Here is a 56,209-nt window from a genome sequence, read left to right as displayed (position 1 = left end):
ACGCCAATGGCCGTTTCGATCTGCAGACCGGGATTGCTTACGCCGAAGCCATCAAGAAATACAACCTGTTCTGGTACGAGGAAGTCGGCGACCCGCTGGACTACGCACTCCAGGCAGAGCTGGCCAATCACTACGCGTTGCCCATGGCGACCGGCGAAAACCTGTTCTCTCATCAGGACGCGCGCAATCTGCTGCGCCATGGCGGCATGCGTCCCGACCGCGACTACCTGCAATTCGACTGCGCCCTCTCCTACGGACTGGTGGAGTACATGCGCACCCTGAAGGTCATGGAGGAGATGGGCTGGTCCTCTCGTCGAGTGGTCCCGCACGGTGGCCATCAGATGTCTCTGAACATCGCAGCAGGCCTGCACCTTGGCGGCAACGAATCTTATCCGGACGTGTTCCAGCCCTTCGGCGGGTTTGCCGACGGCATTAAGGTGGAAAACGGCTACGTCGGTCTGCCGGACATCCCGGGGGTCGGCTTCGAAGCCAAGTCCGCGCTGTACGCCGTCATGCGTGAGCTGGGCGAAGGCTGATCAACCTCGGTCTGCGGCCTTGAGATACGAGGCCGCAGACGCTCGCGTCCTTCGCGGATGCCAAGCCACACGCCCATCACAACAATAAAATGAGGTGCTCTCGTGGAAATCTCGAAATCTCGCTGGTACGGCCAGCTGTATGTGCAAGTGCTGATCGGCATCATCATCGGCGCGGCCATCGGTTACTTCCTGCCTGACATAGGCGCCAAACTTCAACCGTTCGCCGACGGCTTTATAAAGCTGATCAAGATGCTGCTGGCGCCCATCATTTTTGGTACGGTCGTCGTCGGTATTGCCAAGATGGGCAGTATCAAAGAGGTGGGGCGCATCGGCGTGAAAGCCCTGCTGTATTTTGAAATCCTGTCCACAATAGCGTTGGTCATCGGGCTTATTGTTGTCAATGTCGTCAAACCTGGCGTGGGCATGAACATCAATGTCAACGCGCTCGACGCAAGTGCCATCAACAAGTACAGCCAGGCTGCCAGCGAACAGGGCGGCACCATTGAATTCTTCCTCAACATCATTCCCCACACCTTCATGGGTGCCTTCTCCAACGGCGTTATGCTTCAGGTCATTCTGCTTTCGGTTTTGATGGGCATTGCCCTGGTTCAAATGGGCGAGACCAGCAAACCGTTGATCAACACCATCGACCTGTTCCTGCAAGGGCTGTTCAGGATCGTCGCCATGGTGATGCGCCTGGCACCGATCGGTGCGGGTGCCGGCATGGCCTTTACAATCGGCAAATATGGCATCGGCACACTGCTGTCTCTGGGTCAGTTGCTGGTCGCGCTCTACCTCACCACCCTGATTTTCATCGTGGTGGTGCTGGGCACGGTGGCGCGATGGTCGGGGATGCCGCTCGTGCAGTTCCTTCGGTATTTCAAGGACGAAATTCTCATCACCCTGGGCACCTGCTCCACCGAGGCCGTGCTGCCAAGAATGATGGTCAAACTCGAGAAACTCGGCTGCAGGAAGTCGGTAGTAGGCATGGTGCTGCCGACGGGCTACACCTTCAATGCAGACGGCACCTGCATCTACCTCACCATGGCTGCGATCTTCATCGCCCAGGCGACCAATACGCCCCTGACGTTTGCGGACCAGATGGTGCTGCTGGCTGTCTTTCTGCTGACGTCCAAGGGCTCGGCGGGCGTGGCAGGCGCGGGCTTTGTAACCCTCGCCGCCACCCTCACGACCATCCACTCCATCCCGCTGGTAGGGCTGGTACTGCTTCTGGGCATCGATCGGTTTCTGAACGAGGCGCGGGCGGTGACCAACTTGATCGGCAACGGGATCGGCACCATCGCAATCGCAAAATGGGACAACTCGTTCGATGTCGCGGCGTGCGAGCGGGAACTGGCGCTGATGAAGCAGGACAAATTGGCGAGGAAGGGCTTGCTGGATCAGAAATAGTCGGCGACAAGGGCCGGTACGATTGATGGCCGGCCCAGTACTTGAAACCGTTTAGCGCGATGCGCTCAGTCACCCATGCCCCGCCTCACTGATTCAGACCGCCGAGCGCGAGCACGCAGGGGTGCTTCGCAGGTCCCGCTCTCCAAAGCTCACCCGATAACCCCCCCCAGCTGTTCGTTCGTTGACAGGCCAAGGCAAGCCATCTACTTTATGTAGCACACTACATGATAGTAGACGATATGAAGCAGACATCACCCAGCGTCGCCACTGAACTCTCCTTCGCACTCAACGCCGCTGCGAACCGGATGATTCGTTTGCATAAGCCATTCCTCGAGCCGCTAGGCCTCACCTTTTCTCAATATCTGGTCACCCTTGAGCTGCTCAACGGATCGCCTCGGACCGTGAGCGAGCTATGTGAGCGGCTGGACATGGAGACCGGCACGCTTACGCCGCTCCTCAAGCGTCTGGAAGCCGCCGGCGTGATTACCCGTACACGGGATGCCTCGGATGAGCGCCGTGTACTGATTGATCTGACGAACCTTAGTCGTGCAATGGAAAGTGAGTTGCGCAGCGTCACCGATAAGATCCGAACGGCATGCGAACTCTCAACTCAAGAGCTGGACGCGCTCCGTCATACGCTCGACGCCCTGGCCCGCCCTTCCGTTGAATAAGTGCTGCAGCGACCTGTGGGTTTGAACCCTGAATGGGGCGAATGTGATTTTCGGCGCAGACGTTCACCGCTTCACGGCACAACGTTTGCGCCGACGATGGCAACAGTGGTCAGCGCGCAACAATTACTGTTTTCTAAACATTGAGGATTGAGCCCATGAAAATTGGAATTATTGGAGCCGGTAATATCGGCGCCACACTTGCCCGCAAACTGGTGGCCTCTGGTCATAAGGTAAAGCTGGCCAACTCGAGAGGTCCGCAAAGCATCCAGAACCTTGCTGATCAGATAGGCGCCTCTGCCGTCACCAAAGAAGAAGCGGTTCGCGAGGTAGAGGTCGTTATCCTTTCCATCCCTTTCGCCCGCTACCCTAATCTGCATGAAACGTTGAGCCATGTGCCGCACGAGACCGTCGTCATAGACACCTCCAACTACTATCCGGCGCGGGACGGGTCGATAAAGGAAGTCGATGACGGCTTGCCCGAAAGTCTGTGGGTCAGTGCGCAGCTTGGACGCCCCGTCATCAAGGCATGGAATGCTGTGCTGGCGGCGACCCTCGCTGAAAAAGGCCAGCCGGACGGATCTCCGAAACGCCTGGCTCTACCTGTGGCTGGCGCCGACGTACACGCTGAATCGGTGGCGCAGAGCCTTGTTGAAGACACAGGTTTCGCTGCACTCGCCGCGGGCACTCTGGAAGACTCGTGGCGTCAGCAGCCGGGCACACCTGCGTACTGCACTGAACTGACGCTGACTGAGCTGAAGCTTGCACTCAATGCCGCTGACAAGGCCCGGGCACCTGAAAATCGTGACGCGCTCTTCGCCAGGTTCATGGCCTCCGAGAGCCAATTCACCCATGAGCAAATCGTCGCGTTGAACCGGACCATGACGGCCTGAACCGCTGTCAGGGGCCGAGTGCCTCGACTCTGGCAACCGTCATATTCACAGCCCCTCCTCGCCGAACGTCAGAGCCGGAACCGGTCCACCGACTGCGACAGCTGGTCGGCCATGGCAGATAGCTGATCGGTGGTGGTCGCCGTTGTACCGATGATCTGGCTGTTGCTCTCGGACATGCGCGCAATCGTTTCCACCTGATGGGCGATCTCGTTGCTGGCCAGGCTCTGCTCGCCGATGGTCCGGGTGATGTCGTTGACCAGATGAGTCGTGTTGAGCGTTGCGTCAAGAATGTCCCGAATGCTTTGCTCGACTTCGGCCGTCACCGCCATACCCTTATCGACCTGTGCAACACCTGCCTCCATGCTGGTCACCGCCTCGCGGGTGCTGTGCTGGATGCGGGCAACCATGGCGGTGATTTCCTGGGTCGAGGCGCTGGTACGTCCTGCCAGGCTGCGCACTTCATCGGCTACTACCGCAAAACCCCGGCCCTGCTCACCGGCGCGCGCTGCCTCAATGGCAGCGTTCAGCGCCAGCAGGTTGGTCTGGTCGGCAATGCTCTTGATCACCTGGATGATGTTGAAGATGGCCTCAGAGTCCTTGTCCAGGGTGCGTATGACCTGGGCGGACTGTTGCGCCGATCGGGCGATGCCGTCCATGTCGCTGACCACTTGATGGATGACCCGCCCGCCATTCTTGGCGAGTGCCTCGGCCTGACTGGCCATTTCGCGCGCCTGCTCGGCGTGCCGGGTGATTTCCTCGATACTGGCGGTCATCTCGGTCGCGGCCGCAGACATGGTTGCCGCCGCGGCACTTTGTTGCTGACTGCTGCCAGCCACCTGATGGCAACCGGTGCTGAGTTGCGTACTCATGCGCGTGACGCCGTTGGCATTGCCACGCACCGCTTCAATCATGCCGCGCAGGTCCCGCTGCATGACGGCAAGGCTGCGAATCAACAGGCTCGCTTCGTCGCGGCTGGCGGGCTCGGTAATGGGTTCGCTGAGGTTGCCATGGGCAATGCTGTCAGCGATCCGACTGGCCGATTGCAGGGGAAGCATGATGCTGCGGGTGACCCAGCGTCCCTGGGTGAGCAGCAGCAACAGGCTGGCGACGAGCACGGTCGCCAGGGTGAGGTTGGCGACACGAATGGCATTGCGGGTGGTCTCGGCGCTGGTTTTCGAGTTGTCTTCGATCAAGTCGCTGAGGGCTGACATCCGGCCTTCGAGGTCAGTGAAGGCCGCCGAAAAGGTGCCCAGTTCCTGCTGGGCTTTTTCGGGACTGGCCAGCGCCAGGCCAACAATGCGTTCACCGGCGTCAATGTAGCCATCCAGGCTGGGTTTCAGTTTTCCGAGTTCGGCCTTGAGGGTTGCATTGATGGGCAGCGTGAGATTATCGCCAACGGCTTTGCGAAACTGGGCAGCATGTTCCTTGAGGCCATCAAGCACTTCGCCACGGGTTGTCTCGCTCTTGCCCAACCCGACCAGCATGGCCGAGAGCACGTCCGCCCGCAGGGCGTCATGCATCATGTCTGCCTGCAGATGATTGCCCAGCGCCGTCAGGCTGACTTCGTTGTCGATCATGGCCGAAGCCATGCGTGCGTTACCCAGGTAACTCACCACGCTGACAATCAGGACGGCCAGGGCACCCGTCCCCACCAACAAAAACAAACGAAGTTTGATCGACATCCTGAAGCTCCCCTGCGGTCAATGAATAACGCGAGCTACGGACTGCTCTTATACAAAGCATATCGACGCACCGTCGCGGATATTTAAGACTCTTTTCGGGAAACTTCTCGGGTGATTGGCGCAAAGTCCTCGGTACGAGGCAGTGGCTCAAGGCACAGCAATCAGGCGGGCAGCGCAGGCTCTATGAACAGGCCGAGTTCTACGCCCAGGGCCATGACCTGCTGCACGTCGGCTCCATAGACCAAAACCGCCTGCAACGCGTGGTCCAGCGGCTCGCTGAAGTTCATCAGCACGTACCCGCCCATGTCCTTGTTCATGCTGGACAGCTGGATCTGGATTCGGTTGAGGGCCGCCAGCGGTTCGGCTTTGGCCAGTTGTTTGGGCTTGATGTTAAACGCCACGTTCGGCCCGAACGACGCCATGATCTCTCCAAGCAACTCGGCGTAAGTGTCTGCCTGGAACAGGACGGTATCGGGAAGGCTGCCGACGACGACCCACTCGCCCAGCGGGATGGGGAAGGTTTCGTCAAAGTTGATGTCGGGATTGGCTACCAGGAAGGCTTCAGGGTCAGCGTAAGCCTGCGCCGCCTCTTCGGCGACCATTTCGATTCCTTCATCGCTCATGCAGCCGGAGCTGATCTTGCTGATGAATTCGATGAGTGAAGCTTTCATGGCGGATCGTCCGGGGGCTAAAAAACAGGCGCGCAGGATAGCCGGAAATGCCGCGCGCCTCTATCGCTCAGGCGCCTAAACGCGTGAGCTGTTCGGCCGTCTCGGTCGCACCCATCGTCTGCGCCGCCATCAGCGGGGTAACGCCCTTGGCGTCCTTGATGTGCGGGTTGGCACCTTTTGATATCAGGTAATCAACGATAGCGGTGCGGTTGAACATCGCCGCCATCATCAAGGCCGTACGCCCGTCCGCCGAAGCGCCTTCGACGTCCGCGCCGCCCTCTACGAGAATTTTGACGGTCTCAAGATCGCCCTTGAACGCCGCGCCCGCGATGGGGCTTTGACCATTGTCATTGCGCAGTTCGGGATCAGCCTTGTGCTTGAGCAGAACCTTCACCGCGTCCTGGTGACCGTGGTAACTGGCCAGCATCAGCAGCGTGTCGCCCTTGTGATTACGGAGATTGGGCGTCAAGCCGTTTTCCAGCAGGCGGTCCAGCATGGGGGCGTCGCCTGCACGGGCGCGGTCGAACACCTGCTCGGCGAATTCCAGCGCCTCTTCGTCCGTCATGCGGGTAGCGGAACCGGGGGTCGGGGTGGTGTCAGACATTTTTAACTCCAGTAACGCGACACTGATCGCGCCAATAATCGAAGGGGGGCAAGCAACCTATGAGCAACGCGCAGTACCGCTAGTTCCACTTGGGCCTGGCAGCTGAATGGAGGCAACAATGCCAGCCAGGCATGGCGGCGCCAAATCAGCTGTTTAAATCATCGCGATAGCAAAAAGCCGGTTTTTACGAAAAATTTCAGTGTTTCGCGAAATAAATCCCGGATAACACTGTCTCACCATTAGCTGCCACTTGCTGGACGCCCCTCTCGTACCTCCCTCATCCCCCTCATCTCCGGTAAATTGCAGGATGCCCGACGGCCTTTCATGCAAATTGCACGGCGAACTATTTCACGAATAAATTTAAGCCCTTGATTTTATTGGTTTTTTTACCCTCGTTGAAACTGGCACAGTCGCTGCACTAGTAATTCCAAGCTTGTTATCCCATGAGCAATGGAGCCTCTAGACATGACTTTCATCCAAGAAAAATTCGCATCCGTATTTTCCGATTTCGAAGTCACTACCCAACCTCGTCCGGACGGCGGCGTTCTGTTGACCCTGCGTAACGATGAAGGCACAAATATCCGTCGCTGCGTCTCCTACGCCCAGCTGCACACCCCTGTCCAACTGGAATGGGTGATCAGCGCGATTCGCCGCGACCTGGCTGCGCAAGCCAGTGAACTGCCGGCCATCTCGATGCTACAGAGCCAACACCGTTTCGATCTGCCGACGTACCACACTCGCTAATTGTTAAAACCGGGCGCTATGCAGGCCCGGTCGTTATTCGTTCCACTCTCTCTCGAAGCATCCCTTGTAGATTTCCGCGATAGTCATTGCTATCGCGGTTTTTTTTGCCCGTTATTTGCTCGACCCGTGAAGCGCCAGCGTCAGTGCATCCTTTACTACTGAATGATGCCTCGACACAACGCCTCCCCCACCGCCTGCGCCCGGTTGGTGACACCTAGCTTGGCGTAAATGCTCTTGAAGTGATGTTTGACGGTGGCTTCCGACACTTCCTTGATCAGGCCGATTTCCCAGGCAGTCTTGCCTTCGCGCGCCCATTTCAGAATTTCGAGCTCCTTGGGCGACAGCGCCCGGGTCTGCAACTGGCGGCCCTTCCCTGCCACGTGAAGCATCGGCACCAGGCTCGTCAGCAAATAACGGTCATTGTGGGTCAGCGGACGTTCCATGCCGTTGAGCGTGCAGATGGTGATGACATCCTGATTGGCGCGGCTCTGGCTGCTGTACCCATAGGAGCACGCCGGCAGCAACTCGCAGTCTTGCACCGCCGCCATGAAGGCGGATGAGGGCGGATACGTCTTGAAAGCCTCCTCCCAGTGGAGAAAACCGAGGGTGTGGCGGTAGCAGCGAATGACCGGGTCTTCGATCATTAACCTTCCCTGGCAATACAGGTCCTTCCAATAGCTGTCGACATTGGATGTGATGCAGCTGAGCAGTACGCCGTTGCGATACTGGTAAAGCATCGCCCGCTCGCTGCGGCACTCGGCCCGAAGCCAGTCGAGCGCGTTGGCGATCGCCGCATCGCCATCCTGTTCAGTGATGCTGCTGACCATCTGTTGTATCAATGGACTCAGCGTCCCTGGCTGTGCGTTTTTCATCTTCCCTCCCGTTAAAACCATCAAAAACGCGGCCCTGATAACCCTTGGATTTTTTTATGCATGGCAGCTGCAACAGCGCGCCGGGTTTCGTCATGAAGACAAAGACGCCGGCTGCAGTGACTCGCTGTCAGGGTCCGACAGGCGAAGGGTTACACAGTCCAGAAGGGTTAAACACAGGGGGGAAAACAAACAGGCATGCCTGACCGTGAAACCAGCAACTTCCCACAAACGAACAAAAACCTGCTTACATTTTTTCGCATTTGGATACAAAAACGGCCAATGTCATGGACATTGGCCGCCTGTTTTCGACACACCTTGAAGGTCAGAAAGCGCCAGGGTCGATCGATGCGAAGCTGCTGACATTCAGATGCCCGACCAAAGTGCCACCGTCGCGCACCAATGCGCAGGTGCACATGCCGGATCGCTGTGCAGCGTCGAGTTCTTCGACGATGTCGGACAGGAACAGGATGGACTCGGGCGGCTGTCCGATGCTTGACGCGATGGATCGATAGGACGCGTCCTCGCGTTTGGGGCCTGAGGTGGTGTCAAAATAGCCGCTGAACAGCGCGGACAGATCGCCCGCCTCCGAACAACCAAAAATCAGCCTTTGCGCCTGGATCGAACCCGACGAGTAAACGTAAAGCGCGTAGCCGGCCTGATGCCACTGTTTCAACGCTATAACGGCATCTTCGTAAACATGCCCCTTTAGCTGGCCGGCCTTATACCCCTGCTCCCAAACCATGCCCTGCAGAGCTTTAAGCGGCGTGGCCTTGCGGTCTTCGGCGATCCATTGCAGCAGGATGGCAATGACGCGATCGATGTCCGCACCCTGCTCACCGCTGTCGTTGCGGACCGCCTGCAGTTGCGCAGCGACAGCCGGGTCAGCGGCGTGCTGTCGGACAAAGGCAGGCAGATGCTCCCGCGCGTACGGGAAAAGCACGTCAAAGACGAAGCTCACAGCGCTGGTGGTGCCTTCGATGTCGGTCAGAATCGCTTTGATGGCCATGAGAGGTCAGTCCTCCAGACGCGGAAATTGGCTGGCGATGCTCTCGCCGGTGAATTTCGCCACCCAACCCTCGGGGTTGTTGAACAGGCGAATCGCGATGAAGTGGGGATGTTCGCCCATGTCGAACCAGTGGCGCGTGCCGGCCGGTACCGAGATCAGGTCGTTCTTTTCGCACAGCACGGCGTAGACAAAATCGTCGATGTGCAAGGTAAACAGGCCGCGCCCCGCCACGAAGAAACGCACTTCATCCTCGCCATGCTGGTGCTCTTCGAGAAACCTGGCGCGCAGTTCGGCTTTTTGCGGATGGTCGCTGTTGAGGCTGATCACATCCACGGTCACGTATCCCCGCTCGGTCATCAACCTGTCGATCTGGGTGCGGTACGCCGCGATGACTTCCTCTTGGCTGGCGCCGGGGGTGATGGGGGTTGCCGCCTGCCAGCGGTGAAATGCCACGCCGTGCTCGGCCAGGGTCGAGGCAATGTCCTCGAAGTGGGTCAGCACTTTGTTCGGCAGTTCGGGGGATGACACGTGGTAAACGGACAGACTGCTCATGGTGTTCCTCGATTCGTTCCGCGCCCCTTGACGCTTAGGTGAAGGTGGCGTGTTGATTCAGGCTGTGGGAGCGCCAGGCTGCTTGGCTCGGCTTGGCTCGGCTTGGCTCGGCTTGGCTTGGCTTGGCTTGGCTTGGCTTGGCTTGGCGATCAGCGGTTGAGCACCGACAGCATTTTAAGCTCGCACTCGAACAGAAATTCAAAGGCTTCGATCTGGCGCAAGGCATCCGTCATTTTCGCGCCCCAGGTGTACAGGCCGTGGCCACGAATCAGATAGCCCACGCAGTCCGGGTGTTGATCAAGCCAGGGTTGAACCTTGCCGGCGAGGCGGGCAATGTCCTGATCGTTGTCGAAGATCGGCACCTGGACCTGCGACTCGTGGGTTGACACACCACTGAAAGCTTTTTGCAGTTCGTAGTCTTCAAAAACCAGATGATCAGCGGCGGTCAGCCTGGAGAGTACAGTCGCGTTGACCGAGTGGGTGTGCAACACGGCGCCCACCTCTGGCCGGCAGCGATAAAGCTGGGTGTGGAGCAGGGTTTCTGCGGACGGTTTTTTGCCCGGTTCCAGACTGTTGCCTGCTAGATCGGTCGCCAGGACGTCGTCGATGCCCAACTGCCCCTTGTGCTTGCCGGAGACCGTCAGCAACGCTTCGCTGGCCGAGAGGCGCACGGAGTAATTGCTGCTGGTGGCGGGCGACCAGCCGCGGGCATACAGGAACTGCCCGGCTTCAATGATTTCCCGAGCCAGTGCTTCGCGACTCATACGCGCTCCTCTTTCATACATGTGGCGGTCAGGACGGCAGCGGCCATTGCCGCCAGACTCGCAATGGCAAAGGTCCAGCCGGCGCCAAGCGCGTTCCAGCTGTACCCGGAATACAACGCACCCATCGCGCCGCCGGTGCCGGAAAGGGCAGCGTACAACGCCTGGCCCTGGCCTTGCTGACGCGGCCCGAAACTGCGTTGGACATAATGCACGGCTGCCGCGTGAAAGCTGCCAAAAGTGGCCGCGTGCATCAACTGGGCGAAGATCAGAATCGCCAGATGATCGGCCAGGTGACCCAGTAAAAGCCAGCGCAACGCCGCTATCGCAAAGCTTGCCACCAGTACCTGACGCACGCTGAAACGCTGCAACACCCGGCTCATGGCCATGAACATCAACACTTCGGCGACCACCCCCAGCGCCCACAGCATGCCAATCAGGCCGCGGGTGTAGCCGAGGTGTTCGAGGTGCAGCGTGAGGAAGGTGTAATACGGGCCGTGGCTCAGTTGTATAAGGGCGACGCTGACGTAAAACGCCAGTACTCCCGGCCGGATCAGTTGCTTGAGAAAGCCATCCCCGGCCACCCGAGCGCCGGCAACGACCGGCTGTGCATTTGGCACCCACCAGCTGCTTGCGACGATACCCACCAGTATCACCAGCAGCAGTTGCGGATAGAGGTCCAGGCTGAACCACTCCAGCATTCGGCCAAGCATGACCACCGAAAGGATGAAGCCGATCGACCCCCATAGCCGTATCTGGCTGTAGCGGGACGTCTGCCCCTGCAGATGCGTCAGGGTAATGACTTCAAACTGAGGCAGCACCGCGTGCCAGAAAAACGCATGCAGCGCCATGACCATGGCCAGCCAGGCGTAGGACTTGTCGACCAGAATCAGGCTGAAACATGCCAGCCCACACAGGGCGCCGAAGCGTACGATAACCAGGCGCCGGCCGGTGTAATCGCCCAGCCATCCCCAGACGTTGGGAGCAATGCAGCGCATCAGCATCGGAATGGCTACCAGCTCGCCTATTCGCGCCGCGGAAAACCCAAGGTGGCTGAAGTAAAGCGCCATGTACGGCGCGGTGGCGCCCAGCAAGGCGAAGTAGAACAGGTAGAAGCTGGCGAGCCGCCAGTAAGGAAGCGCCGCCACGCTCAAGCGACCGCAGCGGCGATACGGGGCTCGGGCATTACAGCTGACCCAGAATCGGCGTAGACACGCTCACGTCGTTATTCTGGCCGCGATGACGCAGCAGGTGGTCAACCAGCACGATGGCCATCATCGCTTCGGCGATGGGAGTGGCGCGGATGCCGACGCACGGGTCATGGCGACCCTTGGTGATGACTTCGACCGAATTGCCATCGACATCGATCGAGTGCCCTGGCGTGGTGATGCTGGAGGTCGGCTTGAGCGCCAGATGCGCGACGATGGGCTGGCCGGAGGAAATCCCGCCCAGAATGCCGCCAGCGTTGTTGGACAGAAAGCCTTCGGGGCTCATCTCGTCGCGGTGTTCGGTGCCGCGTTGGGCGACGCTGGCGAACCCGGCGCCGATCTCGACACCCTTGACCGCGTTGATGCTCATCAGAGCGTGCGCGAGTTCAGCGTCCAGCCGGTCGAAAATCGGCTCGCCCAGGCCGGGCATCACGCCTTCGGCAACGACGGTGATCTTGGCCCCCACCGAGTCCTGATCGCGACGAAGCTGATCCATGTAGGCTTCAAGCTCCGGCACCTTGCTGGGGTCGGCACTGAAAAACGCATTTTCTTCAACTGAATCCCAGGTCTGGAACGGGATTTCGATAGGGCCCAGCTGACTCATGTAGCCGCGAACGGTAATGCCCTGAGTGGCGAGAAACTTTTTGGCGATGGCGCCGGCAGCCACGCGCATGGCGGTCTCGCGGGCGGAGCTGCGACCGCCGCCACGGTAATCGCGGACGCCATATTTGTGGTGGTAGGTGTAATCGGCGTGGGCCGGCCTGAACAGGTCTTTGATTGCGGAATAGTCTTTGGATTTCTGGTCGGTGTTGCGGATCAGCAAGCCGATCGCGGCGCCAGTGGTCTTGCCTTCAAACACCCCGGAGAGGATCTCGACCTCGTCAGGCTCCTGACGCTGGGTGGTATGACGGCTGGTCCCCGGCTTGCGGCGGTCCAGGTCACGCTGCAGGTCCTGCAACGACAGCTCGATGCCGGGCGGGCAGCCGTCAACGATGGCAACCAGTGCCGGGCCGTGGCTTTCGCCGGCAGTGGTGACAGTGAACAGCTTGCCGTAGGTATTGCCGGACATGCGGGAGGCTCCGAGGATGTCTAAAAACTCAAGCGCGCCAGTATACGCAGGCTTATGACGCAGTTCATCCTCGAACCTTCTTCATTTGGCCGCGTCCAATTGACACTTTATTGATGATGGTCCTGCAATGCTAAGCGCCTTACCCCTGATTCGCGGCTTCTGGCCGCTGCGAGCGATCATCTTGAGCCTGACCCTTCTGTCGTCCATCGCCCATGCCGGCACGCCTGTCGTGCTGCAACGCCCTATCAGCCTCGATACCGGAAGCGGCGAATTGTTCGGGACCCTGCTGCTGCCCAAATCCCCAAAGCCGGTGCCGGTGGTACTGATTATTGCTGGCTCGGGGCCGACAGACCGTGACGGCAACAATTCTGATGGCGGACGCAACGACAGCATGAAGCGCCTGGCCTTGATCCTCGCCAAGCACAACATTGCCAGCGTGCGTTACGACAAGCGTGGCGTTGCCGCCAGTCGTCCTGCAACGCCGGATGAGCGCGACCTGAGCATCGAAAAGTACGTCGACGACGCCGTGGCCTGGAGCGCCAGGCTCAAGGCCGACCCGCGTCTTGGCCAGCTGATTTTGATGGGCCACAGCGAGGGCGCGCTGGTTGCTACCCTGGCAGCTGAACGCGCCGGAGCGGTCGCATTGATTTCCGTGGCGGGCACCGGTCGCCCCGTCGATCAGGTGGTGCGCGAGCAACTGCAGGACCGCCTTCCTCCCGAACTGCTGGCGCGCAGTGAACAGCTGATTGAAGAGATCAAGGCAGGCAAGACTGACGACAACGTCCCCGAGCCCTTGCAGGTTGTGTTCCGTCCGAGCGTACAGCCGTATCTGATCTCCTTGTTCCGACAGAACCCCACGGCCGCATTCGGGCAGCTGAAAATCCCTACGCTGATCATTCAGGGCCGCAACGACATGCAGGTCGGGGTGGGCGACGCCGAATTGCTGCATAAAGCCAAGCCCGACTCGCAGCTGGCGATCATCGACGGCATGAACCACGTGCTGCGCATTGTGCCAATGGACATCAAGCGGCAACTGGCGTCCTACAAGGATCCGCAGCTCCCGTTGGCCAGCGAAGTCACTGATCGCATATTGAAATTCCTGGATTCGGTACCGGCCACCTGAAGCTGCGCTGCCTCGATGCATGGCCTTAAGCTTCGTCGATAACGGCCGATAGTTGTCTGCTGGCATTGTGTGCCGGGCAATGTCGATAACAGGATCGCCGTGATGACAGAAGCAACCAAGCAAACCGACGTGGTCGAGCCGACCGACGCCAATGAAGGCGAGGTCGTCGCCCCGGTGTTGTGGGAAGAGGTGCATGCAGAGCATTTTTCGATGCTGCGCCTCGCGCCTCTTCCTACCGATCGCGCAACCGGCGCCCGGCCCCTGCGCTTCGTCGAATTCGGCAAGGCCGAGCGCCACAGCCCGGCGTTCAGCCTGCTGCGCATGAGCTACCAGTTGCCCGGCCAAAAAACCCGCAAAGAGCAGAATCAGCTGGATATCTGGGTGGACCACGCCAACCGTAGCGTCCGCGTGGGCCCTGCATCCGGCTTGCAGATTGATCCGTGGAACCGCGGTCTGGGCCGTTTCATGCTGGCTCAGGGCATCACCTGGGCGCAGAAACGCTGTGCCGAGTACAAGATCGAAGGCATTGCGCTGGCCAACAAGGATGCGCTCAACGAAGACACTCGCCTGCGTCGCGATCACTTCCTGAAAACCCAGGGTTTTGAGGTGGTCTACGCCGATGCCCAGCACCTCAAGGGCACGATCAAGGATGCCAAGGTCGGCAACCTCAACAACACGTGGAACGCCGATAAAATCCAGATCGTGCAGATTCTCGACGCCGCGCAAATGCTGCAACAGGCCGAACAGAGGATTCAGGAACAGGATGTCACGATCAAGAAAACCGAGGAGAAGGTCAGCAAGTACCGCCGGGACGACAGCGGCTTGCGTTTTACCATCGCTTGCCTGGTCACGTTTGCGGTGTTCCAGGCCGGCCTGCTGATCTGGATTGCAACGCATCGCTGACCCGACGGTAGGCTGCGAAGTACGCCGGCGTGCTTGCCATCAGATGTGTGCTGTAAATACCGATGCCTTCCCGGCTGAAGCCGGTCCCACAGGTTGCATGCCGTCAGTGGGACCGGCTTTAGCCGGGAAGAGGCCAGCGTGCTCGCCATCAGAAGTGTGCTGTAAACACCGACGCCTTCCCGGCTGAAGCCGGTCCCACAGGTTTCATGCTGTCAGTGGGAATGGCTTTAACAGGTCCCACAGGTTGCAGGCCGTTTGTGGGACCGGCCTTAGCCGGGAAGAGGCCTGCAGGTAGTCTGGTCAGACCCGCGCTGCAAACAGGTCCTGATGGTTGCGGCACTGCTCGGCGGTCAGCATGAACACGCCGTGGCCGCCACGCTCGAATTCCAGCCAGGCGAAATCCACTTCCGGGTACAGCGCTTCGACGTGAACCTGGCTGTTGCCGACTTCCACGATCAACAAGCCCTTCTCGTTCAGATGATCGGCAGCCTGCGCCAGCATGCGCCGTACCAGATTCAAACCGTCATCACCGCAGGCAAGCGCCAGCTCGGGCTCATGCTGGTACTCGTCGGGCATGTCGGCAAAGTCCTCGGCATCGACATACGGCGGATTGGAGACGATCAGATCGAAACGCTGGCCCGGCAGGCCGTCAAAACCATCGCCCTGCACCGTATAAACGCGCTCATCCAGGCCATGCCGCTCGATATTCTGATTCGCCACTTCCAGCGCCTCGAACGAGAGGTCGGCCAAGGCCACTTCGGCGTGGGGAAACACTTCGGCGCAGGCAATGCCGATACAGCCGGAGCCGGTGCACAGGTCGAGAATCCGCGCCGGGTGAGTGCCTAGCCAGGGTTCGAAGCGCTGTTCAATGAGTTCACCAATGGGCGAGCGTGGAATGAGCACGCGCTCATCGACGATGAACGACATACCGCAGAACCACGCTTCGCCCAGCAGATACGCCGTGGGTACGCGCTCCTCGATTCGGCGCTTGATGAGATGCTGAACGGCAACCAGCTCTTCGTCTTCAAGGTTGCAGTCCAGATAACTGTCGGCGATTTCCCACGGCAGATGCAGGGCGCCGAGCACCAGTTGGCGAGCTTCGTCCCACGCGTTGTCGGTACCATGGCCAAAGAACAGGTCCTCGCCGTGGAAACGGCTGACAGCCCAGCGGATATGGTCGCGCAGGGTGCGCAGGCGGGAAGTGATCACGGCAGACTCCTTGAAAAAACGACGGGCGATTCTAGCAGCCATCCACGCAACAAACGATGCCTGCACAGGGCCCGGGCGTTGCGCTTGAAACTTTCCGCAAGTGTTTGTCTCGTTTTGCAGGCACTATGACAGCAACCGCGACCTGCTCGACGGCTTGAAGCCCGGCAAAAAGCGAGACCTGTGAGCATGGCGATTCACAGAATCGCTCTGCCAGTGGACAATGTGGCAAAAGCCCCACTCGAAGGAGCCCCCCGATGTCTGTTTCAAACACTGGTCCCAAGACCATGTTTCAACTCAGTGGCCGTGAATACGCAGCGGCCACTTTGAGTAATGCCACGCTGATCATCATCGATGCGCAGAAGGAATACCTCAGCGGCCCGCTCGCCCTGACCGGTGTTCAGGCGGCGATCGACAACATCGTCAAGCTGGTGGCCGCCGCGCGCGCCGCAAAATCGCCCATCATCCACGTGCGTCATCTGGGCACGGTGGGCGGCATGTTCGATCCACAGGGTGAGCGCGGGCAGTTTGTCCCCGAGCTGCAGCCCCAGGACGATGAGATCATTATCGAGAAACGCCTGCCCAACGCCCTGAACGGCACGGTCTCCACCGACGACCGCACGACGTTGCACAGCCTGCTTGAAAGCCGGGGCCGACTTGATCTGGTCGTCTGCGGTTTCATGAGTCACTCCAGCGTCAGCACCACCGTGCGCGCGGCCAAGGATTACGGCTTTCGCTGCACGCTGGTCGAAGATGCCTGCGCCACCCGCGACCTCCCGACCCCGAGCGGCGTCATCAAGGCCGAACTGGTGCAACAGGCGGAAATGGCAATCATGAATGACAACTTCGCCAAACTGGCGCTGACCGCGAACCTGATTTGATCGCCCTCTCACCCTGATCCGTTCACGCGCCTCACAGGAACTGTTCCGACTGAGCTGACTGCAGGCCTGTAGGTTTAGCAGATCATTTTCCGGCAGTTCCTGAAGAAAGGGCGTACAAATGCAGTCGTCTGCGGTGTGGTCCAGCGCACCTGACCGCTTATCCGTTATCGAACACGCGATGCCCTTGAAACCCTGCCAGGCGGGAACCACCCCACCCTGAGCGGGTCAGAGCGCCGATACCCATAGAGGAAATCGGAATGAAGATATCCGATGGTTTTGATGCCCGCCGCCTGCGTCCCAAAGGCCAGGGCAGTTGGCGGATGCGCTTCGTCGCTGCCGTTTCGGCCATTCTGGCCACCGCCGGTGTGTTGCTGGCAATGGCCGGTGTTGCCAGCCTGATCGGCAATCCTGTGGCATTGGGTGAGCTCAACGCCAGTCCCGCAGGCGCCGTGGTTACGGTCGTCGTGGGTCTGCTCATGCTGTACGTGGGTGTGTGGTTCTGGCGCCGCAGTCGTCGCCGCCGTCGTCGCGCAGGCGAACTCAACATGTCGCCCCATCTGATGAAGAAACACGACTGAACCTCGGTCATCCGCTGCCATTTGATCACCGATAGTCGCGCCGATCTGGCGTGACGTGGTTAAACTGGCCCCCTTCGCGGAGACCATCATGCAAGACGACGATTTTTCCCTGTTCAGAAGCGAGATTCGCGGCGTCAAGCCGATCAAGACTGAACATGCGGACGTAGGAAAACCCAAAACCGACCGTAAGAATCTGGCCAAACTGCGTCAGGCCGCGACCGTGCGCTCAGATGCGACGATTACGGTTGACGGTCTGTCAGATCAGTTCGTGATCGATGTCGGCCCTGAAGACATGCTGTACTGGGCGCGTGACGGGGTTCAAGAAGGCCAGATGCGCAAGCTCAAGCTGGGTCAGATCAGCTTCGAGGGAAGCCTGGATCTGCACGGCATGAGCGTCGAAATGGCGCGTGAAACCATGTGGGAGTTCCTCGCAGAAGCGGCAAAGCTCGAAGTGCGCTGCGTGCGGATCACCCATGGCAAGGCCGTGCGGCTGGACGGCAAGCGGCCGATGATCAAAAGCCACGTCAACACCTGGCTGCGTCAACATCAGCAGGTACTGGGTTTTGCCTCATGCGTCGCCAAGCATGGCGGCGCCGGTGCGGTGTACGTGATCCTCAAGCGGACCATGATGGAAGGGCGGGACGAGTAAGGCAGGCTGCGTTCGGCCGGACCGGCCACGTATTCGCCTCTGTGGTGAGTCTCAGTGGATCACCCGTAGGAGCCGGCTTGCTGGCGAATGCGGTGGGTCAGTCGACATTCCGTTTCTGATCCACCGCGTTCGCCAGCAAGCCGGCTGCTACAGATTATGTGGCGGTTGTTCGATCGGCAGTCCAATCGATTCAAGCCGAGGCGTCAGCGCGGGCCTTGGCCGCCACCACCGCCGCCTGGACCGCCGCCTTCATAATGCCCACCACCGCCACCGCCACCATGACCGCCATGGCCTCCCCCGCCCGGCCCCCAAAAAGGCCAGCACCCGGCCATTGCTGACATTACCGCGATGACCATCGCGACTTTAGCGATACGACTCAACATTGTGGTTCTTACTCCAACAGGTCTGATTCAAGGCATTCATCACCTGCTGCGTCTGACATCAACGGCCGCTTGAATTGCGTCGCGGTTTGGTACCCACCGCGTGTCAGTGTTGATACGCAAGGCCACTGCAAACAAAGAGGCCGCGATGGAAGCACGTTCCTGTCGCGGCCTGATGCGGCGTTCACTGCAGTGATCAGCGGCGGTAGTAACCGGGGCCCGGGCCATACCCGCCGCGCCCACCGTCATAGGGTCCACCGTCGTAGTAACGATGCTCGTGCCAGCCGCCATGACGACCCCAACCCGGTCCAAAAAAGCATCCCGAAACAGACGACGCCAGAGCAATCACCAGTGCGATTTTCGCGATTCGGCCAAGCATGATAAGCACTCTCTTCATCCGGGCATCTGTCACCCGTTACTTAAGACACCGACCCGACACATTTCGACGTAAAGGCTCGGTAAAGGTTGGGTAAAGGACGGCTTGCTACAACGAAGCGGCGCCATGCCGCAGGCTCCGGGGGCGGCTGCCGTACCCCTGCGCGCCCAGCTACGCTACTATGTGCGCCTTTGCAGGCCCGCAACCTGCGTTTCTTGAACCCGCACGGAACACACCCCTGTGACTCTGGAACAGAACTACACCGCCATCCTTGGTCAACTCGGCGAGGACGTCTCCCGCGAAGGCCTGCGCGACACCCCGAAACGGGCCGCCAAAGCCATGCAGTACCTTTGCCGCGGCTATGAACAAACCCTTGAAGACGTCACCAACGGTGCGCTGTTCAGCTCCGACAACAGCGAGATGGTGGTGGTCAAGGACATCGAGTTGTATTCGCTCTGCGAACACCATCTGCTGCCCTTCATCGGCAAGGCCCACGTGGCCTACATCCCGAGCGGCAAAGTGCTCGGTCTGTCGAAGGTCGCGCGCATCGTCGACATGTACGCCCGCCGCCTGCAGATCCAGGAAAACCTCAGCCGCCAGATCGCCGAAGCCATTCAGCAGGTCACCGGCGCACTGGGTGTGGCCGTGGTCATCGAAGCCAAGCACATGTGCATGATGATGCGCGGCGTAGAGAAGCAGAATTCTTCCATGATCACCTCGGTCATGCTGGGTGAGTTCCGCGAAAACGCCGCGACGCGTACCGAGTTTCTCAGCCTGATCAAATGATCGTGGCGTCCTGAATGCCGCAGCATCAGGCTGCGGCAGTCTGGCGGCTGTTGCCGCCGAGTGAGGTTTTATCGTGTTGATGAAAGCAGTGAGGGTCGGCCTCGGCCAGCTCGTAATCGCGGGCGATTTCCTGACCCGGCCGAGCAAGAAGAAGCGTACCCCCGAAGCTCAGGCTGCCGTCGATGCGTCGGCCAAAGCGCTGACGCTGTACCAGTTTCACGCGTGCCCGTTCTGCGTGAAAACCCGTCGCGCAATGCGCCGCCTGAATGTGCCGGTGGCCCTGCGCGATGCCAAGCACAACGAGACGGATCGACAGGCGCTGCTAAGTGGCGGCGGCCGAATCAAGGTGCCTTGCCTGCGGATTGAGGAAGAAGGTCAGACGGTGTGGATGTATGAATCGAAGGTGATCATCGATTACCTGGAAAAGCGATTCTCGGCGGTGTGAATCGCTATCCGTCGTAATGGTCAGCTTGGCCGCGGCGGCGGTAGTACGGACTCCGGAGATCCAGCGGATGCGCCGGCCCCTTTGCGGGCAAGCGCGCTCCTGCAGGTAGTGCCGCTACTTCGGGCAGCCTTCCTGGCGACAGGCTGTGTAAGCCTTCAACTGCTCGACCCTTACTTTGGTCTGCGCCGACAGGCATTGCGCCTGAGCCAGCGGCCACAGGCTACCGCCCTCCTCCCGCTTGCCAGCCTGATACTGGCAATCGGCATCGCGAAAGGCGATCCACTTCTTCTGCGCGTCCTGCAACGCCTTCTTGCGTGCCGGCGTTTTCAGATAACCCATCTGCGCGTTGTACTGCGTGTTCAGTTCGGCATCCAGCGCCGCGTACTCTTTGCTCGCGCACTGATTCATGGACGCCTGGTTGGCATCACAGTCCCGGGCTTGTGCCGAGCAGCCGATGCCCAGTGCCATCAGCATGCCGACCGCGATCATCCTGCATTGCATGTCTTATCTCCCTAATTACAAAGGCCGAGGTCAGTCCAGCATGCCGACATAGCCCGTTTGCTGTTGAACCCGGACCAGCCAAGCCTGGATCGCCGGGAACTGCGCCAGCTCGAAGCCGCCTTCATGGGCGACGTGGGTGTAGGCATACAGCGCGATGTCGGCGATGGAGAAGTGTTCGCCCACCAGAAACGGCGTGCGCTGCAGTTGCTGCTCCATGACTTTCAGCGCCTTGTTGCCTCGTCTGTGCAGCGAGTGATACTCCTCCATCCGCTCTTCTGGTAACCCCAGATAAAACTGGATGAAACGCGCCACGGCGAGGGTCGGCTCGTGGCTGTACTGCTCGAAAAACTGCCACTGCAACATTTGCGTGCGCAAGCGTGGCTCGGTCAGCAAATAAGGCGTGCCTTCGGCAAGGAAATTGAGAATCGCGTTGGACTCCCACAGGCAAGTACCGTCTTCCAGTTCAAGCACCGGAATCTTGCCGTTGGGGTTCTTCGCCAGAAACGCCTCGGTCTCGGTCTCGCCCTTGAGGATATCCACCGGCACCCACTCATATTCTGCACCGAGCAGGTTGAGCATCAGCTTGATCTTGTAGCAGTTGCCCGAGTTGTAATCGCCGTAAACCTTGTACATCCACCCTCTCCCATCAATCGTGTACGGACGGTCGCGCCGACCGTGTTTGAGCCTAATCTATCAGGCCGCCTGTGAAAGCTGCGTTTCGCGGATCACGGCAGCGAGTCGTTTCAAGCCTTCGTCCAGGCGCTCGGGATCGATGTGGCTGAAGTTCAGCCGCAGATAACCCGGGTTGGCATCGGGATCAGCGAAGAATGGCTCACCTGGCATGAACGCGACGTTCTGTGCCAATGCGCGGTCAAGCAGGCGGCGCGTGTCGAGCTTGTCTTTGAGTGTGAGCCAGAAAAACAACCCGCCCTGTGGGCTGTTCCACTCGGCCAGGTCAGCGAAGTGCCGCTGCAGCGCGGCTTCGAACGCATCGCGGCGGGTACGATAGAAGCTGCGTAACTCCAGCAGATGCTGTTCATAGCGCTCGCTGCCAATCCACTGCAGCGCCTGCCACTGACCGACCCGATTGGTGTGCAAGTCGGCCGACTGTTTGAGTTTGAGCAGATGCGGAAACAAATCGCGCGTGGCGATCAAATAACCCACGCGCAATCCCGGCATCAGGGTTTTCGATACCGTGCCGGTGTAGATCCAGCTGGCTTTTTTCAGGCGACCGGCGATGGGTCGGGCACTGGCGCCATCGAACGTCAGTTCGCGGTACGGCTCGTCTTCGATCAGCGTAACGCCGAACTCGTCCAGCAAGGCCGCGACGGCATCCCGCGCGTTCTCGCTGTAACGCACAGCCGACGGGTTCTGAAAGGTGGGGATCAGGTACGCGAAGGACGGCGAGTGCTGCTCCAGCCGCTGACGCAGCGCTTCGAGGTCCGGGCCGTCGCTCAGCAGCGGGACGGTCAGGCAGTCAGCGCCGAACAATTGGAAGATCTGCAGCGCGGCCAGGTAAGTCGGTGCTTCGAGCAGGATCTCGGTGCCCTTGTCGATGTACAGCTTGGCGGCCAGGTCCAGCGTTTGCTGAGAACCGCTGACGATCATCACCTGACTGGCGTCGCAGTCGATCCCCAGACCTCGTGCCTGTGCTGCGATCGCTTCGCGAAGCTGCGGCTCGCCCTCGCTCATGCCGTACTGGCCGATGCTGCGGGGCATGTCGGACCATTCGCTTTTCGGCAACATGGCTTCTGCTGGCAGCCCGCCAGCGAATGACATCATCTCCGGGCGCTGCGCCGCAGCGAGGATTTCGCGAATCAGTGAACTCTTCAAACGGGTAACGCGTTCGGAAAATGGCATCGGATCACCGCTGGCGCAAAGAAATGAAAATACGTCAAACTGCTTGACCGAAATTACGATGCCGTGCACGGATACGTCAATATGCTTGACCTTAAAAATTCATCGACGCAACAAATCGCCATGGAGGCGTTTTTCTTCGGCTATCAGGCGTTCACTGCCAAGGCGGATGAAATGCTCGACCGCCGCGGCCTGAGTCGCGTCCACCAACGCATCGTGTTTTTCATCGCCCGTTACCCAGGCCTGAGCGTCAAGGAACTGCTCGGCGTGCTGGGAGTGAGCAAGCAGGCGCTGAATACCCCGCTTCGGCAATTGATCGAGATGGAACTGGTCCTCAGCGTCGCGCCCGAGGATGACAAGCGTAAGCGCCTGCTGGAGTTGACCGCCGAGGGCCGCAAGTTTGAAGAGTCCCTGCGCCGTGAGCAGGTCAAGCTGCTGCAGCGGGTGTTTGCCGACGCTGGCCGCGAGGCAGTGGATGGCTGGCTGGCGGTGAATCAGGCGTTGGGCAAGACGATGACGCGCGGCTGACCTGTCGGGCTCCGGTCGATTTGACCAACTGTGCCGACTATTGCGCTGACGGCTGTACCGCAACGCCATGCGGCCACTGCGTATAGGCTTGCAGCTCTGTTCAACCGGTGTGCCAAGGATCGAACCGCATGACTGACCTGCCCCTCGCCCCGTTGCGGCCCATGGCTGACACGTCGCTGTCCGCCGTCGTTGCGGGCTTCATCGCCATGATGACCGGCGTCACCAGTTCGCTGGTGCTGATGTTTCAGGCCGGACAAGCCGCGGGCCTGACCTCGGCGCAGATTTCTTCGTGGATCTGGGCGTTGTTCATGGGCATGGCGGTGTGCAGCATCGGCTTGTCGCTGCGCTATCGATCGCCGATCACCGTCGCGTGGTCGACACCCGGTGCGGCGTTGCTGATTACCAGTCTCGGCGGCGTGGCCTATCCCGAAGCGATCGGTGCATTTATCACCTGTGCCGTGCTGGTGATCATTTGCGGCGTGACCGGCAGCTTCGAGCGCCTGGTGAAGCGCTTGCCCACCTCGCTGGCGGCGGCATTGCTGGCGGGCATCCTGTTCAAGATCGGCAGTGAAATCTTCGTCGCTGCGCAACACCGCACCGGCCTGGTGCTGGGCATGTTTTTCACCTATCTGATCGTCAAACGCTATTCACCGCGCTACGCGGTGCTGGTGACGTTGCTGGTGGGCGTCGCGCTGTCAGCGATGCTCGGCCTGCTGAATTTCAGCGGTTTCGCTCTGGAAGTGGCCCTGCCCGTCTGGACCACGCCATCGTTTTCCATCGCCGCAACCGTCAGCATCGGCATCCCGCTGTTCGTTGTTGCCATGACTTCGCAAAACATGCCGGGCGTGGCGGTATTGCGCGCGGACGGTTACCACGTGCCCGCCTCGCCACTGATCACGGCCACCGGCATCATCTCGCTGATTACCGCGCCGTTTGGCGCCCACGGCATCAACCTCGCCGCCATCAGCGCGGCCATCTGTACCGGCCCGCACGCCCACGAAGACCACAACAAACGCTACACGGCGGCGATCTGGTGCGGGATTTTCTACGCCATCGCGGGGGTATTCGGCGCCACGCTGGCTGCACTGTTTGCGGCGTTTCCCAAAGAGCTGGTGTTATCGATTGCCGCCCTGGCGCTGTTCGGCTCGATCATCAACGGCCTGACCGTGGCCATGCACGAGCCCAAGGAACGCGAAGCCGCGCTGATCACCTTCATGGTCACCGCATCGGGGCTGACGCTGTTTTCCATCGGCTCGGCGTTCTGGGGGATTGTCGCAGGGGTGTTGACGCTGGTGATTCTCAACTATCGCAAATGAGCGCTCGCGGCATGAGTGCGATCACCGCCGCCCTCTGGTTACTCGCCGCATGAACGCGACAGCCGCCGCCCCGGGTACTTGCCGCAGGAACGCGATAACCGCCGCCCCGGGTTACTCGCCGCCTGAACGCGATAGCCGCCGCCCCGGTTACTCGCCGCCTGAACGCGGTAACCGCGGTCCCCTTGTAGGAGCGCGCTTGCCCGCGAATGCGGTGGGTCAGTCGCTGTTGTGGTTTGTGACCGGATGCTTTCGCGGGCAAGCTCGCTCTTACACGCTTTGCCCAAGGCTGGTGCTCGCCGGTAAAACGTGGCGACAGCTGAACCGTGATGGGGGGTTATTGGCGAGTGGCTGAAGCCACCGTCAGCGTGCCCGCCTCGTTATCCAGAACCGCATGACTGCCCAACGCCACCGCCAGATTGCGCTCGCCGTGGCCGATGGACAGGCCGCCCAGCACCGGAATGCCCAGATCGCCCAAGCGCTCGATCAAGACATCGGGCGGCCGGATCGGGTTATTGCCGTGGCCCGGTTCGCTGAACTGACCCAACGCGATACCACCGAGGCGCTGCAGAATGCCGCAGTTGTGCAGATGGGTGATATTGCGGTCAACCCGATACGCCAGCTCGCCAACGTCTTCGAGCAGCAGGATCACGCCTTCCAGATCAGGCATGAACGGCGTGCCGACGCAGGTGCTCAGCATGCTCAAGTTACCGCCGAGCAACACGCCCTCGACCACGCCGGACGTGCGCACGCTGAAGGTGGGCTCGGATGGATCGGCGTGGATGATGGAGGGCTCGGTGCTCATCAACGCCTGCTTGAGCGTACTGGCAAACATGCCGGCCTTCTCGAGCTGCGCCGCCACCGGGCCATGAACCGTGGCAAGGCCGGTGTGGGTCCAGAGTGCAGCGTGCAAGGCAGTGATGTCCGAGAAACCGACGACCAGTTTAGGGTCGCGAAGCACGGCTTCGTAATCGAGTTGCCCGAGGATGCGCTGAACGCCGTAGCCGCCCCTGTTACAGAGCACTGCGCGGATTTCGGGGTCGGCCAGGGCGTCGTTGAGGTCAGAGATGCGATCAGCGTCGTTGCCGGCCAGGAATCCGATGTTGTCCAGTGCGTGGGGGTAGACGCGAGGGCGTAATCCCCAAGAGGTGAGTTCCCGCACGGCTGCTTCCACCCGGGCTTCGGCGACCGGGCCGGCTGGGGACACCAGCGCTACGGCGTCGCCAGCACGGAGGGCTTGAGGGTGGAGGGTTGGGCGGGAGGCAGGCATTTTCGGGATGGCTCGACGGATGGCAATGCAGAGCAATGTAGAGCACTGACGGGCTTGAATCCAGCGGGGCACGCAGGCGCGGGCCGGTGAACTGGCCGCGCGCCCGCAAATCGCCGAAGGCCAAGGGAGTAGCCTCCCGTGGCGCAAGGCATTACGCAGTCACCTCTTCGCTATAGAACTCGTAATCCGTGTAACCCACCTCGGTACCGCCAAAGAAGGTTGGACGGTCATAAGCGTTGAGCGGCAGATTGTGGCGCAGGCGCTCTGGCAAATCCGGGTTGGCGATGAAGTGACGACCGAAAGCAACCAGGTCTGCGTTGCCCTCCTGGATGATGGCCTCGGCGGACTCGCCGTTAAAGCCACCGGCAGCAATGATCACGCCTTTGTAGTGTTTGCGCATCAATTTGGCAGCGACCGGCGTCGGGCCGGCGTTCTCGTCTTCGATATTGCCAAGGATGCGCGGCTCTATCAGGTGCAGGTAGGCAAGGTTCAGCGGCGCCAATTGTTGTGCAACGTAGGAGAACAGGCCTTCCGGATCGCTGTCGCCCATATCACCCCAAGTGCCGCTTGGCCCAACACGGACCGCTACACGATCACTGCCCCACACGGATATCAGCGCCTGAGTCACCTCCAACAGGAAGCGCGCCCGGTTTTCAAACGATCCCCCGTAAATATCAGTGCGCTGGTTGCTGTTGTCCTGCAGGAACTGGTCGACCAGATAACCATTGGCGCCGTGCAGTTCTACCCCGTCAAAACCGGCTTTCACACCGCGTTCGGCAGCGGTCCTGAAGTCTTCTACCAAGCCCGCGATTTCGACGAGTGTCAGCGCGCGGTTCGGGGTATTGGGTACCCATCCATCGGCGGTATACGCCACGCCGCCGTGCAGGATTTCCGATGGGCCAACAGGAATACTGCCCGCAGGCTGCACGTCGACATGGGACTGGCGACCCGCATGATAAAGCTGCAGAAAAATTTTGCCCCCTTTGGCGTGCACGACATCGGTGATCTGTTTCCAGCCCGCGATCTGGTTGTCGTCGAACAGACCCGGCGCACCGAGATAGCCGTTACCGTTTGGCGCAGCGATGGTGGCTTCACCGATCAGAAAACCGCCTTCGGAAGCGCGTTGAGCATAATACTCGGCCATCAGCGCACCAGGACGAGCGCCTTTTTCGGCGCGCATGCGGGTAAGCGGTGCCAATACAACGCGATGGGTAAAGGTGAACGGCCCTACATTAACGGATGAATGAAGTTTGGACATGATTGCCTCGATGTGAAAAGCAAGAAGAAGAGTCGTTGGATATCTGCCCGGGTCGTAGCCGTCTGGCCTTTCCGGTCCGGGGCGCTTGGCATCAGTTAATGCGATTATCCGCAGGGAATAAATGGGCTGGGATTCCCAACACATCGGACTTTTAGGCCGTAATGCTGGCGCCCATAAAACAGCCGGGGTGCGCGACCTGGGTCCAACCGGTAGCTACCACTGACGACCTGGCGGCACAGGTTTATGGTCGTAGTTCTGCGTTTAACCGCCCGTATGGAAACCGCGACCGACACCCTTTCCTGATTTCATCTTCTTTTCTGTCCTATTTCCTCGCCCGCCTTTACTCTCCATCAGCCCTCCTTCCGTACCGAGCACACTTGAAATGATGGACAGCCTCAGCGGCATCACAGCCTTCATCAATGTGGCCGAAACCCGCAGCTTTACCGCAGCCGGGCGACTTCTGGAAATCTCCTCATCTGCTGTGGGCAAAAGCGTGGCGCGCATGGAAGAGCGCCTCGGTGTCCGGTTGTTCCATCGCAGCACGCGCAGTGTCACCCTGACCACCGAAGGCGAGCTCTTCCTCGACCGCTGCAAGCGTATCCTCAGTGAGGTCGAAGCCGCAGAAATGGAGCTGCTCGAGTTGTCCGCTACACCCCGGGGAAAGGTGCGTATAAGTGTGCCGATTCAGAACGTGCTGATCATGCCCGTCCTTGCCGGGTTTATGCGCACCTACCCTGACATCGAGCTGGAAGTAGACATGTCCGACCGGATGGTGGATGTGATTGAGGAAGGCTTTGATGCGGTTATCCGAACCGGGGCGCCTCAAGACTCGCGGCTGATGGCACGCAAGCTCGGAGGCTACCGACTCCAATTGGTGGCCTCGCCCGCGTACCTGGAGCGCAACGGCACCCCTGCGCATCCCAATGACCTCATCAGTCACACCTGCCTGCTGCACAAGTTTCCGGCCACCGGGTTGGTCGAGCGCTGGCCGTTGCGCGTCCACGACACGCACATAGAGCCGAATCTGGCGCGGGCGTTAACGTGCACGACGATGGACCCCCTCACTTACCTGGCGATAGATGGGGTGGGTATAGCCTGCTTGCCGGATTTTTCGATCCATGAACCGTTGGCAGACGGCAGGCTGAAGGTGGTACTGGAGGATTACACCGACCACACCGGCAACCTGTGGATGCTCTGGCCTGCCTCGAAGCAGACAGCACCGAGGCTGCGAGTGTTGATCGACTATTTCAAAGACAACATTCTAAAAACTTGAATTCACCGCAACAGCGATTCGGCGATGGGCGTTTTTTGGATGCCAAAACTGAGCATCACCCCCAACCCAAGCAAACCGATCGCCGCGCCCAGCCACAGCGCCGACGGCACACCCGCATGATCGACCATTACACCGCCGAAAAGGGAACCTGAAGCAATGGCAATCTGGAAGGTCGTCACCAACATTGCCGAACTCGCCTCTGGCAAGTGGGGCGATGTCAGCTGCATCCAGCTACTCACGCCCAGAGGGATCGCACCGTATGCGACTCCCCAGACCAGGACCGCCAGCGAAACGGCCATCCCTTGCAACTCAGGCAAGGCGAGCTGGGCTAATACCATCAGCAATACCACGGCGCCCAACGAGGCACGCAAATGGGTCGTGATGGTCCCGGCCATTGCGAAGTTGGCAAGCATGCCGGCCAGGCCGAAACCCAACAGAATCGCAGTGATGGCCGTTGGTGAAAAGCCAGCGTCATGACCAAGGAAGGGAGCGATGTAGGTGTACGCGGTGAAATGAGCGGCTACCACAGTGCCCAGCAGCCACATGCTCCGACGCGCATTGCTGCGCGACAAGAATGCCACGAGCGCGCGCCCGTTCAGGCCTTCGGTTGAAGGCAATGACGGTAACGTCAGGCCTTGAGCAATCAGCGCCAGCAAGGCGAGCCCTGCTGTAGCGGCAAAGGACATGCGCCAGGAAAAAAGCGTGCTGACGAACGTCCCGAACGGCACCCCCAATACCGTAGCCAATGTGATGCCAGCGAAGATTAACGCGGTGGCTTTTCCTGCCTTCGACTGATTGACCAGCCGCCCCGCCGCCGCAATGGCCACCGCCCAAAATCCCCCCAGCGCAATACCCAGCAGCCCGCGCCCCAGCAACATGATCGCCAGGGACGGGGCCAATGCAGACACCGCATTGGAGGCCACCAGCAGGAGCGTCAATAGCAGCAGCAAGTGACGTCTGTTCATACGCCCCGCGCCAAGCATGACTGCCGGTGCTGACAACGCGGCGACAACACCCGGCACGGTGACCATCAGCCCTGCAACCCCTTCGCTGACGCTTAGGCTGTCGGCAATCTGCGGTAGCACCCCTACCGGGAGATATTCAGTCGTGACGAAAGCAAAAGCGCCAAGGGCAACGGAATACACCGACAACCAGTCGCGTGAGGAAGGAACGTTTTCCAGAGGTTGCGCTGAGGCAGCAGGTAGTGCTTTGCAATCGTTCATGGGCCAGCTCCACAAGGAATAAGTGGGGCCATGTTAGGTATCGACCAGGCAGCGAAAAACAGTGCAGGGCTCCAGTCACTGCGGATCAATAGTTCCACAATCGAACGAGGTATAGCCCCTGCATTAGCGCCATCGGTGTCCGAAGTGTTCTGCCTTCCGGCCGGTTTTTCCCCAGGTACTCGCTTCATACACTCCGCCTCGACAACCATTACCTTGCGAGGGCTTTCCCATGACATCCAGGCAATCACCGATTCGCGTCGGCATCATTGGCGTAGGCAACTGGGCTCACCATGGTCACCTGCGCGTACTTGATCTGTTGCCCCAATACCACTTGCAGGCGGTCTACAGTGAACGGCGTGAGCGGGCTGAAGCGGCGGCCGACGAGTATTCCATACCCGACATTGCGGGGTCAGTCGAAGCATTGGTCAACAACCCTGAAGTCGATCTGATAGTGGTGCTTAACACTGCGCCCCAGCATGAAAGAACCGTACAAGCCGCCATTGCTGCGGGCAAGGATGTTTATTGCGAATGGCCATTAACGACCACCACCGCTGATTCTCAGAACTTGCTGCAACTGGCTGACAAGGCGGGCGTACGACACATCGTCGGGCTGCAACGCCGCCGCGCGCCGCACTATCGTTACTTGCAGGATCTGCTGCGGCAAGGGTATGTCGGCAAAGTACGGTCCGTGCGCATGCACGTCAGCATGAATAACTTCCAGGCCGTGCGACCCAATGCGCTTCGCTGGACCGCAGCCGAGGAAAACTTCTCCAGTGTGATTGCGATCTATGCCGGTCATTTTCTCGACATGCTCTTCACCGCGACTGGCTGGCCGCTCAGCGTGTCAGGCCTGATGGTCAGCCAGTTTGCGCAGGTGACCATCAAGGAGACCGCAGAGGTGCTGCCGAGTACTGCGCCTGACCAATTAGTGCTAAGCGGCATGTTAGAGGATGGGGGCGTGGTCTCTATTCACATTGAAGGCGGCAAGAGGAATGGCTCCGGTGTGCAGATTGATATCACTGGCGATCAGGGCGACCTCAAAATCACCAACCGCTCGGCGTTTGGCGATGTTGGCGACGACTATGTCATCGAGGGCGCACATGGCGATAACCTGACGCTGGAAGTGTTGCCGGTGCCTGAGCAGTACCAGCGCCTGCCTGTCTCGGCGTTGCCCTCCGCCGTGCTTGAACTTGCAGAGCTCTATCACGCCTATGCGCAGGACGTTGCGGAGGGCACAGACGCAGCGGCGACGTTCAGCGATGCTTTACGCCTGCATCAGTTGCTGGATGCGGCAAAGGGCGGAGTTCAATCTCCCCTCAAATGAGAGCACGACCCTCTCGGGTAACCAGGATGTTTGCGATTGGCATCGGTAACGCCGGTATGAGGGAAGCGCATGACGCGCTCCCCCTGGGCTCAGCGGCCCACGATCAAACCACCATCAGTGTGCAGGATTTGGATGAAAGCCTGATCATCCAGCTCCCATCGGCAAATCATCAAGTGCCTGACTTGATCTTGGTCCATGCCCGTGTCCTGGCGCGTTCCGCATCACGCCCCAGAGGTTTGAGTGTGTACAGCGTGGTCATCGCCGCCTCGGTCGGGTATAGATTGGGGTTGTTGCGGATCGAAGGGTCAACTTGGTCCGTTGCGTCCTTGTTCGGGTTCGGGTAGCCAACGAAATCGCTGATCGGCGCGATCACACCGGGCTGCAACAAGTAGTTGATGAATGTGTAAGCGTCCTGCGGATTGCTGGCACCTTTAGGGATGGCGAGCATGTCGAACCAGATCGGTGCTCCCTCCCTGGGCAGGCGCATGTCCACCGTTACCCCGTTATTCGCTTCTTTGGCGCGGTTGGCGGCCTGGGAAAAACTGCCGGAGTACCCGACCGCTACACAAATGTCTCCGTTGGCAATATCGGCCATGTATTTGGAGGAGTGAAAGTAGGTGACATAGGGACGGATTTTCATCAACAGCGCTTCGGCTTTGGCATAGTCCTTGGGATTTCCACTGTTTGGGTCCAGCCCCAGGTGCTGCAAGGCCAACGGCAGGATCTCGGACGGCGAGTCGAGCAGCGCGACGCCGCACTGTTTAAGCTTGCTGATGTTTTCTTCCTTGAAAATCAGGTCCCAGCTGTCCACCGGGGCATTGTCGCCAAGCGCAGCCTTGACCTTGCTCGGGTTAAAGCCAATCAGGATGGTGCCGTACATGTAGGGCACGGCGAACTTGTTGCCCGGGTCATTGGCTTCAATTAGCTTCATCAACTTGGGGTCCAGGTGGTTCCAATTCGGCAACTGGCTACGGTCCAGCGGCTGAAACACCCCGGCTTCGATCTGCTTGGCCAGGAACACATTGGAAGGCACCACCACGTCATACCCGGAATTGCCGGTAAGTAGCTTGGCTTCCAAGGCTTCGTTGGTGTCAAAGATGTCGTACACCAGTTTGATGTCAGGGTGCTGCGACTTGAAGTCTTCCAGCGCCTTGGGCGTGATGTAGTCAAACCAGTTGTAGACCCGCAGGGTTTTCTCTTCGGCGTGGGCCACCCCACTGACAAAGGCCGCGCATAGCAAGATCGACTTGAGCATCTTCATTGAGCAATCCCCTCAAAACCTTCGAGAACGTTGACGGCATTGATGCCGATTTCTTCCACCGCGTAGCCGCCCTCCATCACGAAGAGCGTGGCTTTGCCCAAGCGGGCAATGCGTGCGCCCATCGCCAGGTAATCGGGACTGTCGAGTTTGAATTGCGAGATCGGGTCGTCCTTGAAGGTGTCCACGCCCAGGGATACGACGATGATTTCGGCGCCGTAGCGATCGATTTCTGTGCAGGCTTGCTCAAGCGCTGCGCTCCAGGCTGCCCAGTCAGCACCGGCCGCAAGAGGGTAGTTGAAGTTAAAGCCTACGCCTGCGCCTTCACCCAGCTCGTCGGCGTAGCCCAGGAAAAACGGAAACTCCGCTTCAGGGTGACCGTGGATCGAGGTAAACAGCACGTCGCTGCGTGCGTAGAAAATCGACTGGGTACCGTTGCCGTGGTGGTAGTCCACATCCAGAATCGCGACTTTTTTGTGGCCCTGATCAAGAAAGGCCTGGGCGGCAATGGCGGCGTTGTTGAGGTAGCAATAACCGCCCATCAAATCGCTGGCTGCGTGGTGTCCCGGCGGACGGCACAAAGCGAAAGCACTGCGGGCGCCTTGCTGGATCGCCTGTTGAGCGGTAAGCGCAACCTGCGCCGCCGAGTACGCTGCCTGCCAGGTCCCGGCGGTAATCGGTGCGCCGCCATCGAAGCTGTAGTAACCCAGCTGCCCATGCAGGCTGGAGGGCAATACCCGGCGCAACGTGCGTGCCGGCCAAGTGTAGGGCAGCAAGTCACCGTCCTGCCCGAACTCGGCCCAACGCGTCCACGCACCCTGGAAGAATTCCAGATAGTCGCGGCTGTGGATTCGCTGCAGCGGCTCCAGTCCAAAATCCTGCGGCGCCAGGACCGGGCCCAGCTGACGGTCCTCGACCCGTTGCAACACATGGTCGGCCCGAGAAGGCATTTCGAAGCAGGGCATCAACTGCCCGTCCATTAGTTCACAGCGTCCATGGTGCAGATGATGATCATCAGAGTAGATCGTCAGCATTGGTGTTCTCCGCAGACTGTATCGGTGATGCAGTCTTGCGGCAGCCGCGGTTTAGGAGAACGGCAGACGCGGCCAAAAGGGGACAAATATGGCCAGACTTTCTGTCCGTAAATCGCCCCTCAACGAGGCATCATGTTCGAAACTGACTCGGCGCCACCCCACTCCAGCGCACAAAAGCGTGCCTGAAACTTGCAGTTTCACTGAAGCCCAGCGCCTCGGCGATCCGGTGGACGGGCCACCGGTCCTGCGCCAGTAACTGTTTGGCGCGTTCGAAACGAAGTTCGTCGAGCAGCTCCTGATAGCTGCAGCCCATGCCATGCAAATGACGACGCAGAGAGCGCGCCGAACAGTTCATTTGTTGAGCCAGCCCTTCCAGCCCGGGCGCAGCATGCAGTTGAGTAGCCAGTAACTGACGGATCCGCCCAAGCCAGGCCTCACGCCCAGTGAATTCCGTATTCTGTTTGCGACAGCGCTCGACCATGGCCTGGTGGGTCACCGTGTCGGCCAGTGGCAAGGGCTGGGCCAGCCAGCGTTTATCAAAGGCAAACGCATTGGCGGTTGCCTGAAACTGTAACGGACAGTCAAAACACTCGCCGTAGCGCGCTTGGTAATCTGGCGCAGTGTGCTCAAAACGAGCGCCCAGCAAAGGCAACGAGTGGCCGAGCAGGTCATCGCAAATGACTTTCAGTGAACCCAGGCACAGCTCAACGTTGAAAGCGGTCAGAGCCGGATTCTCACGGTAATCGCTGGCGGTGAACCAGACACACTCACCCTCCTCCTCCAGGCTCAGCTCAAAGAGAGTTCCCAAGAGAGCGGGATAACGCAGGGCCAGACGTAACGCGTCACCGAAAGTGGCACTGGTGAGCAATGCATAACCGAGCATGCCGTAAGACGATACATGCATGCGCGAGCCCACGATCAGGCCTATATCGCGCCGCAAAGCGACAGCATTGGCGCACACCTGCATCTCCTGATGCGTGGCGATACGTGTGTCGGCGCGGCTCAAATCCGTTGCGCAGATACCACTGCCGGCCAGCAGCGCCTCGGCGGACCATCCCTGCGCCGTGAAAGTGCTCAGGACCAAGGAGACCGCGTTAAGGGTGGTGAGGTGGGAATGAAGCATGGGGAGTTCCGCCAGGCGATGAGGACATGAAGAGCAAGTTATGTGCCGGGATATTGTCTGGTTAGTTTGCCCCTGTGCTGCGCCATTAGCCAAACTACATACGGCTCAAACAACGCACCGCGTCTGCAGCGACAGTTGACGTGCGGGAAGCATGCGGCCGAGATGAACTTTGTTTAGCATGAGGACATATACGCTCCGATGCGCACGCTCTAACGCAACGCTCAGGCGCCTTGTTCTGGGTGCGTGAGCGAGCCGAAGTCATGTCTTCAGAGGGTGCCCCTCACCTGTCTGAGAGAGCCAGCCCGACCAATTCTTCAAAAATGACGGTTTTAGAGAAGATCCAATGAGAACTGACTGGCAACAAATTCGAGAAATGATGAACACTGTCATCGACAGCTGCGAGCAGATCGAAACAGCGGGGTTCAGCGAAGACCATCGTTGCGCGACGGTCCAGATCAAAGGCGTCGATTACTCCGTTCAGGAGTTTCTGATCAGTGCCTGGACGCTCCCGGAGAACATTCGCTATCAGATCATTCGTGAGCGTCACGAAGCTGGAAATGACCTCCCCTACATTCCTGAAGCCGCCCGCATTCTCGTCTCAATGGCTCAGGCCTGCGCGGAACTGGTTGGAGCAGCCGACACGGCACCCGCCAAGAAAGCGATTGAAGGGATGACTCATTGGTACAGGGCTAACGCGGTTCCACACGTGACGACGGCCATCAGGCTCGCAAACAAGGAGCCTGACGCTTAGGTCGGCGAAGCTGCCGCTAGCGGAGGCTGATCTGTCATCCGTGGGGTGGGTGTTTGACAGGGGTCGCAAGCGCCCTGCCGTTAAAGCCAACCGCATGATCAGCTACCGCGGATCGGGCTGTGGACGCTGCGGAATTGCCTTCTCTCTGGCCCGGCCTTGATCGGTCACTGGGAGGATCTGCGCGATGGCAAATATTATCTCGAAGCAGGTAAAACCCAGAATAAGGAAGCTGGCTCCTTTAGCCACCGCGAGGAGCTGCCAGATCGCAAATAGCATTCGTGCCACCACGTCATATAAGCCAACAGTGCGGTTTGGTTGCATCAAGCGCCAGGCCGACCAGATCACCACTACAGAGCCCAGAAGATTCGTGAAGAGCATGGCAGTAATGTCCGGTGTCGGTACTGCCCGGTTCAACGCCAATGCATCCGACAGCGCCGAGAATCCTGTAAACATCAAGGATGCCGTCCAGGGTGTCATGAATCCTGCCGTAACGATCAGGTCGTAAATGGCGCTGGCCCGAACAATTTGCAGATTTTTATTTACGCTGATCATCGTCAACCCTCACAGTTCGAGCCCGCAGGCTAAAGCCTCGTGTTAGGTCCAGAGTCAACAGAGAATTGATTGATGAAAATCGGGGAAGTGGCTGCGCACACGGGAGTATCAGTCGATGCGCTACGATTTTATGAAGAGAAGGGTCTGATCAAGCCGCATCGAGCGGCGAACGGCTACAGGTTCTATTCAGAGCAAACGCTGCAACTGGTCGGGTACATCAAATTAGCTCAGCACCTCGGGTTTTCACTTAGGGAGATCGGTGAAAACTTGCCACTTTTATGGAACAGCGAAGGGACATCAAGGGTCCACATCGCCCAGTTGTTTGAAGAGAAAATCGCTTTACTGGACGCAAGAATCAGCGAAATGCACAAACTGCGTAGTCTGCTGGCTGAACGAGCAGCTCAGGTATGTCCCCTGGCCGGTATCGGCGATTGAATGGTGAAGGCGGAGGACATTTTCGCTCTGACTCATCTTTGCCGAACAACACTACTGTCGAAACGCACCCCGGATAAGCGACGAAAAGGTGTCTATCGCCTCATCGACGGTGTGACGTCCTCGCACTGTTGCGCCCGAGAGCGCTTCGCCTGCTCCCACCAGAGCGGTGCAGACACGCTCCATTTCTTCAGATGACAGCCCTGCATGGGGCTCCAGCACGGCTATAAACATGCGCACGCAGTTGTCCAGCAACTCCTGGAACACTGCCGCTTTATCGCTGCTGCCTGCCAGCGCAGCTCCCACGACGTGAAATTCGTCGGTATGGTCCGCCGCACAATGGATATAAGCGCTGGCCAGCACCTGCGCGGTCTCTTCCAAAGTCTGCGGACTGCTCGCCATGGCATTGCGGAAGGCATCGACCCGCTCGGTATCGATCCATCGGTAGAGCTCAATCAAGAGCGCCGACCGGGTGCTGAAATGGTCGTATACCACCGGTTTTGAGACGCCGGCGCGGACCGCCAAATGGCCCAGGGTCAGCCTGTCGGCGTTTTCCTCGCGCACGATCAGCAGTGCGGTCTGGAGCAATTGTCGCCTGCGCTCGGCTTTTGACAGCCGACGCGAGCCTGTGCCGCTTGCCGGAGGGGTGCTGACTTTTTCCACGTTGATCCTCAAAGACAGGGAAGCTACCGATGGTAGGTTACGGAAAAGAAAACTCGTGTTAGGTTTCCTACCAACAGTAGGTTAACCGAAAGGAGAACACACGATGTCATTGCATCCGATACTTTTCATGGGCGGTTCAGGGGCAATAGGCCACCGCACCGCTCAAGCGTTACGCAGTGCTCATCCCGGGATTTCACTGCTGATCGGCGGCCGCGATCTTGCCAAGGCCCAGCAAGCGGCAGAGCAACTCGGCGGGGCGCAGGGGATAGTGATTGACCCGGCAGCCGATGATTTGGGCCTCGGCGATCGCCAGGTTAGCGCCGTGGTGGTCCTTTACATGGATCACTCCCTTGCCGGCCTGCGTTACGCCCAAAAACGTGGCGTGCCGCATCTCAGTATCTCCTCCGGGGTTTTCGAGATAGCGCCGCAAATCGCAACCTACATGCACAAGCCTGACATCGCGCCCATTGTGCTCGGTTACGAGTGGATGGTCGGCGCAACAACGGTAGCGACGCTTAGCATCGCCAACGCTTTCAGCCGCGTTCAAGACATCGTGATCGACGCGCTAGTCGATGAGCAAGACACAGGGGGCCCGACTGTCGCGAAGGATTTCGAGCATCTGAGCAAAATGTTGCCTGCGGCGCTGAGCAGACGCGATCAAGCCTACATCTGGCGCGACGGACAGGATGCCAAGGTCACCTTCAACGCGGTGGATAGTACCCCGATCGAAGGCAGCGGCTTCTCTTCTATCGATGTTGCCGGCTTGGCTGCCGCGACCGAGGCGCCCAATGTCCAATTCAATCTCGCCATCGGCGTTAGCTCGACCCGACGCCGAGGTCAGCCAATGTCGACGGAGATCATCATCGAGCTTACCGGCGAGGATCTGCACGGGAAACACCTGCGCACGCGTCATGCAGTTATCCATCCAAGAGGCGCTGCCGCCCTCACCGGCCTCAGCGTGGCAATGCTGCTGGAGCGGTTGCTTGGGCTGGATGGCCAGCCTGCCCCGCTCCCCGGTCTCTACTTTCCCTACCAGCTTCTGGATGCAGATCAATATTTGAAACGCCTGGCACAGGAAGGTGGGGAGCTTTGTGAATTACCCACGTGAATAAACGTCGGCCGTGCCGGTAAGCCGGGTGTTGTCATCCGCAGACTGGCAGCCCCTGCTACGGTGAGTGTCCCACCTGAGTTTTGGCTCATCGCGCGGGTCCCGATAACTTCGTATCGGCGCTCCTCGGTTTGAGCGGCCATTGCGCCGCTCACGGAGACGAAGGCATTCGGTTTTGATGTTCAGGACGGTTCGGGCACGATCGGCTTGGCTGAACGAGCCATTGGATCGGCCGGATCACTGGCGAGGTGTTGCCAGGGCTAATGCACGCCGACAAATTGTGCCGATATCTTGAGAATGCCAGGGCTTGGGGATGAACAGCGGAGCATATCCAGACTCAAGGATCTGTTGCCCTTTTCCACCGGAGGACAAGATCACGGGTATGCGGGGCCAATGAGCCTGCACTCGATTAGCCAGACCGATTCCGTTCAGCCCACCAGGCAGATGGATGTCGGACAGCAGAAGATCTGCCCCTCCCAAGGTCTCGCACAGCCAGTGCCAAGCGTCGTCGCCCGTCTCTGCTGTCACTACCTCGAAGCCTTCCATCTCCAGAATTTCATGTATCAAACTGCGGATGAGCCAGTCATCTTCCACGACTAAAACCGTTGATACCACTGCCATGTGCTCGTGCTGGTTTGACATGGACTTTGGACTGGGTCGCTGCCCGCGGGTTCCACTAACGATACGGCTGTTGCTCAGCCCTCGTCGCGCGGTCATGACGCCCAACCTGAGTGGCGTTTAGCTCTGTGCCAAGCCTGAGCGCCCCAATGCTCTACACGCTTGCGAGTCGCTGCTTTCGACCAGACGCGGACATCCTTCCATGCCCAGATCGCCGGGCTGGCTGCTTCGCTGGCCCGCAGTACGTTGTTGGCATCCTCTGGGGCAGGCTTAGGCGATAGCACCCAAGCCTGCCCAGGCTTTCAGGCGGCGCGAGAGCTTAGAACTGCCAATCCAGCGACAGCCCTACCCCGTGGGTTTTATCCCGGGCACCCAACAGGCCGTTGTAGTCCAGATTGATCCGCGCATCCCTGCTCAAGGCAAGGCTGGCGCGGGCGCCCACGACGGCAGCGTCCCGGTCCATCGACACGCTTTGCACGGCAAAGGTATTCGCACCGCTGGCAAAGGCCAGATGCTGCTCGGCCGAGGTATCGCTCAGGTTATGCTGCCAACCCAGGGTACCGGACACATCCAGCTTCTGAGTGTCGTTCAGATTGAAACGGCTACCGGCGCGTGCGCCAAGGGTGGAGAGCACGGTGTCGCGGGTGTCGTCGCTCCCCTTGAGCGCCGTGGAACCCCCTTTTTCGGTGAAGCTGTCGCTATCGAAGTGCACGTAGGCCAAGTTAGCGAAGGGTTCCAACGCCAGGCGTTGCAGGTTGAGACGATAAGCGGCTTCGGTGAATACCTGGGTCGATTGCGCATCGCGCTTGACCTTCTGCCGGTCGGCCAAACTGCCCAACTGCAGGTCACGCTTGACGTCGATGCGGTGCCAGCTATGGGACGCGCCAGCGGTGAGGCGCAACGCACCTTCTTCATGGCCGATGTAGGCACCCAAATGGTAGCTGTCGGCTGAAGCCCGCGAGTGGGTATCGTCGCCCATGCCCAATGAGGTATCGCTGTAACCGACCATGGCGCCCAGCCGGGTATGCTCAGCCACCAAGCCGTCGACACCGGCGAGCAGACCGCCCAGTGATGAGGTAGAACTGGCGCTGTCGCTGCTGCCGGCGTTCTTGCCCCACGCGCCCAGGCCTTTCACCCACCAGTTGTTTGCTTCAACACCCGCCGCAGGCTGGTCGTACAGCCCTTCGACGCGCAGGCGATCACCCACGGCATCGCGTACCTGGCGGCTGTCATTGATCAACTGAGTGGCAATGGCCGGATGTACTTCGCCGGACAACTGGGTGTAGGCCCGCCGAGCCGTAGCAGCATCAGGGCTCAGCAGCAGCTCTTCATACACCGCGTTACCGCCTCCTAGTTGCTCGGCGGCAGCCGCTACGTTGGCCTGGTTAGCGGTTTGCGCGGCGCTGGCGAAGCTGTCCGCGTTGCGCTCCAGGGCCAACGCAACGCCCGTACCGCCGTAGGCGAGACTCCCATCCAGAAAAGCGTAGTTGTCCAGCACGGACCCAAACTGGCCCTGCACGCCGCCAGCGGCTTGCAGCACGCTGAACTGTCGGCCGACCAGGCTGTTGACCTCGCCTGTGGTGAAGCCGGCGCCGTTTTCCAGCGAGACGGCCATGGTCGCACCGCTCACCGTCGCCTGCCCGCCGGCGATGATGCGGTCGCTGCCGGTGGGCGACAACTCCACCGCATACACAGCGCCGGGCGCCAGGTTAAGGTCCCCCGCCACGTTTAAGGTGCCTACGGAATTGCCCGGCGCTACCGTACCGCCACGGTTGGCGGTGAGGGACGCGACCCGGCCGTTGCCGCCCAGTATGCCGGTGTCGTTAATGGTCACCGCCGAGGCCAGCGAACCATTGACCGCCAGGCGCCCTTGATTGATCAGGGTTGGGCCGCTGTAGGTGTTGGCGCCGGTCAGCACCAAGGTCCCGATGCCCAGCTTGGTCAAGCCGCCATGCCCGGATATGTCATTGCTCCATACGTCCCGCCCGCATTGTGGCCCGCTGCAGGTGCGCTGGGTCGGTTTACCCGCATCGACCACTGCGCCTATGCCTGGCAGGTTGACGACGAACTGGCTGTCGCCATAGGCGCCGCTGATACGAAACTCGGCAGGAATATCCGCCTCGGTGACGAACATGCTCGGGCCGTTGACGGCCTTGCCCAGATTGATCATGCCCCAGCCATAGAGCGCGTCCACGCCAGGCGCGCCGAGGTCGGTGGCGGTGGTTTTCAACACGTCGGCCACCTGTGCGCCGGTCATGTAGGGGAAACGCTCCATCAGTACCGCCATGCTGCCCGCCACATGGGGCGCGGCCATGGAGGTACCGTTTTTGTTGGCCCAGCCCACGGTGAGGTCTTGCAAACTGGTGCCGTTGAGCACGGAGCTGTAGATCCGCGTACCGGGTGCCGACACGCAGAAGCTGGCCGTGTAGCCGCAGCGAGAAGAAAAGGTGCTCAAAATATAAGGCGTGGCGCCGGCGGTCGTGGCGTTGGGGTTTTGCTGCAACGCAGCAACGGTCAGCCAGTTGGGGGCGATCTCTGGCACGAAATACCCCAGCCCGGCCATGGCGTCCGGGTTGTTCAGGTTGTAGTCGTTGCCTGCGGCGAAAATGGTGACCACGCCGCTGCGCGCGGCATCGATGGCGCCCTGGTAAGCGCCCCCCGGGCGAGTGCCGAGGATCTGTCGGATCTGATCGAACTGCAGCTGCGCATCCTGCACGGTAAAGTGCGCAAAGGCCGGGTCGCGACCGCCTTGGGCAAAGCGCTCGGTAATACCAATGCCCCAGCTGTTATTGATGAGGCGCGCGCCACTATTGACCAAGGCGTTCCAGCCAGCCTGGTAAACCGCGCCGTCGTTGCCCAGCACAATGCCGTCTTCCGGGCCTGGGTCGCCGTTGTCGGCGCTGATGATCTGGGCGTTGAAGGCCACGCCGTGCATGGGTCCGCCGTCTCGGTTGCCGCCAGCGATGCCACCTACGTGGGTGCCGTGGTTGCCCAACCGGCCGTTGGAGTCAGGGGTGGGCGCGCCATCGTAACGAAAGGCGTCGCCGGCCTTTACCGGAATATAAGGGTCGGTATATTCGCGAATGCCACTGGTTACCAGGTTGATCACTTTATCCGGGCTGGCAAATTCCGGGTGAGGTGCGTACACCGGCTGATCGAAAATCCCCAACTTTACGCCCTTGCCGGTGTAACCGGCCGCGTAAGCCTGGTCGGCGTTGATCGCGCCCAGCCCCCATTGGGCAGTGAACTCCGGGCTGCGCCAACTGGCGGCATTCCCGGCCTGACCGGCTTCGGCGTAAGGCGCAGCCTGAGCTACGCCGAGGGTGCTCAAGTAACAGGCCAGGGCGCCGCAAGAAACGCGATTGGCTTGCCTAATAGCGTGGCGAATGGAGCTGACAGCAACCTGTCGAGTGGTGGATGGCTTTTTCATCAATATAACTGTCCTTAGTTAGCGCACACGAAACCCCGCGCGAATGCCGCCTTGGCATCCGCGTGGTTCTTTTTCCAACAATGGGTAGATTGGAACCTTTAGCGTCAGGCAATCGGCGGGCGAAATCCTGGTTCGCCCTGCCGCTTTTTGTTTAGAACTGCCAGTTAAAACTCAAGCCGATGCCGTGGCTTTTTTCACGGCTGGCCAGTTGGCCGTTGTAGTCCAGGCTAACGCTGGCCTCACGGCTCAGAGCCATGCGGGCATGGGCGCCCACCAGGGCCGCGTCACGCACCAGGGGCGAGCTCTCGATGCCAAAGCTACTGCCGCCTGCCGCAAAAGCCATGTGCTGCTCCGAGTCGATATCGCTCAGGTTGTGCTGCCAGCCCAGGCTGCCGGAGAGGTCCAGCTTTTGACGATCAGTGATTGCGATGGTTTTAAGCGCCCGTACACCCAGCGTGCCGAGCGCGGCTTCACGGGTATCGCTGCCGGATGCAAGCGCTGCGGCATCTCCCTTCTCGGTGAAGCTGTCAGTGCCCAGGTGTACATAGGCCAGGTTGGCGAAGGGCTCAAGCACAGCGGCCTGCAGCTGAATACGGTACGCCGCTTCGGTGAATACCTGTGCGGTTTGCGCATCGTGCCTGGTTTTCTCCCGACCACTGGCGCCGCCAACCTGTACATCACGTCTGGCATCGATCCGGTGCCAGCTGTAGGCACCGCCGAGGGTCAAGCGCCAAGCGCCGATCTCATGACCCATGTAGGCACCCAGATGGTAGCTGTCTACCGATGCACGGGAATGCGTACCCGAGCCCATGTTGACCGAGCTGTCACTGTAGCCGCCTACCACGCCAAGGCGAGTGGACTCACCTACGTCGCCATCGACACCCGCCAGCACACCGCTGATGGACGAGGTATAGCCAGCCGTATCACCACGGGAGTCTGTTTTGCCCCATGCGCCCAAGGCCTTGACCCACACGTTGTCTTGCGCCGCGGTATTGGCATCGGCACCGAACACGCTGGTCCCCAGACGCTCGCCAACGGCATCACGTACATAGCGGCTGTCGTTGATCAACTGGGTGGCGACTGCCGGGTAGATCTCGCCCGACAGCTGCTGGAAACTGTCCCTAGCCGAGGCGGCATTTGGCGCGAGCAGCAGGTTTTCATACACCGCGTTGCCCGCCCCCAATTGCTCGGCGGCCGAGGCCACTGCTGCCTGATTAGGGGTTTGCGCCACGCTGTCGAACGCCGCCGTGCGCTCGATATTCAGCGCAATACTGTTAGCGGCGTAATCCAGCCGGCCACCGAGGAACGCGTAGTTGGCGGTGACCGCAGCGAACTGCCCGCTCACACCATTGGCAGCTTGCAACACGTTGTACTGGCGGCCAACCAGGGTTTGGCCAGGCGTGGCGTTCAAGGCCGGCGGCGTCGGGTCCAGCGCCAGGGCCATGTTGGCGCCCGACACCGTGGCACTGCCGCTGGCCACAATGCGGTCACTGGCCGTTGGCGAAAGCTCCACCGCATAGGTTGAGCCCGGCGCGAGCGTCACGTCACCGTTCACCCGCAAGGTGCCGATGGAGTTACCCGGCGCAACCTGCCCGCCGCTCATCGCCGTGAGGTTACCGACCTGGCCATTGCCGCCCAAGGTGCCACCGACATTGACCTGCACGGCAGACGCGAGGGAGCCATTGACCGACAGCACACCACCGTTGACCTGGGTATCGCCGCGATAGGTGTTGGTCCCTTCAAGGATCAACCGCCCCGCGCCGGACTTGATCAGGCTTCCCTGGTACTGGCGCTGAGCCGCTGCCGCAGCACGGGCGGTGCCCACGGCATAGTCGGTTTGGTCCTGTTGGCTGGCGGTGCTGGCCACGCCGTTCTGCCAACCTCTGCTGACCAGGGTTTGCTGCCAGGCAGCCTGTTCAGCGGTGTCCTCGGACTGACGCTGAATCAACGCCCGATCAGAAATATCGTTGCTCCAGACATCGGTTTGGCCGGCGCCCAGGGTGGCGTCGAAGGTCCCCAGCAACTGGCCGGGGCCGCGCATCGCCCGCTCCAGGTTGACGACACCCCAGCCCACAGCGCCATTGGGGGCCTGGGTGACCGAACCATCGAGTTGGGTCGCGGTGGTGAGCAGCACCTGCAAAGCCTGCTCGTTGTTCATGTAGGGGTAGCGCTCCATCACCAGCGCCAATGCGCCCGTGGCGTGGGGCGCGGCCATGGACGTACCGGACTTGAGCGCATAACCGCCGCCAGGCACGGTGCTGTTGATCAGCCTCCCCGGTGTGGTGATGCACCAGTATTTGGCAAGGCCGCATTGGTTGTAGCGCTGGGCGTTGGAGCTATCCAGTCCAGAAACCGCCAGCCAGTGGCCTTCCAGGTCAGGCTCGAAATACGGCAGCGCAGAACGCACACTGGCGTTGGCATAGCCGGTATTGCCAGCACTGAAGACATTGATCACGCCCCTGCGCGCCACGTTAGCCGCTTCATCCAGCCAGGTGCCCCGGTTGTAATGCTGGGCGTAGGCGGCCTGCACCCCGCCCAAAGTCGCGTAGGTCACATCCGGCGGCTGGCTACCCCAACTGTTGTTGATCGCCCGCACGCCGGCATCAGCCAATGCGCCATAGGCTGCCTTGAAGTACTTGGGGTCCGGGCTCGGGCCAAACAGGAAGCTATCGCTCTGGTTAGTGTTGGCCACATAGATTTGCGCGTTGTATGCCACGCCATGCATGCCAACGCCATCACGGGCCGCGCCCATGGTCCCGGTCACGTGCGTGCCGTGGGTGTCGTTATTAGGGTTGATAGCACCCGTGACGCTAAAGGGCGAACCATCCACATAGGTGCCATTGGCCGTTACCGCATGGTAGCGGGATGGGCTGGCTTCGGGATGAGAGGGGTCGAATCCCGAGTCCATCGCGCCGATTTTTACGCCGTTGCCGGTGATACCGGCAGCATAGGCCTGGTCAGCCTGGATACGGCCCAATCCCCAGTCGCTCTGAAATTCTTGCGAGCGCCAACTGGCCGCGTCGCCCAACTTCCCCTGTTCTGCGTAGTCGGCGTAAGCCGAGCAGCCAAAGGTAAAAGACAACGCGCAAAGTGCGGTCGTGGTTACGGGTTTAACGGAATAACGGACAGCACTGGACGGCTTGAACCTTCGCATCCCTGCACACCTTTTTATTTGATAGCTCCCTATTGAGCGCCGTAAGAAAATAGTCCGCCCGGAACGGGATGGCAACTAATTTGTTTCAAAACTGATACAAAGCTTACTGCAGCAAAAAACGGGGCTTATCAGGGAAAAGGGCACTGTTGTGAGGCATCTCTAGCGTTTCCGGCACAACTAAAGCGCATTGCGGAATAGTGGCCTTTTAGTTACTTCGTCAAAAAGGCCGTAGTGTGCCCTCCGCAGGAGTCTTGCCCGGCGGAGACAGTTACCAATCCAAGCGAAACGCATGTCAGGGAGATATTCAGGTAATGAATTATGAAACTCTGGTCGAGCCACTACTTAGCCATGCCATAGCACCATTTTTGACCAGTGTGAAGCGCTGAGTAAGCCTGACGGCGCAGTCGTGGTACTTGGGAAGGTATGTCGGCCCCCTAAAACGATGGGGCGCTTTGAGGGATCATTATTGCTGTATGGGCTATCGTCCTTGTATCGCTATGCCACCTACTTACGTTATCAGCGTTTATGGGCGTTAAACGCACGGACGCTAAAGGATCAGCTGGCGAAGTTATTATGTTCGCGCAACTTTCCGTAGCGCTGTCGATAATCGCTGGACTTGTGGCTGGCGGGCGAGCCCCTGCGGCAACGCAGCGACCAGCTTGTCCTCGGAGGCCAACAGAACTATCTTGGCTTAGGTCGTCCGAGGCATGAGCTCTCCACTGGTACTCGCCCTGCAACCCATGTGCTCATCCCGAGTAATTGCATCGGGTCGAAAGAAGCCCTCCCCGCCGATCCCTCTAGTCCGTTGCCGTCCATATGATCTCGAAAGGGATCCTTTCGGATACTCCACACACACATATTGCGCAGGAGCGGTTGTCGGCTAGAGGCCATCATTGCGATGATGCAAGTAGATGCACGATACCCGTATCGGCGTTTAGCTGGCCGGTTACGTTCAAACACAAGAATGAGACATGGAATATCGGATTCTGATTGCCTCGGACGTGATCCGTGATGGCCTGGGACTAGAGCTTATTAACGCCACCATCAAATATGCGCCGAGGCTTTGGGCCGGGATTCTGATAACACATTGAAAGTTTCGCTATTCGCTGAGGATCTGCCATTCGTACGGTCGGAAATCTAGTGCTGAACGCCTGAAAAGAATTGGTTCGCTACGAGCGATGGCACACCCTTGCCCTCTGCTATCGCTCTCCAAACCTCATAGACATAAGCCTTCAGACAGTTCTTCCCGTGGTAGCGCTGTGCAGCCATCTGTAAGTGCTACCTTCACACCTGACCGGAGAAGCTTAGGATGATGGTGTTACCGAAAATCGAACTCAGGGAACTGTCCGTGAAAGCGGAAGCGTACGGCTTGACGTTGGGTGATCTTATTCCCATCTGCGAACGCTTCGGCGTTGCACCGCATGATGTACTGAACGAGCTGTCCATTGCGGTTGCGGAAGGCTATTTACAAGGATATCTGCTCTATGATTTTTGCGACGGCGTTATGAACGGGATCATAAATGCTGTTGTTGAAGTCGGTATGACTAACGACATGCCCCAGCCCGCGTTCTCGCTTTGCCAAGCATTCGATCAAGGTGAATGGTTCCGCAGTAACGACCCGCCGGAGACTGACCCCAGCGATAAATACACGAAGCCGGTGGTCGAGGAAATAATGCGCACCCTTAGAGGCTAGCTTTCACAGATGGAGAGGCTTGGCTTTTCTGCTGGACGGCAGGGTATCGAATACCGCTTTTGGCCGCTTGTAGCCCTCTAGGCAGGGCAGCCAGGGGTCGAAAGCTGTCATTCTCAGAATACCGAGGCATGGACCTGTCAACGCCAATCAGGCTGTGAATTACGCTTTATGTAACCCCACACACGGAGCGTACCCTCCTCAATTGAATATCTGATACCGCACTTGCGAAGGGTCGTCTCCAACCACACTGTCGACAACGCCTTGAGTTCCAGCCATTCGATTTCAGCGACCGGATGGATGTGGAAGTGCCAATCGGCATCCCATTTCAGAACATGGCCCGGAGGAGCCAACACGCTTCGTAGCCTAAACTTGGGCTCCATCTCCGGGCAACTGATCATCGAGTTGATCATCTCACCCCATTTGGTGTTATTCATCACTGGAACCAGCTCACCCGCATCTAAAAGCTTTGCAACTTTGGCGCGAGAAGCGTCATCCAGTCCTGGGATCTTATACATGGGTACCCCAGATTGGCGCTGGAAAACAACATCCTAGCAGGCTGATTCTGATGCCCCAGATGTCGCGCAAGCGGAGCGGTGATTTTTGACCAACCAGCTTGCCTTTATTCCAGGGGTGATACGAGGTAGCAGTTTTTGCGTTCAGGTCATTACCTCCGTTGATGGAGGTTTAGCATCACCCTGTGCAAGAAGGGCCGCAGTCGGCCCGAAGCGGCCTATCGCTTTGGCTAGCAGTCGGCCCAATGTCCTATCCTACCTTGCTAAAAAAGCTACTCCATGTCTTCCTCGACGCAAATCCTGGCAGCAGCCACCAACCTATTAACGAGAGTTTGCTGGAGGCTTGAGCCCTAACAGGCCTAGCGGTCAGCGAAATTTGAAATGCACCACGCCGCCTCAAAGCGGCGCAGTGCAAGTGAAGCAGTGCTCAATCAGGCAATGTAATGGCTCGGGTCCAGCGTGGCCGCCGCCCCCACCACTTCCACTGGCACTACGGGCGCGAATACCATGTTGTCTTCGTTCAAGACATCGAGCCAGTTACCGGCCAAAGCAATTTCGAATCTGTGGCCTTGGCTATCCTCATCTAGGTCCTTGAGGTAGGTACGGTCCAGATCCCCGTTGTAGGCCATTTTTAACGTAGTCCCTGTGCCGTCACCGAATTCGGTGTAGCCCAACTGCGACACATCGATCTTGTCGCTAGGGCCTGCGAACCCGACGATCAGGTCGACAAAGCTTTTCGAGTCGGTACGGTAGCTGTCGTCGGTAGACAGGTAGCGGAAGATATCGTCGTCTTGATGGTTATCGACAAAGTACGAGAAATCGCCTCTGTCACCACCATTGAGTTGGTCAGCGCCCTGCCCCCCAATCAAGATATCGGACCCTGCCCCGCCGTTGATGCGGTCGTTGCCAGCGAGGCCGTAAATCACTTCCGACAGGGCCGAACCGGTAATGGTATCCCCGCCCGAGGTGCCCTCGATGACAGGGCGTGCCGTCACCACATTATCGCTGTTCAGCTGACTGGCCAGGTTGCCGTCCAGCACCAGCTCAAAGCGATGCCCGGAGGCGTCCGCATCGTAACTCTTCAAGTATGTACGGGTACCTTCTGCATTCGTTTGTACAGCGAGCGTGCCGTTGTGGCCATTGCCAAGACCAGCAAAACCAAGGCCGATCAGGTCAACGCGGTCTTGGGAGGCATCGAAATCCACAATACGGTCACTGGCTTGGCCGGTGCTCGTGCGGTAGCTATCTGCTATGTCAGTGAAACGGAATATATCTGCGCCGGCACCGCCGGTGAGCACGTCCCGCCCGCCATTGCCCTGCAAGACATCGTCGCCCGCAAAGCCGTTAATGAATTCAGCGGCCTCTGTGCCTCGCAGGATGTCCTGCCCCACGTAACCGTCGATATGGACCTTGCCGTCCTGGCTGCCGAAGGTGGTATCGAGGCTGCCATCTGCATTGAGACGCGTGATACTGAAGTCAAGGTTATGCAGGCCCGCGACCACGATTTTGCCATCTGCCTGTACCGTGACAGCGTCTGGCGAGCTATCGCCGATAGTGACTATGCCCTTTTCGCCGAAGCTGGTGTCAAAGGAACCGTCGGCATTGAGCCGCAGTACACTCGACACCGAGCTTGCAATGTCGTGGCCTACCACGATGATTTTACCGTCCGCTTGAACGATCACTTCAGAATCGCTTCTGAAACCCAAGGCTGTATCTAAGTAGAGGATACCCTGATCCCCAAAGCGAATGTCCAGCTCACCGTCCGGCATAAAGCGCTGGAGTACGTATTTGTCAACAAAGCGGATGTCCGTAGGCGAATCGTGCGGAACCTCGACCATATAGAGCGCGCCGAGAAGAACACTGCCATCGCGCTGGATACTGGTTGAAATATCACCACTCCCAAGGTCAGATGTGGTGTTCAACGCCAGCGTCCCCTGGTCACCAAAGCCTGTGATCACGACGCCATCGCTACTCAGTTTAGTCACCTCAACCTGACCGGTGCCGCGAATGCTCACATACACGGTGCCATCAGCTTGAGCTTTGAGATCCATGCCGCCGTAGAGGTCGGTAGCGATCGTCTGTACGCCGTCCTTGCCGAATGTGCTGTCGAGCGTACCGTCACTATTGAATCGCTCTACCCGTATGCCGCCTTCCACCGAGTGGGCAGCCACCACTCGCCCATCCGGCTGAACAGCCATGATGTCGTAGTCCCACTCTAGATCTATGCTGGCCGGAACGACATCCACGCCTCCCATGCCGAACGCGGTGTCCAGGCGACCGTTCGGGTCGAGCCGCACCACAGAGTGATCAAGCTCGTAACCATAGCTCTCCTCGCCTGGCGCTCCGGGGTAACCCCAGGCAAGGTGCTGGCTATAGCCACCTACCAGGATCTGGCCATTGCTGTTCACTAATACGCTTTCTGCGTAATCCAGCTGCCCTGTAAGATCGACACTGACCGTGCCGACGCCGGTGGTAACAGTGTGAGTGGGTACTGACGTGCTGGCGTTAGTGTTCACGAATTAATCCTTTAATGGTTCGGGTTGGATCCTCCACTGTAGTTCAGCTTTTGCCGTTTGCATTGGCCGGGCCTGCCGAGGGATATAACAATCGCTGGACGGTCCATTGCCTACTACCACAGAGGTCGAGAGCGAAGCCCTGGCGGTGCTTCATCGCTAATGGGCGTGGTATCGAAAGTACTGAAGGTGCGCCCCCCTGGATGGTGCTGGATAGGGTTCACCTCAGGCTGCTATCGACCCAAAAAGGACATATGTCTCGAATGCTACGGGGTGGGTAACCCTAGGCGGTGTACTTCAGCGCTCACACTCATCGGTTTTCCCTTCAGCACCGGCTTATGTCCGAGCAGGGCAATGGCCGGTTCAAGGCTATCGTTCGAAGGCACCAGCAGAGCCTGAAGGCTTTCAGGGTCGATTACTCCCCAGTTGGATAAATCATGGCAACCGCTACCGCCGCAGACAGCCTGATAGATCACACGGCTAGAGTGATTTGCATCGGTGTCGCATTCGCCGCCAACGAAATCCACATTGCTGTACCGCAAGATGGTGGAGCGTGGGCCTCTTTCTACCCGGAGGATCACATCTGCGCCTTCTGTTGACCGCAATGGCATGGTCATATCTACCCCGATAGATACGGTTGCGCCAGCGCACTGAAATTGATCCTCTGCCAAAGCTGACAAGGAAAGGATGGCCGTAAAAATTAAAAGAGCCGCAGTCCGTTGCATTGAAAGAACTCGGGTTATTAATAGGTGGATGCTAGCAACGCGTGGAGCGCCGATGAAGAGGTAAGGACTAGCTATTACGCGAAAGTAAGGAGTGATCGCTGTTGGCCGATTTTAGCCCGTTGCGAGACGAGGCTTTCGGCGTGAAGAGGCTTCGAAGAGCTTCTCTGACGTGTTACGGTGTTTTTGAGTGGCAATGCAGGTGTAATCGGCAAGCCCGCTCTGAGGATTAAAGCCCCATGACTGACCGCTTGGAGTCAATCAATCCAGACGTACACCGTGCCTTGGATGCTCTGGAGCCCGCCGAGAAAAAGCGGGTGGCTACTCGTATCGTTCTCTGAGCGGTTGATGAGGTTGGTGGCGACTCTAATGAGGTCGCTCAACTGTTGTCGTGTGGAGGTCGGGCTAGACTTGAGACTCTATGCGCTGAGATGGAGGAAAAATACTTTTATCTGCTGGAGCGCGATGACGAAGGATCTTACGGTTGGTTTAGCAAGGCCCGCGCATATAGTGCGAGCGTGTTCCTTGCCCGTGACGAACTTGACGACGCGGTCTATGAATCTATTTTCGCGACGGATAAACCGTTCCAGGTCAGTGATTTCGTATGAAAGCCCTGGGCTTCGGCATGCGCGCACCGCTTGCGAGGGAACGCACCACTCCTCGTTAATCTGTAACCTGGGGGCAAGGGTTAAAAACCTCGGTTACGTCGAGTGTTGTATGCCACGGGACGGTAGTGCCTGACACCATTCCGCCCACGGTTTGCTGTCGACCCGACTTGCGCACATATCCGCCATCCGTCCCAGCGAAGACGTGCTGCCCTGGTTTCGTCAGATAATCAAAGAAACTGACTTTCACAGGCACATTCATTTGCCCAGCCGGCGTAATGACGGCGAGCATGATCGCTCGGTCTTTGGTGAATACAACGAACGGTTCGACTCCAGTGCGACCACCAACTGTCTTCACGCACTGCACTTGTTCTGGGAGGATGCGTGCGGTTTCAGTGTAGGTGTGGTTGTTGTAGAGACTGAGGATCAGGCCTTTGCTGGTCAACACTCCCAGGCCTTGAGTGGCTCGGCAGCTGCCTTCGCTTCCATATGGGAACAAGCACCAGTTCGTTTCCGACACGGCTTGAATATCCGATGGTGCAATTTTCAGATCGCGCTGGATTTGGGCTTTTGATTCTGGCGTGTCGTAAGGGATCATCACGCATCCACCGACTGTCACTGCTGCGATGAGGCCTATGGCCGCAGCTACGTTTTGAACTGATGATTTGAAGGTGTTCATTGTTCGCTCTCCTTGCTGTATTACCACCACTGTAAGGCTGTGGCGATTTTGGTAGCGAACCTTACGGCATGGGCGGCAAGCAGTCATCCTCGTGCTGATAGCTGGATCACTTGACTGGACGCTTACATTACGGTGGCAGAATCGACGCACAACTGCCGGTCAGGACAGGCGGGACTCGGCCAGGAGCAGTCATTGAGTCCGATCCCTACGAAATGACTTTCATCCTGGGCATGTTCACTTGCAAGACCGTCCCGCTAAAGTTAACGTCGGTCTCATGATTACACCACGCTTTGAATCGACCACAACCTTCACGACCGCCACCGGCGGGTCGTGGGAGGTTGTGTGAGTTAAAACAGCACACGATCCCTAAAGACCCGCCAGCAATGGACCGGGTCTTTTTTTTGCCCCGGTTTTGCTGGCACCCACGTAAGGAAACGCACATGTATGCACTTCTGATTCTCGACATGCAGGTAGGGCTTGTTCACGGTCCGGACAGACCTTGGGCGGGTCAAGCGCTTATCAATACATTGAATGGACTCATGAGAAGTGCGCGTGAAACAGGCGCACCTATCTTTCTTGCCCGCCATATAGGTCCGGCAGGGTCTCCGATTGAGCCGGGTAGCCCGCTCACCGAGCTCGTTCAGGAGTTACAGTTAATGGGTGACGAAGTGATTTTCGAGAAAAAACGCCCGAATGCCTTCGTTCAGACTGACCTGGCAACTCAGCTACGCGAGCGCGGCTGTGAAGGCGTCGTTGTTACAGGCATGAAAACTCAATACTGCGTAGACAGTACTTGCCGGGCTGCCCGCGATTGCGGCTTTGATGCTGTGCTCATCGCAGACGGACATACTTGCTCCGATACTCCAGGGCTCCAAGCAGAGGCCATCATTGCCCACCATAATGCAACATTGGCCGGGCCATTCTGCCGAGTCATCCAGGCCGAGGAATGGAGTTTCTAGTCAAGTCCCATGATCGACTCGGTACAGGGTCATCAGTCCTCGGTGCTTTCCATGCTACAGGTCTCTGGCGGCCGTTAGCTGACCCTCATGAATGACCGCTTAGGGTCGATAGCTGCCTTTCATGAGGACGGAATTCGACCCACAACGTAAGCGTCCGGCAGACACACCTTGACCACACCATTCTCCCCCGTGCTCCTCAAAACCACGCTCATTTGCAAGGCTTTAGTAAGCGCTTGGTTAAGTCACCGTGGTTCGGAATTCGCGCTTAGAAAACTCAATAGATAGTGAAGTGGGACGCCTCAGACCTCGGCAGATGGTGCGGATAAGATAAAGATTCGGTCGTCTTGGATTACCAGACCCATTCTCCGCGCCTTAGCTTCGGTTATCAGCGCCCATTATCAGACTGAGGAGCTTTTTAGCAGGTCAACTCCGAGCGCGAGAACGTTCGTTCAGCTACTGCCCTTATGCTGATGAGGTTGCCAGATTTGCACGGGCCCACTCCTCAGCGGTCGTGACTTGAGTCGACTGCTGCGCGTTGAAAGTGCCTGCTTTAGGCCAGGCCACGCCTCTGCCCTGGGCGAACACAGCGCGGTACTTCTTGATGTGATGCGTTGGGTCTCTCTCCAATTCTTGGAGCAAGTACGGAACAGTCCACACGTTACGTTTGAACGGGCGACCCAGTACACGTTCGAGGAGGCTCGCAACCTCTCCGTACGTCACTGTATCTCCCGAGAGGTACACAATCTGATCGCGGAAGCGAGGTTCGAAGAAAACAATTTCCGCTGTCAACGCACCAATGTCTTCTGGAGTCGTGAGCGTCACGCTGGTCTCAAGACTGCCTAGCGCGTTCACGGTATCGTTTTCGAAGTCAACCACCTCGAATACTGGCTCGAATAGAAAGCTGGTGAACATACCCGTCGAGATGATTACCCATTCAGTTTTATCCTGGGCGCGAAGCAATTCGCGTACATCAAGCTGAGCATCGAACAGATCTTGAGGACTGCCCCGACCGATTACCTCGAAGTCGACACCAAACTGCCAAGGAAAGTAGCGCTTCACACCGGACTTGAGAGCTGCTGTAGCCAGCTTCATCGGGGTTTCCCGGCCTGCAACCATGCCTGCGCAGCCTATTACGGTATCGAACCGTGCGAACACTTCAGCCAACTGATCGATTGAATTATTCACGAGATCTGCGGCCACCATCTGGATGCCAAGATCTCGAAGCTCATCGATTTCGACCTTTTTCTCGGGCACCTGAGTGTTGATGGTCGAATCCCTGAGCAGGACGCTGATTGTGGAGCCGGGCGCGCGCTTTGCTACTCGCGCAAGATTGCGCAGAACCGGCAGCCCAAGCTCACCGGCGCCTAGAACGAGAATGGATTGGGGGGAAAGCTGGGTCACTTCGGTCATGATTTCTCCTGAGACCTGTTGCCTGTAAGATGAACAAATGCTTGCACGATTAGGCAACGTTCGTAAGAAGGCACACCTGTGATACCAGAGAATGAAATGACCGATCAGGAGGCTCTCAGCCAGGCAGAAACAATTTGCCGAACGCTTAGAGAAGACGATGATGGCGTCAGACGAGAAGTGCTTGCTCACGCAGGTAGCCGCTGGTCGTTAGGTATTCTGCATGCCCTGGGGGTTTACGGCACGATGCGCCATGCCGAAATAAAAAGGCAGATGGCTGGGGTGACTCAGCGGATGTTAACCAAGACGCTACGCTCCATGGAGCGGGATGGGCTAGTGGTTCGGCGGGAGTTCGGTGAGATTCCGCCACGTGTCGAGTATGAGCTGACGCCGCTGGGTATGGGACTGTTGATCCGCATGTCACCTATCTGGACTTGGGTTGTCGAGAACGTTGAGGATTTCCGCAAGGCGCGGCGTATTTTCGACAGTCAGGATGACAAAAAACCCGCATGGCAAATACCTCCATCGACACCATTAGATTCAGACGCGTCGGACTGAATGTAGCTCATAGCGTGTTAGGAGCCCTGTGCCCATTGATGCGGTAGTAATTGGTCAATTGCACTGGCCCTCTGTGTCGGCAACCGCGTCAGTACATCCTTGAGATACGCGAACGGATCATGCCCATTCATGCGTGCCGATTGAATCAAGCTCATAATTGTCGCCGCTCGTTTACCGCTGCGCAGTGATCCGGCGAAGAGCCAATTCGAACGGCCAAGGGCCCAAGGCCGGATCGTATTTTCGACCCGATTGTTGTCGATGGGCACAGCACCATCATTGAGGTAGCGCGTCAGCGCTACCCAGCGTTTCAGGCTGTAATCCAGAGCCTTGGCTGTGGCCGAGCCCTCGGGCACAAGTTCGCGCTGAGCCAGCATCCACTCATGCAACTTCTCCGCGATAGGAATCGCCATTTCTTGACGTAATCGCCAGCGATCTTCATCGCTCATCTCTTTGGCCTTTCGTTCAACCTCGTATAGGCCGCCGATTGAGTGCAGCGCCTGTTCGGCCAGTTGGCTTTTGTTCGCCACATGCAGGTCGAAGAACTTGCGGCGAGCATGGGCCATGCAGCCGATTTCGGTGATGCCCCCTTCGAAGCCGGCCTTGTAGCCTGCGAAGCCATCGCAGACCAGCTTGCCGTTCCAAGTGCCCAGGAAGTTGCGCGCATGTTCGCCAGCACGGCTCGGGCTGAAGTAGTAGACCACCGCCTTCAGTGCCGAGAATGGTGTCGTGCAGTAGGCCCAGACATACGCTCGGTGCGTTTTCTTTTCACCCGGTGCCAGCATCTGCACGGGTGTTTCATCGGCATGGACGACTCGCTGGGCCAGCACTGCCTCGCGCAGTGCTTCCACGAGCGGTTGCAGTTGTACGCCGGTTTGACCCACCCACTGCGCCAGTGTCGAACGGGCGATGGGCAGCCCGGCGCGGCCGAAGATTTTCTCTTGGCGATACAGCGGCAGATGGTCGGCGAACTTGGCCACCATGATGTGGGCCAGCAGGCCTGCGGTCGGGACGCCTTTGTCGATGACGTGCGCCGGTACCGGCGCCTGGATTAGCGTTTCACACTGCTCGCAGGCCCACTTTCCACGGATGTGACGCTCGACGGTGAATACGCCGGGCGTGTAGTCGAGCTTTTCGCTGGCGTCTTCGCCGATGCGCTTGAGGGCGCAGCCGCACTGGCAGTTGCTGTTGTCCGGTTCGTGATGGATCAGTGTGCGAGGAAACTGCGGTGGCAGCGGTGCGCGCTTGGGTTGCTGGCGCACTTTGGCTTCGACAGGTGCCGGTTGCAGCGCCTCAAGTTCGGCTTCGATAGCGGCGATATCCGTATCGATCAAGTCGTCGAGCAGGCTGGCTTGATCCGGGCTCAACTGCTCGCTGCGCTTGGCAAACTTGAAGCGTTTGAGCAGCGCGATCTCGTGGGCCAGTTTCTCGTTGACCGACTTGTGATGAGTGATTTGCTTGTCCATTGTCTCGACGCGCTGGATCAACTGCGCCGCCAGGGCACGCAGTTGTTCAGGGTTTAATTGATCGAGATTTGGATGCAAAGTCATGCCGCCGATTTTGCCAGAGAGGGCTGATGGCGACGATAGACTGATGGGCCAATTGCGCTGGCAAGCACGCCATGGCAGATGTTAAAGCATCGAGATGATTCCGCCTGCACCGACGCGCTGCCAAGGTAAACCGAGCACCAGGGCCTGAAGTTGCTCGGCATCCAACTCAACTTCGGAGCCGTGTCGCACACCCGGCCAGAAGAAGCGTCCTTGATTCAAACGCCGGGCGGCAAGCCAAATCCCCACGCCGTCATGCACCAGCACTTTCATTCGATTGGCGCGGCGGTTGGCGAACATATAGGCACAGTGCGGCTTCGCCGCACCGAACACCGCCACGACTC

55 protein-coding genes and 2 pseudogenes (2 of these 57 only partly in view) are annotated in these 56,209 nt (G+C 59.0%); 23 read left to right on the top strand and 34 right to left on the bottom strand.

Going from position 1 to position 56,209, the window contains the following annotated elements:
* From LT42_RS00755 to LT42_RS00740, 4 genes are all read left to right on the top strand, one after another.
* Positions 1-536 carry the 3' end of a mandelate racemase/muconate lactonizing enzyme family protein gene (locus LT42_RS00755; protein WP_037009071.1) on the top strand. 634 nt of this gene lie to the left of the window's left edge, so only the last 536 of its 1,170 coding nucleotides appear in the window; its start codon lies off the left edge, out of view; it ends in the stop codon at positions 534-536.
* A gap of 102 nt (positions 537-638) precedes the next feature.
* Entirely contained in the window at positions 639-1,946 is a 1,308-nt protein-coding gene (dctA, locus tag LT42_RS00750) for a C4-dicarboxylate transporter DctA (RefSeq protein ID WP_037009069.1), read from the top strand.
* Positions 1,947-2,185: 239 nt separating this feature from the next.
* Positions 2,186-2,617, top strand: a complete 432-nt coding sequence (locus LT42_RS00745; protein WP_037012702.1) for a MarR family winged helix-turn-helix transcriptional regulator — start codon at positions 2,186-2,188, stop codon at positions 2,615-2,617.
* Between the two features lie 155 nt (positions 2,618-2,772).
* Positions 2,773-3,507 (top strand): NADPH-dependent F420 reductase, encoded by a 735-nt coding sequence (locus tag LT42_RS00740; protein WP_037009067.1) that lies wholly within the window; start codon positions 2,773-2,775, stop codon positions 3,505-3,507.
* Between the two features lie 68 nt (positions 3,508-3,575).
* On the opposite strand, the gene LT42_RS26365 is transcribed toward LT42_RS00740, so the two are convergent.
* From LT42_RS26365 to LT42_RS00725, 4 genes and pseudogenes are all read right to left on the bottom strand, one after another.
* On the bottom strand, positions 3,576-4,301 hold the full coding sequence (locus LT42_RS26365) for a methyl-accepting chemotaxis protein (RefSeq protein ID WP_420806881.1): 726 nt from the start codon (positions 4,299-4,301) through the stop codon (positions 3,576-3,578).
* Between the two features lie 132 nt (positions 4,302-4,433).
* Positions 4,434-5,189 (bottom strand): annotated as a pseudogene (locus LT42_RS26360) (MCP four helix bundle domain-containing protein); the annotation flags it as partial.
* A gap of 161 nt (positions 5,190-5,350) precedes the next feature.
* Positions 5,351-5,860: a hypothetical protein gene (locus LT42_RS00730; protein ID WP_037009063.1), complete on the bottom strand. Its 510-nt coding sequence runs from the start codon at positions 5,858-5,860 to the stop codon at positions 5,351-5,353.
* Positions 5,861-5,927: 67 nt separating this feature from the next.
* Positions 5,928-6,464 carry an ankyrin repeat domain-containing protein gene (locus LT42_RS00725; RefSeq protein ID WP_037009060.1) on the bottom strand — a complete coding sequence of 179 codons (537 nt, stop codon included), beginning with the start codon at positions 6,462-6,464 and terminating at the stop codon, positions 5,928-5,930.
* A gap of 465 nt (positions 6,465-6,929) precedes the next feature.
* On the opposite strand from LT42_RS00725, the gene LT42_RS00720 reads away from it, so the two are divergent.
* On the top strand, positions 6,930-7,208 hold the full coding sequence (locus tag LT42_RS00720) for a DUF3509 domain-containing protein (RefSeq protein ID WP_037009057.1): 279 nt from the start codon (positions 6,930-6,932) through the stop codon (positions 7,206-7,208).
* 155 nt (positions 7,209-7,363) lie between these two features.
* Here LT42_RS00720 and LT42_RS00715 read toward each other — a convergent pair whose 3' ends face one another.
* The 6 genes from LT42_RS00715 to aroC all read right to left on the bottom strand — a co-directional run bounded on the left by LT42_RS00715 (position 7,364) and on the right by aroC (position 12,676).
* Positions 7,364-8,080: a helix-turn-helix transcriptional regulator gene (locus LT42_RS00715; protein ID WP_037009054.1), complete on the bottom strand. Its 717-nt coding sequence runs from the start codon at positions 8,078-8,080 to the stop codon at positions 7,364-7,366.
* A gap of 322 nt (positions 8,081-8,402) precedes the next feature.
* Positions 8,403-9,086 carry an acireductone synthase gene (mtnC, locus tag LT42_RS00710; RefSeq protein ID WP_037009051.1) on the bottom strand — a complete coding sequence of 228 codons (684 nt, stop codon included), beginning with the start codon at positions 9,084-9,086 and terminating at the stop codon, positions 8,403-8,405.
* Between the two features lie 6 nt (positions 9,087-9,092).
* Complete coding sequence (locus LT42_RS00705) at positions 9,093-9,638, bottom strand: 1,2-dihydroxy-3-keto-5-methylthiopentene dioxygenase (protein ID WP_037009049.1); 546 nt, start codon at positions 9,636-9,638, stop codon at positions 9,093-9,095.
* Positions 9,639-9,787: 149 nt separating this feature from the next.
* Positions 9,788-10,402, bottom strand: coding sequence for a methylthioribulose 1-phosphate dehydratase (locus LT42_RS00700; protein ID WP_037009047.1), 615 nt, complete (start codon positions 10,400-10,402; stop codon positions 9,788-9,790).
* Positions 10,399-11,553 carry an MFS transporter gene (locus tag LT42_RS00695; protein WP_208855878.1) on the bottom strand — a complete coding sequence of 385 codons (1,155 nt, stop codon included), beginning with the start codon at positions 11,551-11,553 and terminating at the stop codon, positions 10,399-10,401. The genes LT42_RS00700 and LT42_RS00695 overlap by 4 nt, the downstream gene beginning before the upstream one ends.
* A 31-nt stretch (positions 11,554-11,584) precedes the next feature.
* Positions 11,585-12,676 carry a chorismate synthase gene (aroC, locus tag LT42_RS00690; protein ID WP_037009043.1) on the bottom strand — a complete coding sequence of 364 codons (1,092 nt, stop codon included), beginning with the start codon at positions 12,674-12,676 and terminating at the stop codon, positions 11,585-11,587.
* Positions 12,677-12,803: 127 nt separating this feature from the next.
* Here aroC and LT42_RS00685 point away from each other — a divergent pair, with 127 nt between their 5' ends.
* Together LT42_RS00685 and LT42_RS00680 are read left to right on the top strand one after the other, a co-directional pair.
* Complete coding sequence (locus LT42_RS00685; protein WP_037009041.1) at positions 12,804-13,799, top strand: alpha/beta hydrolase; 996 nt, start codon at positions 12,804-12,806, stop codon at positions 13,797-13,799.
* 102 nt (positions 13,800-13,901) lie between these two features.
* Positions 13,902-14,702, top strand: coding sequence for a hypothetical protein (locus LT42_RS00680; protein WP_037009039.1), 801 nt, complete (start codon positions 13,902-13,904; stop codon positions 14,700-14,702).
* Between the two features lie 300 nt (positions 14,703-15,002).
* On the opposite strand, the gene prmB is transcribed toward LT42_RS00680, so the two are convergent.
* Positions 15,003-15,911 (bottom strand): 50S ribosomal protein L3 N(5)-glutamine methyltransferase, encoded by a 909-nt coding sequence (prmB, locus tag LT42_RS00675; RefSeq protein WP_037009035.1) that lies wholly within the window; start codon positions 15,909-15,911, stop codon positions 15,003-15,005.
* Positions 15,912-16,165: 254 nt separating this feature from the next.
* Here prmB and LT42_RS00670 point away from each other — a divergent pair, with 254 nt between their 5' ends.
* The 3 genes from LT42_RS00670 (at position 16,166) to LT42_RS00660 (ending at position 18,016) form a co-directional block, all read left to right on the top strand.
* A complete protein-coding gene (locus LT42_RS00670) occupies positions 16,166-16,789 on the top strand; it encodes a cysteine hydrolase family protein (protein WP_037009033.1) in 624 nt (207 codons plus the stop codon).
* A 257-nt stretch (positions 16,790-17,046) separates the two neighbouring features.
* The gene (locus tag LT42_RS00665; RefSeq protein WP_037009031.1) at positions 17,047-17,367 is read left to right on the top strand and encodes a hypothetical protein; all 321 of its coding nucleotides are present in this window, start codon (positions 17,047-17,049) and stop codon (positions 17,365-17,367) included.
* An 88-nt stretch (positions 17,368-17,455) separates the two neighbouring features.
* Positions 17,456-18,016 (top strand): Smr/MutS family protein, encoded by a 561-nt coding sequence (locus LT42_RS00660; RefSeq protein WP_037009029.1) that lies wholly within the window; start codon positions 17,456-17,458, stop codon positions 18,014-18,016.
* A gap of 576 nt (positions 18,017-18,592) precedes the next feature.
* Here the strand turns inward: LT42_RS00660 and LT42_RS25050 are convergent.
* Positions 18,593-18,793, bottom strand: coding sequence for a hypothetical protein (locus LT42_RS25050; RefSeq protein ID WP_162835384.1), 201 nt, complete (start codon positions 18,791-18,793; stop codon positions 18,593-18,595).
* A gap of 219 nt (positions 18,794-19,012) precedes the next feature.
* Here LT42_RS25050 and folE point away from each other — a divergent pair, with 219 nt between their 5' ends.
* Together folE and LT42_RS00650 are read left to right on the top strand one after the other, a co-directional pair.
* Positions 19,013-19,558: a GTP cyclohydrolase I FolE gene (gene folE, locus LT42_RS00655; RefSeq protein WP_037009028.1), complete on the top strand. Its 546-nt coding sequence runs from the start codon at positions 19,013-19,015 to the stop codon at positions 19,556-19,558.
* A 79-nt stretch (positions 19,559-19,637) separates the two neighbouring features.
* A complete protein-coding gene (locus tag LT42_RS00650) occupies positions 19,638-20,003 on the top strand; it encodes a glutaredoxin family protein (protein ID WP_081955358.1) in 366 nt (121 codons plus the stop codon).
* A 114-nt stretch (positions 20,004-20,117) separates the two neighbouring features.
* On the opposite strand, the gene LT42_RS00645 is transcribed toward LT42_RS00650, so the two are convergent.
* The 3 genes from LT42_RS00645 to LT42_RS00635 are packed head-to-tail and all read right to left on the bottom strand — an operon-like array spanning position 20,118 to position 22,364.
* Positions 20,118-20,504, bottom strand: coding sequence for a lysozyme inhibitor LprI family protein (locus tag LT42_RS00645; protein ID WP_037009025.1), 387 nt, complete (start codon positions 20,502-20,504; stop codon positions 20,118-20,120).
* A gap of 30 nt (positions 20,505-20,534) precedes the next feature.
* Positions 20,535-21,137: a glutathione S-transferase family protein gene (locus LT42_RS00640; RefSeq protein ID WP_037009022.1), complete on the bottom strand. Its 603-nt coding sequence runs from the start codon at positions 21,135-21,137 to the stop codon at positions 20,535-20,537.
* Between the two features lie 60 nt (positions 21,138-21,197).
* On the bottom strand, positions 21,198-22,364 hold the full coding sequence (locus LT42_RS00635; protein WP_037012701.1) for an aminotransferase-like domain-containing protein: 1,167 nt from the start codon (positions 22,362-22,364) through the stop codon (positions 21,198-21,200).
* A gap of 81 nt (positions 22,365-22,445) precedes the next feature.
* Here LT42_RS00635 and LT42_RS00630 point away from each other — a divergent pair, with 81 nt between their 5' ends.
* Both LT42_RS00630 and LT42_RS00625 read left to right on the top strand, forming a co-directional pair.
* The gene (locus LT42_RS00630; protein WP_037009020.1) at positions 22,446-22,889 is read left to right on the top strand and encodes a MarR family transcriptional regulator; all 444 of its coding nucleotides are present in this window, start codon (positions 22,446-22,448) and stop codon (positions 22,887-22,889) included.
* 128 nt (positions 22,890-23,017) lie between these two features.
* Positions 23,018-24,205: a benzoate/H(+) symporter BenE family transporter gene (locus tag LT42_RS00625; RefSeq protein ID WP_037009017.1), complete on the top strand. Its 1,188-nt coding sequence runs from the start codon at positions 23,018-23,020 to the stop codon at positions 24,203-24,205.
* Positions 24,206-24,539: 334 nt separating this feature from the next.
* On the opposite strand, the gene LT42_RS00620 is transcribed toward LT42_RS00625, so the two are convergent.
* Positions 24,540-25,472, bottom strand: a complete 933-nt coding sequence (locus tag LT42_RS00620; protein ID WP_037009015.1) for a S66 peptidase family protein — start codon at positions 25,470-25,472, stop codon at positions 24,540-24,542.
* Between the two features lie 151 nt (positions 25,473-25,623).
* Entirely contained in the window at positions 25,624-26,730 is a 1,107-nt protein-coding gene (locus LT42_RS00615) for an alkene reductase (protein ID WP_037009013.1), read from the bottom strand.
* 385 nt (positions 26,731-27,115) lie between these two features.
* On the opposite strand from LT42_RS00615, the gene LT42_RS00610 reads away from it, so the two are divergent.
* Positions 27,116-28,003: a LysR family transcriptional regulator gene (locus LT42_RS00610; protein WP_037012700.1), complete on the top strand. Its 888-nt coding sequence runs from the start codon at positions 27,116-27,118 to the stop codon at positions 28,001-28,003.
* A 2-nt stretch (positions 28,004-28,005) separates the two neighbouring features.
* Here the strand turns inward: LT42_RS00610 and LT42_RS00605 are convergent, their stop codons facing one another.
* Positions 28,006-29,226 carry an MFS transporter gene (locus LT42_RS00605; RefSeq protein ID WP_037009011.1) on the bottom strand — a complete coding sequence of 407 codons (1,221 nt, stop codon included), beginning with the start codon at positions 29,224-29,226 and terminating at the stop codon, positions 28,006-28,008.
* A gap of 229 nt (positions 29,227-29,455) precedes the next feature.
* On the opposite strand from LT42_RS00605, the gene LT42_RS00600 reads away from it, so the two are divergent.
* Positions 29,456-30,550 (top strand): Gfo/Idh/MocA family protein, encoded by a 1,095-nt coding sequence (locus tag LT42_RS00600; RefSeq protein WP_037009007.1) that lies wholly within the window; start codon positions 29,456-29,458, stop codon positions 30,548-30,550.
* A 169-nt stretch (positions 30,551-30,719) separates the two neighbouring features.
* Here LT42_RS00600 and LT42_RS00595 read toward each other — a convergent pair whose 3' ends face one another.
* The 3 genes from LT42_RS00595 to LT42_RS00585 form a co-directional block, all read right to left on the bottom strand.
* On the bottom strand, positions 30,720-31,811 hold the full coding sequence (locus LT42_RS00595) for a polyamine ABC transporter substrate-binding protein (protein ID WP_037009006.1): 1,092 nt from the start codon (positions 31,809-31,811) through the stop codon (positions 30,720-30,722).
* Positions 31,808-32,842 (bottom strand): histone deacetylase family protein, encoded by a 1,035-nt coding sequence (locus LT42_RS00590; protein WP_037009004.1) that lies wholly within the window; start codon positions 32,840-32,842, stop codon positions 31,808-31,810. The genes LT42_RS00595 and LT42_RS00590 overlap by 4 nt, the downstream gene beginning before the upstream one ends.
* A gap of 130 nt (positions 32,843-32,972) precedes the next feature.
* Complete coding sequence (locus LT42_RS00585) at positions 32,973-33,965, bottom strand: AraC family transcriptional regulator (RefSeq protein WP_037009003.1); 993 nt, start codon at positions 33,963-33,965, stop codon at positions 32,973-32,975.
* A 343-nt stretch (positions 33,966-34,308) separates the two neighbouring features.
* Here LT42_RS00585 and LT42_RS00580 point away from each other — a divergent pair, with 343 nt between their 5' ends.
* A complete protein-coding gene (locus tag LT42_RS00580; RefSeq protein ID WP_037009001.1) occupies positions 34,309-34,716 on the top strand; it encodes a hypothetical protein in 408 nt (135 codons plus the stop codon).
* 102 nt (positions 34,717-34,818) lie between these two features.
* Here LT42_RS00580 and LT42_RS00575 read toward each other — a convergent pair whose 3' ends face one another.
* Positions 34,819-35,268, bottom strand: coding sequence for a hypothetical protein (locus LT42_RS00575; RefSeq protein WP_037008999.1), 450 nt, complete (start codon positions 35,266-35,268; stop codon positions 34,819-34,821).
* 72 nt (positions 35,269-35,340) lie between these two features.
* Here LT42_RS00575 and LT42_RS00570 point away from each other — a divergent pair, with 72 nt between their 5' ends.
* Positions 35,341-35,703, top strand: a complete 363-nt coding sequence (locus LT42_RS00570) for a MerR family transcriptional regulator (RefSeq protein WP_037008996.1) — start codon at positions 35,341-35,343, stop codon at positions 35,701-35,703.
* Between the two features lie 51 nt (positions 35,704-35,754).
* Here the strand turns inward: LT42_RS00570 and LT42_RS00565 are convergent, their stop codons facing one another.
* Positions 35,755-36,288: a TetR/AcrR family transcriptional regulator gene (locus LT42_RS00565; RefSeq protein ID WP_037012699.1), complete on the bottom strand. Its 534-nt coding sequence runs from the start codon at positions 36,286-36,288 to the stop codon at positions 35,755-35,757.
* Positions 36,289-36,466: 178 nt separating this feature from the next.
* Here LT42_RS00565 and LT42_RS00560 point away from each other — a divergent pair, with 178 nt between their 5' ends.
* Positions 36,467-37,471, top strand: coding sequence for a saccharopine dehydrogenase (locus LT42_RS00560; RefSeq protein ID WP_037008993.1), 1,005 nt, complete (start codon positions 36,467-36,469; stop codon positions 37,469-37,471).
* Between the two features lie 237 nt (positions 37,472-37,708).
* Here the strand turns inward: LT42_RS00560 and LT42_RS25045 are convergent, their stop codons facing one another.
* The 3 genes from LT42_RS25045 to eprS form a co-directional block, all read right to left on the bottom strand.
* Positions 37,709-38,092: a response regulator gene (locus tag LT42_RS25045; protein ID WP_160176702.1), complete on the bottom strand. Its 384-nt coding sequence runs from the start codon at positions 38,090-38,092 to the stop codon at positions 37,709-37,711.
* Between the two features lie 316 nt (positions 38,093-38,408).
* Positions 38,409-41,519 (bottom strand): autotransporter domain-containing protein, encoded by a 3,111-nt coding sequence (locus LT42_RS00550; RefSeq protein ID WP_037008988.1) that lies wholly within the window; start codon positions 41,517-41,519, stop codon positions 38,409-38,411.
* 151 nt (positions 41,520-41,670) lie between these two features.
* Positions 41,671-44,673 carry an autotransporter serine peptidase EprS gene (gene eprS / locus LT42_RS00545; protein WP_037008987.1) on the bottom strand — a complete coding sequence of 1,001 codons (3,003 nt, stop codon included), beginning with the start codon at positions 44,671-44,673 and terminating at the stop codon, positions 41,671-41,673.
* Positions 44,674-45,982: 1,309 nt separating this feature from the next.
* Here eprS and LT42_RS00535 point away from each other — a divergent pair.
* The gene (locus LT42_RS00535) at positions 45,983-46,366 is read left to right on the top strand and encodes a hypothetical protein (protein ID WP_037008985.1); all 384 of its coding nucleotides are present in this window, start codon (positions 45,983-45,985) and stop codon (positions 46,364-46,366) included.
* 137 nt (positions 46,367-46,503) lie between these two features.
* Here LT42_RS00535 and LT42_RS00530 read toward each other — a convergent pair whose 3' ends face one another.
* The 4 genes and pseudogenes from LT42_RS00530 to LT42_RS25540 form a co-directional block, all read right to left on the bottom strand.
* Positions 46,504-46,881, bottom strand: coding sequence for a DUF6678 family protein (locus LT42_RS00530; RefSeq protein ID WP_037008983.1), 378 nt, complete (start codon positions 46,879-46,881; stop codon positions 46,504-46,506).
* A gap of 37 nt (positions 46,882-46,918) precedes the next feature.
* Positions 46,919-47,026: pseudogene (locus LT42_RS25545) on the bottom strand (integrase); the annotation flags it as partial.
* Positions 47,027-47,309: 283 nt separating this feature from the next.
* Positions 47,310-49,394, bottom strand: coding sequence for a calcium-binding protein (locus LT42_RS00525; protein WP_037008980.1), 2,085 nt, complete (start codon positions 49,392-49,394; stop codon positions 47,310-47,312).
* A 263-nt stretch (positions 49,395-49,657) separates the two neighbouring features.
* The gene (locus LT42_RS25540; RefSeq protein ID WP_152597563.1) at positions 49,658-50,116 is read right to left on the bottom strand and encodes a hypothetical protein; all 459 of its coding nucleotides are present in this window, start codon (positions 50,114-50,116) and stop codon (positions 49,658-49,660) included.
* A gap of 428 nt (positions 50,117-50,544) precedes the next feature.
* Here LT42_RS25540 and LT42_RS25875 point away from each other — a divergent pair, with 428 nt between their 5' ends.
* The gene (locus LT42_RS25875; protein WP_160176701.1) at positions 50,545-50,721 is read left to right on the top strand and encodes a hypothetical protein; all 177 of its coding nucleotides are present in this window, start codon (positions 50,545-50,547) and stop codon (positions 50,719-50,721) included.
* Between the two features lie 55 nt (positions 50,722-50,776).
* Here the strand turns inward: LT42_RS25875 and LT42_RS00515 are convergent, their stop codons facing one another.
* Positions 50,777-51,397 (bottom strand): hypothetical protein, encoded by a 621-nt coding sequence (locus tag LT42_RS00515; RefSeq protein ID WP_037008978.1) that lies wholly within the window; start codon positions 51,395-51,397, stop codon positions 50,777-50,779.
* Between the two features lie 440 nt (positions 51,398-51,837).
* Here LT42_RS00515 and LT42_RS00510 point away from each other — a divergent pair, with 440 nt between their 5' ends.
* Positions 51,838-52,356 (top strand): cysteine hydrolase family protein, encoded by a 519-nt coding sequence (locus LT42_RS00510; RefSeq protein ID WP_037008976.1) that lies wholly within the window; start codon positions 51,838-51,840, stop codon positions 52,354-52,356.
* 462 nt (positions 52,357-52,818) lie between these two features.
* Here LT42_RS00510 and LT42_RS00505 read toward each other — a convergent pair whose 3' ends face one another.
* Positions 52,819-53,766, bottom strand: a complete 948-nt coding sequence (locus LT42_RS00505) for an aromatic alcohol reductase (protein ID WP_003173940.1) — start codon at positions 53,764-53,766, stop codon at positions 52,819-52,821.
* Between the two features lie 96 nt (positions 53,767-53,862).
* Here LT42_RS00505 and LT42_RS00500 point away from each other — a divergent pair, with 96 nt between their 5' ends.
* Positions 53,863-54,321, top strand: coding sequence for a winged helix-turn-helix transcriptional regulator (locus LT42_RS00500; RefSeq protein WP_037008973.1), 459 nt, complete (start codon positions 53,863-53,865; stop codon positions 54,319-54,321).
* A 17-nt stretch (positions 54,322-54,338) separates the two neighbouring features.
* On the opposite strand, the gene tnpC is transcribed toward LT42_RS00500, so the two are convergent.
* Together tnpC and tnpB are read right to left on the bottom strand one after the other, a co-directional pair.
* Complete coding sequence (tnpC, locus tag LT42_RS00495; RefSeq protein WP_037008971.1) at positions 54,339-55,868, bottom strand: IS66 family transposase; 1,530 nt, start codon at positions 55,866-55,868, stop codon at positions 54,339-54,341.
* Between the two features lie 81 nt (positions 55,869-55,949).
* Positions 55,950-56,209, bottom strand: partial view of an IS66 family insertion sequence element accessory protein TnpB gene (gene tnpB / locus LT42_RS26105; protein WP_160176700.1) — the 3' portion only. 37 nt of this gene lie beyond the right edge of the window; only the last 260 of its 297 coding nucleotides appear in the window; the start codon falls outside the window, past its right edge — the gene reads right to left on this strand; it ends in the stop codon at positions 55,950-55,952.

The organism is Pseudomonas lutea (assembly GCF_000759445.1).
GTDB lineage: Bacteria > Pseudomonadota > Gammaproteobacteria > Pseudomonadales > Pseudomonadaceae > Aquipseudomonas > Aquipseudomonas lutea.
Note: the sequence above shows the minus strand (reverse complement) of the source record. Positions and strands in the feature narration are given on the sequence as shown.

Bases quoted from the DNA above. Each gene is read 5' to 3' on its own strand.
- LT42_RS00745 (WP_037012702.1), top strand. From the start codon at position 2,186: ATGAAGCAGACATCACCCAGCGTCGCCACTGAACTCTCCTTCGCACTC.
- LT42_RS00740 (WP_037009067.1), top strand. From the start codon at position 2,773: ATGAAAATTGGAATTATTGGAGCCGGTAATATCGGCGCCACACTTGCC.
- LT42_RS26365 (WP_420806881.1), bottom strand. From the start codon at position 4,301: ATGTCTGCGGCCGCGACCGAGATGACCGCCAGTATCGAGGAAATCACC.
- LT42_RS00730 (WP_037009063.1), bottom strand. From the start codon at position 5,860: ATGAAAGCTTCACTCATCGAATTCATCAGCAAGATCAGCTCCGGCTGC.
- LT42_RS00725 (WP_037009060.1), bottom strand. From the start codon at position 6,464: ATGTCTGACACCACCCCGACCCCCGGTTCCGCTACCCGCATGACGGAC.
- LT42_RS00720 (WP_037009057.1), top strand. From the start codon at position 6,930: ATGACTTTCATCCAAGAAAAATTCGCATCCGTATTTTCCGATTTCGAA.
- LT42_RS00715 (WP_037009054.1), bottom strand. From the start codon at position 8,080: ATGAAAAACGCACAGCCAGGGACGCTGAGTCCATTGATACAACAGATG.
- mtnC (WP_037009051.1), bottom strand. From the start codon at position 9,086: ATGGCCATCAAAGCGATTCTGACCGACATCGAAGGCACCACCAGCGCT.
- LT42_RS00705 (WP_037009049.1), bottom strand. From the start codon at position 9,638: ATGAGCAGTCTGTCCGTTTACCACGTGTCATCCCCCGAACTGCCGAAC.
- LT42_RS00700 (WP_037009047.1), bottom strand. From the start codon at position 10,402: ATGAGTCGCGAAGCACTGGCTCGGGAAATCATTGAAGCCGGGCAGTTC.
- aroC (WP_037009043.1), bottom strand. From the start codon at position 12,676: ATGTCCGGCAATACCTACGGCAAGCTGTTCACTGTCACCACTGCCGGC.
- LT42_RS00685 (WP_037009041.1), top strand. From the start codon at position 12,804: ATGCTAAGCGCCTTACCCCTGATTCGCGGCTTCTGGCCGCTGCGAGCG.
- LT42_RS00680 (WP_037009039.1), top strand. From the start codon at position 13,902: ATGACAGAAGCAACCAAGCAAACCGACGTGGTCGAGCCGACCGACGCC.
- LT42_RS00670 (WP_037009033.1), top strand. From the start codon at position 16,166: ATGTCTGTTTCAAACACTGGTCCCAAGACCATGTTTCAACTCAGTGGC.
- LT42_RS00665 (WP_037009031.1), top strand. From the start codon at position 17,047: ATGAAGATATCCGATGGTTTTGATGCCCGCCGCCTGCGTCCCAAAGGC.
- LT42_RS00660 (WP_037009029.1), top strand. From the start codon at position 17,456: ATGCAAGACGACGATTTTTCCCTGTTCAGAAGCGAGATTCGCGGCGTC.
- LT42_RS25050 (WP_162835384.1), bottom strand. From the start codon at position 18,793: ATGAAGAGAGTGCTTATCATGCTTGGCCGAATCGCGAAAATCGCACTG.
- LT42_RS00650 (WP_081955358.1), top strand. From the start codon at position 19,638: ATGAAAGCAGTGAGGGTCGGCCTCGGCCAGCTCGTAATCGCGGGCGAT.
- LT42_RS00645 (WP_037009025.1), bottom strand. From the start codon at position 20,504: ATGCAATGCAGGATGATCGCGGTCGGCATGCTGATGGCACTGGGCATC.
- LT42_RS00640 (WP_037009022.1), bottom strand. From the start codon at position 21,137: ATGTACAAGGTTTACGGCGATTACAACTCGGGCAACTGCTACAAGATC.
- LT42_RS00635 (WP_037012701.1), bottom strand. From the start codon at position 22,364: ATGCCATTTTCCGAACGCGTTACCCGTTTGAAGAGTTCACTGATTCGC.
- LT42_RS00630 (WP_037009020.1), top strand. From the start codon at position 22,446: ATGCTTGACCTTAAAAATTCATCGACGCAACAAATCGCCATGGAGGCG.
- LT42_RS00625 (WP_037009017.1), top strand. From the start codon at position 23,018: ATGACTGACCTGCCCCTCGCCCCGTTGCGGCCCATGGCTGACACGTCG.
- LT42_RS00620 (WP_037009015.1), bottom strand. From the start codon at position 25,472: ATGCCTGCCTCCCGCCCAACCCTCCACCCTCAAGCCCTCCGTGCTGGC.
- LT42_RS00615 (WP_037009013.1), bottom strand. From the start codon at position 26,730: ATGTCCAAACTTCATTCATCCGTTAATGTAGGGCCGTTCACCTTTACC.
- LT42_RS00610 (WP_037012700.1), top strand. From the start codon at position 27,116: ATGGACAGCCTCAGCGGCATCACAGCCTTCATCAATGTGGCCGAAACC.
- LT42_RS00605 (WP_037009011.1), bottom strand. From the start codon at position 29,226: ATGAACGATTGCAAAGCACTACCTGCTGCCTCAGCGCAACCTCTGGAA.
- LT42_RS00600 (WP_037009007.1), top strand. From the start codon at position 29,456: ATGACATCCAGGCAATCACCGATTCGCGTCGGCATCATTGGCGTAGGC.
- LT42_RS00595 (WP_037009006.1), bottom strand. From the start codon at position 31,811: ATGAAGATGCTCAAGTCGATCTTGCTATGCGCGGCCTTTGTCAGTGGG.
- LT42_RS00590 (WP_037009004.1), bottom strand. From the start codon at position 32,842: ATGCTGACGATCTACTCTGATGATCATCATCTGCACCATGGACGCTGT.
- LT42_RS00585 (WP_037009003.1), bottom strand. From the start codon at position 33,965: ATGCTTCATTCCCACCTCACCACCCTTAACGCGGTCTCCTTGGTCCTG.
- LT42_RS00580 (WP_037009001.1), top strand. From the start codon at position 34,309: ATGAGAACTGACTGGCAACAAATTCGAGAAATGATGAACACTGTCATC.
- LT42_RS00575 (WP_037008999.1), bottom strand. From the start codon at position 35,268: ATGATCAGCGTAAATAAAAATCTGCAAATTGTTCGGGCCAGCGCCATT.
- LT42_RS00570 (WP_037008996.1), top strand. From the start codon at position 35,341: ATGAAAATCGGGGAAGTGGCTGCGCACACGGGAGTATCAGTCGATGCG.
- LT42_RS00560 (WP_037008993.1), top strand. From the start codon at position 36,467: ATGTCATTGCATCCGATACTTTTCATGGGCGGTTCAGGGGCAATAGGC.
- LT42_RS25045 (WP_160176702.1), bottom strand. From the start codon at position 38,092: ATGGCAGTGGTATCAACGGTTTTAGTCGTGGAAGATGACTGGCTCATC.
- LT42_RS00550 (WP_037008988.1), bottom strand. From the start codon at position 41,519: ATGAAAAAGCCATCCACCACTCGACAGGTTGCTGTCAGCTCCATTCGC.
- eprS (WP_037008987.1), bottom strand. From the start codon at position 44,673: ATGCGAAGGTTCAAGCCGTCCAGTGCTGTCCGTTATTCCGTTAAACCC.
- LT42_RS00535 (WP_037008985.1), top strand. From the start codon at position 45,983: ATGATGGTGTTACCGAAAATCGAACTCAGGGAACTGTCCGTGAAAGCG.
- LT42_RS00530 (WP_037008983.1), bottom strand. From the start codon at position 46,881: ATGTATAAGATCCCAGGACTGGATGACGCTTCTCGCGCCAAAGTTGCA.
- LT42_RS25540 (WP_152597563.1), bottom strand. From the start codon at position 50,116: ATGCAACGGACTGCGGCTCTTTTAATTTTTACGGCCATCCTTTCCTTG.
- LT42_RS25875 (WP_160176701.1), top strand. From the start codon at position 50,545: ATGGAGGAAAAATACTTTTATCTGCTGGAGCGCGATGACGAAGGATCT.
- LT42_RS00515 (WP_037008978.1), bottom strand. From the start codon at position 51,397: ATGAACACCTTCAAATCATCAGTTCAAAACGTAGCTGCGGCCATAGGC.
- LT42_RS00510 (WP_037008976.1), top strand. From the start codon at position 51,838: ATGTATGCACTTCTGATTCTCGACATGCAGGTAGGGCTTGTTCACGGT.
- LT42_RS00505 (WP_003173940.1), bottom strand. From the start codon at position 53,766: ATGACCGAAGTGACCCAGCTTTCCCCCCAATCCATTCTCGTTCTAGGC.
- LT42_RS00500 (WP_037008973.1), top strand. From the start codon at position 53,863: ATGACCGATCAGGAGGCTCTCAGCCAGGCAGAAACAATTTGCCGAACG.
- tnpC (WP_037008971.1), bottom strand. From the start codon at position 55,868: ATGACTTTGCATCCAAATCTCGATCAATTAAACCCTGAACAACTGCGT.